Origin of the sequence: Pseudoalteromonas sp. SR45-6 (assembly GCF_014163545.1) — a bacterium.
Taxonomy (GTDB): Bacteria; Pseudomonadota; Gammaproteobacteria; order Enterobacterales; family Alteromonadaceae; genus Pseudoalteromonas; species Pseudoalteromonas rhizosphaerae.
Genome location: NZ_JACJDM010000006.1, coordinates 115,344 through 170,425 on the forward strand (window position 1 = coordinate 115,344; position 55,082 = coordinate 170,425).

Annotated in this window: 45 protein-coding genes and 1 pseudogene; 34 read left to right on the top strand and 12 right to left on the bottom strand. The window is 40.0% G+C overall.

Annotation, left to right across the window (positions count from 1 at the left end):
* The first annotated feature begins 91 nt into the window (after positions 1-91).
* The 11 genes and pseudogenes from H5158_RS04815 to H5158_RS04870 all read left to right on the top strand — a co-directional run bounded on the left by H5158_RS04815 (position 92) and on the right by H5158_RS04870 (position 15,374).
* Entirely contained in the window at positions 92-514 is a 423-nt protein-coding gene (locus H5158_RS04815; protein ID WP_182739575.1) for a DUF2262 domain-containing protein, read from the top strand.
* 557 nt (positions 515-1,071) lie between these two features.
* Entirely contained in the window at positions 1,072-1,320 is a 249-nt protein-coding gene (locus tag H5158_RS04820; protein ID WP_220491230.1) for a hypothetical protein, read from the top strand.
* A 303-nt stretch (positions 1,321-1,623) separates the two neighbouring features.
* Positions 1,624-2,031: a hypothetical protein gene (locus tag H5158_RS04825; RefSeq protein WP_182739576.1), complete on the top strand. Its 408-nt coding sequence runs from the start codon at positions 1,624-1,626 to the stop codon at positions 2,029-2,031.
* Between the two features lie 221 nt (positions 2,032-2,252).
* Positions 2,253-3,206, top strand: a complete 954-nt coding sequence (locus H5158_RS04830) for a S66 peptidase family protein (protein WP_182717807.1) — start codon at positions 2,253-2,255, stop codon at positions 3,204-3,206.
* Between the two features lie 458 nt (positions 3,207-3,664).
* The gene (locus H5158_RS04835; RefSeq protein ID WP_259399419.1) at positions 3,665-4,291 is read left to right on the top strand and encodes a YceI family protein; all 627 of its coding nucleotides are present in this window, start codon (positions 3,665-3,667) and stop codon (positions 4,289-4,291) included.
* A gap of 529 nt (positions 4,292-4,820) precedes the next feature.
* A complete protein-coding gene (locus H5158_RS04840) occupies positions 4,821-6,935 on the top strand; it encodes an EAL domain-containing protein (RefSeq protein ID WP_182739578.1) in 2,115 nt (704 codons plus the stop codon).
* A pseudogene (locus H5158_RS04845) lies at positions 6,926-7,845 on the top strand (diguanylate cyclase). Before H5158_RS04840 ends, H5158_RS04845 begins: the two are co-directional and overlap by 10 nt.
* A 107-nt stretch (positions 7,846-7,952) precedes the next feature.
* On the top strand, positions 7,953-9,221 hold the full coding sequence (locus H5158_RS04855) for a PotD/PotF family extracellular solute-binding protein (RefSeq protein ID WP_182717811.1): 1,269 nt from the start codon (positions 7,953-7,955) through the stop codon (positions 9,219-9,221).
* Between the two features lie 45 nt (positions 9,222-9,266).
* Entirely contained in the window at positions 9,267-11,498 is a 2,232-nt protein-coding gene (locus H5158_RS04860; RefSeq protein ID WP_182739581.1) for an ATP-binding protein, read from the top strand.
* A gap of 16 nt (positions 11,499-11,514) precedes the next feature.
* Positions 11,515-14,991: an ATP-binding protein gene (locus H5158_RS04865; RefSeq protein ID WP_182739582.1), complete on the top strand. Its 3,477-nt coding sequence runs from the start codon at positions 11,515-11,517 to the stop codon at positions 14,989-14,991.
* 188 nt (positions 14,992-15,179) lie between these two features.
* Positions 15,180-15,374 carry a (2Fe-2S)-binding protein gene (locus H5158_RS04870; RefSeq protein WP_145236256.1) on the top strand — a complete coding sequence of 65 codons (195 nt, stop codon included), beginning with the start codon at positions 15,180-15,182 and terminating at the stop codon, positions 15,372-15,374.
* A 95-nt stretch (positions 15,375-15,469) separates the two neighbouring features.
* Here H5158_RS04870 and bfr (H5158_RS04875) read toward each other — a convergent pair whose 3' ends face one another.
* The 5 genes from bfr (H5158_RS04875) to H5158_RS04895 form a co-directional block, all read right to left on the bottom strand.
* On the bottom strand, positions 15,470-15,934 hold the full coding sequence (gene bfr, locus H5158_RS04875) for a bacterioferritin (protein ID WP_182739583.1): 465 nt from the start codon (positions 15,932-15,934) through the stop codon (positions 15,470-15,472).
* Positions 15,935-15,944: 10 nt separating this feature from the next.
* A complete protein-coding gene (gene bfr, locus H5158_RS04880; RefSeq protein WP_149980077.1) occupies positions 15,945-16,418 on the bottom strand; it encodes a bacterioferritin in 474 nt (157 codons plus the stop codon).
* A 222-nt stretch (positions 16,419-16,640) separates the two neighbouring features.
* On the bottom strand, positions 16,641-18,779 hold the full coding sequence (locus tag H5158_RS04885) for a TonB-dependent receptor (RefSeq protein ID WP_182717815.1): 2,139 nt from the start codon (positions 18,777-18,779) through the stop codon (positions 16,641-16,643).
* 693 nt (positions 18,780-19,472) lie between these two features.
* Positions 19,473-20,546, bottom strand: a complete 1,074-nt coding sequence (locus tag H5158_RS04890; RefSeq protein ID WP_182717837.1) for a PepSY domain-containing protein — start codon at positions 20,544-20,546, stop codon at positions 19,473-19,475.
* A gap of 112 nt (positions 20,547-20,658) precedes the next feature.
* Entirely contained in the window at positions 20,659-21,522 is an 864-nt protein-coding gene (locus tag H5158_RS04895) for a cation diffusion facilitator family transporter (RefSeq protein ID WP_145236243.1), read from the bottom strand.
* Between the two features lie 166 nt (positions 21,523-21,688).
* On the opposite strand from H5158_RS04895, the gene H5158_RS04900 reads away from it, so the two are divergent.
* The 12 genes from H5158_RS04900 (at position 21,689) to H5158_RS04955 (ending at position 37,897) form a co-directional block, all read left to right on the top strand.
* Positions 21,689-22,069 carry a hypothetical protein gene (locus H5158_RS04900; RefSeq protein WP_182717816.1) on the top strand — a complete coding sequence of 127 codons (381 nt, stop codon included), beginning with the start codon at positions 21,689-21,691 and terminating at the stop codon, positions 22,067-22,069.
* Between the two features lie 53 nt (positions 22,070-22,122).
* Positions 22,123-23,382 (top strand): TolC family protein, encoded by a 1,260-nt coding sequence (locus tag H5158_RS04905; protein ID WP_182717817.1) that lies wholly within the window; start codon positions 22,123-22,125, stop codon positions 23,380-23,382.
* The gene (locus H5158_RS04910; RefSeq protein WP_182717818.1) at positions 23,379-24,599 is read left to right on the top strand and encodes an efflux RND transporter periplasmic adaptor subunit; all 1,221 of its coding nucleotides are present in this window, start codon (positions 23,379-23,381) and stop codon (positions 24,597-24,599) included. The genes H5158_RS04905 and H5158_RS04910 overlap by 4 nt, the downstream gene beginning before the upstream one ends.
* Positions 24,600-24,610: 11 nt before the next feature.
* A complete protein-coding gene (locus tag H5158_RS04915; RefSeq protein ID WP_182739584.1) occupies positions 24,611-27,751 on the top strand; it encodes an efflux RND transporter permease subunit in 3,141 nt (1,046 codons plus the stop codon).
* Between the two features lie 108 nt (positions 27,752-27,859).
* Positions 27,860-32,608: a PAS domain-containing protein gene (locus H5158_RS04920; RefSeq protein WP_182739585.1), complete on the top strand. Its 4,749-nt coding sequence runs from the start codon at positions 27,860-27,862 to the stop codon at positions 32,606-32,608.
* Between the two features lie 27 nt (positions 32,609-32,635).
* Positions 32,636-33,127, top strand: a complete 492-nt coding sequence (locus tag H5158_RS04925; protein ID WP_149980086.1) for a GNAT family N-acetyltransferase — start codon at positions 32,636-32,638, stop codon at positions 33,125-33,127.
* A gap of 89 nt (positions 33,128-33,216) precedes the next feature.
* Positions 33,217-33,723, top strand: a complete 507-nt coding sequence (locus tag H5158_RS04930) for a hypothetical protein (protein ID WP_182717821.1) — start codon at positions 33,217-33,219, stop codon at positions 33,721-33,723.
* A 30-nt stretch (positions 33,724-33,753) separates the two neighbouring features.
* Positions 33,754-34,380 (top strand): superoxide dismutase, encoded by a 627-nt coding sequence (locus H5158_RS04935; RefSeq protein ID WP_182739586.1) that lies wholly within the window; start codon positions 33,754-33,756, stop codon positions 34,378-34,380.
* A 78-nt stretch (positions 34,381-34,458) separates the two neighbouring features.
* Positions 34,459-35,820 (top strand): DNA-3-methyladenine glycosylase 2 family protein, encoded by a 1,362-nt coding sequence (locus H5158_RS04940; RefSeq protein ID WP_149980089.1) that lies wholly within the window; start codon positions 34,459-34,461, stop codon positions 35,818-35,820.
* Complete coding sequence (locus tag H5158_RS04945) at positions 35,817-36,290, top strand: methylated-DNA--[protein]-cysteine S-methyltransferase (RefSeq protein WP_149980090.1); 474 nt, start codon at positions 35,817-35,819, stop codon at positions 36,288-36,290. Before H5158_RS04940 ends, H5158_RS04945 begins: the two co-directional genes overlap by 4 nt.
* A gap of 76 nt (positions 36,291-36,366) precedes the next feature.
* A complete protein-coding gene (locus H5158_RS04950; RefSeq protein WP_246175464.1) occupies positions 36,367-37,218 on the top strand; it encodes an amino acid ABC transporter substrate-binding protein in 852 nt (283 codons plus the stop codon).
* An 88-nt stretch (positions 37,219-37,306) separates the two neighbouring features.
* Entirely contained in the window at positions 37,307-37,897 is a 591-nt protein-coding gene (locus H5158_RS04955) for a thymidine kinase (protein ID WP_145236208.1), read from the top strand.
* Here H5158_RS04955 and ltaE read toward each other — a convergent pair.
* Both ltaE and rlmF read right to left on the bottom strand, forming a co-directional pair.
* The gene (gene ltaE / locus H5158_RS04960) at positions 37,874-38,887 is read right to left on the bottom strand and encodes a low-specificity L-threonine aldolase (protein WP_182739587.1); all 1,014 of its coding nucleotides are present in this window, start codon (positions 38,885-38,887) and stop codon (positions 37,874-37,876) included. The two genes, H5158_RS04955 and ltaE, sit on opposite strands and share 24 nt — an antisense overlap.
* Positions 38,884-39,831, bottom strand: coding sequence for a 23S rRNA (adenine(1618)-N(6))-methyltransferase RlmF (rlmF, locus tag H5158_RS04965; RefSeq protein WP_182717825.1), 948 nt, complete (start codon positions 39,829-39,831; stop codon positions 38,884-38,886). Before rlmF ends, ltaE begins: the two co-directional genes overlap by 4 nt.
* Positions 39,832-39,954: 123 nt before the next feature.
* Here rlmF and H5158_RS04970 point away from each other — a divergent pair, with 123 nt between their 5' ends.
* Complete coding sequence (locus H5158_RS04970; RefSeq protein ID WP_145236199.1) at positions 39,955-40,869, top strand: alpha/beta hydrolase; 915 nt, start codon at positions 39,955-39,957, stop codon at positions 40,867-40,869.
* Here the strand turns inward: H5158_RS04970 and H5158_RS04975 are convergent.
* From H5158_RS04975 to H5158_RS04985, 3 genes are all read right to left on the bottom strand, one after another.
* The gene (locus tag H5158_RS04975; protein WP_182739588.1) at positions 40,823-42,277 is read right to left on the bottom strand and encodes a sulfotransferase; all 1,455 of its coding nucleotides are present in this window, start codon (positions 42,275-42,277) and stop codon (positions 40,823-40,825) included. The genes H5158_RS04970 and H5158_RS04975 overlap by 47 nt on opposite strands.
* 107 nt (positions 42,278-42,384) lie before the next feature.
* Positions 42,385-45,033 carry a TonB-dependent siderophore receptor gene (locus H5158_RS04980; protein WP_182739589.1) on the bottom strand — a complete coding sequence of 883 codons (2,649 nt, stop codon included), beginning with the start codon at positions 45,031-45,033 and terminating at the stop codon, positions 42,385-42,387.
* Positions 45,034-45,344: 311 nt separating this feature from the next.
* Positions 45,345-45,527, bottom strand: coding sequence for an oxidoreductase-like domain-containing protein (locus H5158_RS04985; protein WP_182739590.1), 183 nt, complete (start codon positions 45,525-45,527; stop codon positions 45,345-45,347).
* 153 nt (positions 45,528-45,680) lie between these two features.
* Between H5158_RS04985 and H5158_RS04990 the strand changes: the two genes are divergently transcribed.
* Positions 45,681-46,130, top strand: coding sequence for a hypothetical protein (locus tag H5158_RS04990; protein ID WP_182739591.1), 450 nt, complete (start codon positions 45,681-45,683; stop codon positions 46,128-46,130).
* Positions 46,131-46,224: 94 nt separating this feature from the next.
* Positions 46,225-47,586, top strand: coding sequence for a M17 family metallopeptidase (locus tag H5158_RS04995; RefSeq protein ID WP_149980098.1), 1,362 nt, complete (start codon positions 46,225-46,227; stop codon positions 47,584-47,586).
* 20 nt (positions 47,587-47,606) lie between these two features.
* Here H5158_RS04995 and H5158_RS05000 read toward each other — a convergent pair whose 3' ends face one another.
* Both H5158_RS05000 and H5158_RS05005 read right to left on the bottom strand, forming a co-directional pair.
* Entirely contained in the window at positions 47,607-47,993 is a 387-nt protein-coding gene (locus tag H5158_RS05000) for a VOC family protein (RefSeq protein WP_145236314.1), read from the bottom strand.
* Between the two features lie 55 nt (positions 47,994-48,048).
* A complete protein-coding gene (locus H5158_RS05005; RefSeq protein ID WP_145236180.1) occupies positions 48,049-49,125 on the bottom strand; it encodes a ketoacyl-ACP synthase III in 1,077 nt (358 codons plus the stop codon).
* Between the two features lie 153 nt (positions 49,126-49,278).
* Here H5158_RS05005 and H5158_RS05010 point away from each other — a divergent pair, with 153 nt between their 5' ends.
* From H5158_RS05010 to H5158_RS05045, 8 genes are all read left to right on the top strand, one after another.
* Positions 49,279-50,592, top strand: a complete 1,314-nt coding sequence (locus H5158_RS05010) for an amidohydrolase family protein (RefSeq protein WP_182739592.1) — start codon at positions 49,279-49,281, stop codon at positions 50,590-50,592.
* A gap of 8 nt (positions 50,593-50,600) precedes the next feature.
* Positions 50,601-51,005 (top strand): DUF4440 domain-containing protein, encoded by a 405-nt coding sequence (locus tag H5158_RS05015; protein WP_182739593.1) that lies wholly within the window; start codon positions 50,601-50,603, stop codon positions 51,003-51,005.
* Positions 51,006-51,075: 70 nt separating this feature from the next.
* Positions 51,076-52,317: an ATP-binding protein gene (locus tag H5158_RS05020; protein WP_145236312.1), complete on the top strand. Its 1,242-nt coding sequence runs from the start codon at positions 51,076-51,078 to the stop codon at positions 52,315-52,317.
* Positions 52,314-52,844 carry a response regulator transcription factor gene (locus H5158_RS05025; RefSeq protein ID WP_182730847.1) on the top strand — a complete coding sequence of 177 codons (531 nt, stop codon included), beginning with the start codon at positions 52,314-52,316 and terminating at the stop codon, positions 52,842-52,844. Before H5158_RS05020 ends, H5158_RS05025 begins: the two co-directional genes overlap by 4 nt.
* A gap of 284 nt (positions 52,845-53,128) precedes the next feature.
* A complete protein-coding gene (locus H5158_RS05030; RefSeq protein ID WP_145236169.1) occupies positions 53,129-53,533 on the top strand; it encodes a DUF1761 domain-containing protein in 405 nt (134 codons plus the stop codon).
* Between the two features lie 43 nt (positions 53,534-53,576).
* On the top strand, positions 53,577-53,828 hold the full coding sequence (locus H5158_RS05035; RefSeq protein WP_149980101.1) for a hypothetical protein: 252 nt from the start codon (positions 53,577-53,579) through the stop codon (positions 53,826-53,828).
* 825 nt (positions 53,829-54,653) lie between these two features.
* Complete coding sequence (locus tag H5158_RS05040) at positions 54,654-54,929, top strand: hypothetical protein (RefSeq protein WP_182739594.1); 276 nt, start codon at positions 54,654-54,656, stop codon at positions 54,927-54,929.
* A 27-nt stretch (positions 54,930-54,956) separates the two neighbouring features.
* The coding region (locus H5158_RS05045) for a transposase family protein (RefSeq protein ID WP_182739595.1) at positions 54,957-55,082 on the top strand (126 nt) is incomplete at its 3' end.

The window sequence follows — 55,082 nt, forward strand, 5'->3', positions numbered from 1 at the left end:
TCAAAATAGGAACTCGGCTATGGTTGATACATTAATAAAAATAAATTAAAAACGAGTTATTCTACAGGCTAGTTAAACGTCAGAGAGAGTTATGTACGAGAAAGCGTTAGATAATCTAGAAATGGATGAAAGAATTGAAGGTACCTACAAAGGTAGTTTCAATTTTAAAGGAGATGAAGTTCGCATTCATGTTGATCCAGATGGAGAGAAGTTAGAAGACACGATTACTCTGGCCAAAAGGATTCTTTCTTCTTTGGATGCATACGACAAGAAAGCCAGAGGCTACATAATAGAAAACAGCCTGCAATCGTACAATGAAGACTGGCGGGAAGATGATGAACCAATACTGACAGCCATGGAGTTCGATAAAAACCTGCGATTGGATGGAGTAAATTTCTTATCCTCTGATAGCGTTGATTTTTTCTACAGCGAAAATAACATGTTTGGAGGCCATTCATTAATTCCACAAATCTTTGATAGTGAGAACTTTGAATATTTGCAAATGTATGGGTAAAACGTTTAACACATATGAGCCTTAACACTATCAATAGGCACTAGTAGTCTTTTTGACCGTTTTATATAATGGCGGTCAACTCTAAATCAATAAACAAATTTGTTTACTTCGTCTGTCGATGCGGCTGTTAAGCAAGTAGCTTACGGCAAACACATATAAGGAGCGCTACGCAATAATATTTACATTATTAGCACTGCATTTGCTTATATTCTTCTAAAGCGCAGCGTTTCTGAACCTCTTTGTGAATAATTCCTTTGTGAATAATTCAATTAAATATTTTTTGCACAAAGAGCAGAGAAAGAGAAGTAAATGAGAACTAACTTGAAGGCTAATATTAGCAGCGTAAAATACGATGCATTAATAAAGGTAAGCCCTTACATCTTAAAATAAGCCATTAAGCACCTGTAATACCTTCCAAAACGCCAATTAAAGCAACAGCAAATCCTCCTTTATATTTTATGTGAAAGTCAGTTGTCGATTGAATCAAAATAGGAACTAGGCTATGGTTGAAGCATTAATCAAAATAAAATAAAAGCGAGTAATTCTACAGGCTCGTTATGTTGGAGATCTTCGGGAGCCATAATATGAACTTGCCAAGTAAAAATGATTTTCCTGAAGGCTCCAGATTCTATATCAAAGAATTTGATGTACCACTAGTCCAGATACCAGACGGTAGTCTTTCTAAGTGGTTTAATTGGTTTGGCGGCAAGCCGAAAGAATACGCCCCAGAAGGTTTAAAGCCTGGCAACAATTGGGAAGCAGAGTCATTTAGTGAGTGGCAGAAAATTGTGAAAGAATCACTTTAAACTATGAATTATATTCCGCCTAAAGCTATTGAGTGTTGGAGAGTCGATAATCCAGGGGGGGAATTATATGAAACCTCAATCATGGATAATTATACGGTGATATCGGCATATGGAAGGTATGCTCATTGCTCGGGATGTAAGATAGTTTCATGGCAAGAGTTTCTAAGTGGTGAATTGAATGAGCTCGTTACCAAAACAATGGGGAGTGAAGTATTAAATGAAATTCATCATAAATTACGCTCAATCACATAACAAAAAGCTGCAACATGACTCCGTAAGTTGGCGTTATGTGTCATGGTAGATATGGAAACACTTCAAGAAAAAAATAATAAATACGCTAAATACCACAGAAATGATTCTTGGGGTGTCTTTGTAGCATTTACAATCATGTCACCTTTATTATTCAGTTATGGATATGAATTTTTCTATTGGTTTCAGGGTGAAATAATTGAAGTTCCTCATCCCGCTTTTGTGTTAGTTGGAGCATTGTTTTATGGTGGTATAATGGTCGCAATGGGCGATATCATTATATTTTCCAAACTACTCAAAGTATTCTCGCTTATTGCGGTTATGTGCTGGTTTAGCTATTTTTGGGTTGTGCTTAATCTATCTTGGCTTGCTTTTGCACCCTTAGTTCCTGTTTTTATACTTTTACAAATTCAAATGCCAAAAATTAAAGCTAACTCAAACAAATATGGCGATGACACATAACAAAGCAATAATGAAAGGGACGCAAAAAGCTTAGCCCGCGTCACTTCGTTCCTAATTTTAGCCAAGCTTTTCTGCGCCACATATTGCGACTAGGAGCGACAAGCCGAAAGTATTGAGTTAGGAACTATTTATTGAAAGCTGTGAAGTTCGCTCAATTTTGATGTGCATGCTGTTTAGAGTATCTTGTAGGAGGTAAATTGATAATACCCAATAAGTTAAAAATGAATGATGAAGTTAGGATAATTGCGCCTTCAAGAAGTTTATCAATTATTGACCAAGAGACGCGAGAAATAGCAAACACAAGGTTTGAAGAGCTTGGCCTCAAATTGTCATTTTCAAAAAACTGTGAGTCGATAGATGATTTTTCGTCTTCATCTATAAAAGAAAGAATTGAAGATTTACATGAAGCATTCCTAGATAAAAAGGTAAAAGCTATCTTTACTGTTATCGGGGGCGATAATGTAAATCAATTACTAAAGTATATTGACTATAATATTGTTAAAAAAAATCCAAAAATTATATGTGGGTATTCTGATACTACAGCTTTATCAAATGCCTTATTTCATAAAACCGGACTAATAACTTACTCAGGGCCTGCATATTCAACTTTGGGGATGCTTAAAGGTATTGATTTTTCAATAAATTATATTAAAAAGTGTTTATTCTCAAGTGATCCTTATGAAGTTATAAACCCCGAACAATGGAGTGATGATTCATGGTTTTTAGATCAGGAAAAAAGAAGCTTTTATAAAGACAATGGCATAAAAGTTTTAAATCATGGTAAAGCTGAAGGAAAAATACTTGGAGGCAACCTTTGTACTTTAAATCTGCTTCAAGGAACTGAATTTATGCCTGACTTAACAAATTCTGTACTATTTCTTGAAGATGACGAGTTAACATCCCCTTCAAATTTTGACAGAGATCTGCAATCATTAATTCACCAAAAACATTTCGACAGAGTTAAAGGAATAGTCATTGGGAAATTTCAATTAAAGTCAGAAGTATCTGAAGACTTACTTAAAAAGATTATACAATCTAAACAAGAGTTAGAGTCAATTCCCGTGCTTTATAACTTAAACTTTGGACATACAACACCCCATATATGCTTTCCTATTGGTGGACTTGTGAAGATAGATACGAAAAGTCGTAAACAAATAACAATAGAAAAACATTAGGTAAAGAATACTCGAGTAATTAGCTAAATTTCATAATAATTAATGGTTGCGGATTTAATATTAAGAGTAATGGGATTGCATCGCCCTTGCTTGACTGACTGCTCATTGCAATTTTGAGTAGTTCGGCTTTGATCGAGAAGTAAACATTCGAGGGTTTTCGCATCGATTGTAGGTTTGTTGAGATAACGGACGCTTCAAAACGCTAATAATTAATCATCAATTATACCAAAGGGTTAAATTTCATTCGCTCAAACCCCGTAGCTCAAGTTATGTAAAAACGATTGATTAATAGACGAAAAATAGGCGGCTTCACTCCATCATGAATATAAAAGAGAGGTTAAAATGGAAAATATGAGGCATTATATATTTTGATTTTATGAAAAATGACGTTTTATTTTACCTACACTCAACACATCACTAATGGCTTAACTACTATGAACTCAGCGTCAAAGAATACAATGCGAACATTTATACATTCGGTCTCAGTTATGTGTGCTGCGCTGTTACTGACAAGTTGTGTGAGTTGGATTGCACCAACTGTTAAATCTGAGTTGATAGCGCTTCAAGCGGGCGAATATCAGCTAGACAGTCAACATGCTGCATTAATATTTAAAATCCAACATTTAGGGTTATCAACCTATGTAGGGCGTTTTAATCAATTTGATGCACAACTCAACTTTGATCCTAATAACATGACTGCCGCGTCATTAAACGCAGTGGTGGATATTAGCTCTATTGATATTAATAATGCTGACTTAGCAGAAACCTTACAAAATGACACTTGGTTTAACAGTGAGCGCTTTGCGCAGGCATCATTTACTAGCAACACTGTTACAGTTATATCTGATAACAGTTTTAATTTCTCAGGTGATTTAACTCTTAGAGGTGTTACCAAACCTGTGACGTTTAAAGCCACATTTCACGGTGGAGCAGACAACTGGATTACAGGAAAATACACCATTGGTTTTAGCGCGGTCGGTCAAATCAAACGTTCTGACTTTGGCATGGACAGTTATATACCGATTGTTGGGGATCAAATTGACTTAGAAGTTTATGCGGAATTTATTAATGTTGGTAAGCAATAAGAAGTAAGTGATAGCTACTAAATCGTCAATCAGTGACATTTTCAGATAGAATATAATCCCTGAATGACCGCTAGGGCACTTTTGTGAAGTTTGTCTAAAAAGCGAAATACGGGCTAAATATTTTTAGCATGTGTTTCCATTTTGGTCGACTTTACTTGTGCCACATACCTGTCTTTTTCTGAGCAACAATAGGCCTTGATTGGATTGTTTTACCATGTGCGATGTCATTTACTCACCTCCCCCCTCTTGGTTTACTATCGATAGCGAGGTTAAAAAGCGCCAGATCTCTTACTTTATAAAATAGTTCTAGTTGTATTCGAATAGCTCATATTTGTTGAAGTTTGAGAAGCAACCTTTGTCCTACAGGCTTATTTTTATTCCAACCCTCTTTAGGATTATATAGTGATTTGAGTTGTTTCCACTTATGTGGATGATAATTCAATATATATTAAAACTGGGCTGTATCGCTTTTCATAGAGATTAGGACTATCTTTAATTATAGGCAAATTAGATTATGGAGAGCGTTTAAATGGCAGAGCTTTGTAAAATTCTCGTTATAGATGATGAAGAGATCAATACCTTGCAACTAGAGCATGTTCTGGACGATGTTGGGGTTATTTGTTCATGTAATAAAAGTGAGGATGCCATCGCTCTTATTGAAGAGTTTATACCAGATATACTTTTACTCGATCTAGAAATGCCCAATGTTAGTGGATTTGACATATTACTAGAAATACAAAAAAGACCTCATCTTGGTGATTTACGCGTTTTGATCATCACTTCTCATAATGATCCTGACATCGAGCAAAAAGCGCTTTCATTGGGAGCGATTGATTTCATATCTAAACCTTTGAATTTAACTTTATGTCGAATGAGGGTTGAAAACCATACAAAAATTCGAATTCAAGAAAAAACTATTCAGCGCACTAAAGCAGCTTTGGCTGCTGAAAAAGAGCACTTACGGATCACGTTAGACTCTATTGCTGATGGTGTTATTTCTACTGATGAGCATGCGTGTATAACTTACCTAAATCCAGTAGCGCAACGTCTAACCGGTTGGTCACAAATTGCGGCTAGAGGGCGACATATTGAAGAAGTAATGATACTTAGAGATGCCTCAACAAAAATACCTTCTATAAATCCTTTATCAGTTGCTCTGAAGGAAAATCGTCCTGTTGCTATGGCTATAAACACGCAGTTAATTAGCCGGCAAGGTATGCTGCACCGAGTCGAAGATAGTGCGGCTCCAATATTAGATAAGGATGGTAATAAGCGTGGTGCAGTAATGGTTTTTCAAGATGTTAGCGAAGTCCTTGCTATGTCAGTTCAAATGACTTATTTATCTCATCACGACCAACTAACTGCATTACCCAATCGCGTATTGCTTCATGACAGGTTAACTCAAGGAATAGCTAGAGCCTCATTTAATAATACTAAAGTGAGCCTGATGCTTCTTGACTTAGATAAATTTAAGTACATAAATGATGCGTTAGGACATCACATTGGTGATGAAATAATTGCCCATATAGGTCATAGCCTTGATAAATTTGCATGTAATGATATTACTGTTGCAAGAGTGGGCGGCGATGAATTTGCACTTGTTGTTCCCTATGAAAAAGACACATTCGGTCTTGAACCGCTTATTAGTCAAGTGCTAGATGTCATCGCTAAACCTTTCAGATTAGCTGATGAGCAACATGTCCTTTCAGCAAGCTTGGGGATAAGTGTGTATCCTGATGATGCATCAAGTGTCGAGGAAATGCTTCGTCATGCAGATTCAGCAATGTATAAAGCAAAACAAGAAGGCGCTAATAGCTATTATTATTTTAGTAATGATCTCCAAGTTGAAATGACTAAGCGTTTAAAAGTGGGTAATTGCTTACGCAACGCGCTAGATAACAATGATCTTGTTGTGCTTTATCAGCCAAAATATGACTTAGTGACTCACGACGTTATTGGTGCTGAAGGATTAGTGAGGCTAAAAGATGACACTGGAGAATTTATATCTCCACTTAATTTTATTGAATATGCCGAAGAATCAGGACTAATTTACCGTTTAGGTGAACAAGTTTTGGAGCAAAGTTGTATTGATGCTAAAAAGTGGCTTGATGCAGGATACCCAAAGAAAGTCGCTGTTAATATTTCAGCTAAACAATTCACTGGTATTTCGCTGGTTGATACGGTTGCATCGATATTAGAAAAAACTAAGCTACCAAGTCGTTATTTAGAGCTGGAGGTAACCGAATCAGCACTGATTGATAATTTCGAACAAACGATAAAGCAATTACAGGCGATCGCTGATATGGGGGTTAGCCTTGCGCTTGATGATTTTGGCACGGGGTATTCTAGTCTGTCATATTTGAGACTATTTCCTCTTGATGTGCTGAAGATTGATCAGTCTTTTGTGCGTGATATGATTAGTGACTCTCAATCGCTTGATATTGTTACTGCAATTATCGACTTGGCTAATTCATTAAGCCTACAGATCGTGGCGGAAGGTATTGAAACAAGCCAACAAAGAGATAAGCTACAATCTCTAGGCTGTGCCATTGGTCAGGGATACTTACTTGGTAAACCAATGCCCTTTTTAGAGATGATGGACGTGCTTACTCAAGCCAAAAATAAAGGAAATATATGCACCTAGCTCTTAAGCCATTAACGCAATGTAAAATATTAATAGTTGATGATGATGAAATAATTCGCTTTTCACTACAGGCTATCATGGAAGATTACTTTGAAGTCGAAACACTAGCTATGGGCTTACAAGCGTTAGATTATTGCAAATCCAATATCCCAGATCTCATTTTACTTGATGTAAATTTGCCAGACATCAGTGGCTTAGATGTATGCAGAGCGTTAAAACAGGATATATTGTTTGCGCACGTTCCTATTGTATTTATTACTGCAACTTATGATACTGATTCTCAGAATGCTTGTTGGGAAGCTGGTGCAGCAGATTTTATTGATAAACCAGTAATTGCCTCAACGCTTATACATCGAACTACAAATCACGTAGAGAATAAGCTGCGCTTAGAAGTGTTGATGAAGTTGACTTATAAAGATTCTCTTACAGGACTTTATAATCGGCACTATCTAGACAAGGAAGTCAGTAATGCGCTGAAACAATCAGAGCGTGAAAAAAAGCCGTTTAGTGTGTTAATGATCGATATTGATCATTTTAAACTTTATAACGACCATTATGGTCACCTTCAAGGTGATATTTGTTTAAAAAAATTGCCGATGTGTTTGCCAATAGTTTAAAAAGGCCTCATGACGTAGCGATTAGATTTGGAGGTGAGGAGTTTCTGATTGTGCTGCCTTATACCGACATTGAAGGGATGTCGCACGTATGCAAACAAATAATTCTACAACTTAATGAGTCAAATATTGAGCATAGTCAATCATCCATTGGGCACGTTACTGTTAGTATTGGCGGAGTAACGTATGAGAAACAGGGCACAATGGAGCTTAATGAGTTGATCTCATTGGCTGACGAAGGACTATATTGCGCCAAGCGAGATGGCCGTAATTGCTATAAATTACAGGTTGTTTAATTTGGCTCCTTAGTAGTTTTAATTAATTATGAGATCTAATTTGCTGTTTTTTTTATTGTTTAGTCTATACTTTTTCTCTTAGGGACATTGGTATTGGATAAATAATAATGAGTTATTCACCTGATCGTAGACACTTCCTGCGTACAGTTGGTGCCGGGGCCGCTGTATCAACACTCGCATTCAAAGCGCCTTATGTATTTGCTAAAAAAGTAACAACTTTGCGCGTCATGGGCACTCACGTTACATTGCAAGAAGAGCTTCGGCAGCGAGCAATGCGAGAGCTAGGTATAAATTTACAATTTATACCTATGGGTAGTGCAGCTGTTTTACAAAAAGCTGCTGCGGATCCAACTTCTTTTGACCTTTATGAACAGTGGTCAGACTCAATAAATATCCTATGGCAAGCCGGTGCTATTCAACCAATAGACGTCGATAGGCTTGTCTACTGGAATGAAATAAATGACCTTACTAAAATAGGTAAAATAACCCCCTCGGCCAAACTAGGGGCAGGTGATGCACCAAACAAAATTTTATTTGTTCAAAATGATGGCTCATTAGCAAGTACACCTACAAAAAAAATAAGCTTTATGCCATATGTCCACAATGTTGACTCATTTGGCTATAACACAGATTACATCGAAAAGGGGCAAGCCTATGAAACTGAGTCTTGGTCTTGGTTGCTGGATGATAAAAATAAAGGAAAAGTGGCCCTTGTTAATGCACCAACAATAGGCATATTTGATGCTGCGCTTGCTGCTCAGGGCCAAGGTCTGATGACATTTAACGACATTGGCAACATGAGCATTGGCGAATTAGATAAATTGTTTGCAATTTTATTATCGAAAAAAAGGCAAGGCCACTTTTCTGGTTTCTGGACATCAGTACCGCAGTCAGTGGATTTTATGAAGACAAAGCGCGTTAATATCCAAAGTATGTTTTCACCGGGTGTGAGTGCCTGTAGAGGCCAAGGTATCCCTGTTGTCAATGCATCCCCGAAGGAAGGGTATCGTGCTTGGCATGGTGTTATGTGTTTATCTGCTAATACCTCGGGGCATGTAAAAGATGCGGCTTATGAATATATGAATTGGTGGCTATCTGGTTATCCTGGAGCCTTTATTGCTCGACAAGGTTACTATATATCTAACCCACAGCGTAGCCAGCCGTTAATGTCTAAGCCTGAGTGGGATTATTGGTACGAGGGAAAAGAAGCAACCACTGAGCTGATTGGAACGGATGGTAAAATTTCTGTACAAGCTGGCCAGACTCGCGATGGTGGAAGTTATATTAAACGTTTTTCAAATATAGCTGTGTGGAATACCGTAATGCAAAATTACGATTATAGTTTAGATAAATGGTATGAACTACTTAATGCTTAAGGACGTCGTTTGGTACATTTAATATCGCGTTCTATTGCAGCGAAAATGACATTAGCGTTAGCACTGGTGGTAATTACACTCAGTATCAGCTACATCGTCATGGATAAACGCTTAGAAGCAATTGATACATCGGTAAATAATATTACGGATATTAGTAGTCATGCCATTGGTATTTTACGAATAAACAAAGATATTGTTGAAATGCAACGTGATATTTCGGTCTATGGCGCATCAGGGAGTGATGCGGTATTTGCTAAGATTGAACAGAACTACCAAAGTATTGACCAGCGTTTAAAAGCAATAGATAAAAAAAATAATGAAGTTGACGATAAAATTTATATCGATGCCATGTCTGAACTCGTGCTTAGGTATGGTGATAATCTAAGCGTGCTAAAAAAGCGCTATAATATAAAAACAGCATTGATAGATACAGAGCTGCCACGTATTTATTTAGGCGCTGTTGCCCATTTAACAGGCTTACTACAACTGACCGCAGATTTAAAAGATAAGTTGTTAATTACGCAAAATATAAATATATGGCACACATTACACCACAATGCGCAGCTTTATTTAACTAAAAAGGACTATTCTAAGCGTCAACAAGTCATTAAGGCGCTGCAAAGTCTCTCAAGCTCCAAATTAGCTTTGCAAAAGCAGCAAAACAGGATCGAAAACCCAACAGTTCAGTTAGCTGTAGATTACCAGCAAGCTTTTACTAAAAGCGTCCAAGCAAATCGTAACTATTTAAGCCTAGTTAATGTTGTTATGGCGGGTGATGCCATTGAGTTTAGTGCATTAGCAAATACACTTAGAGAGCAGTCACTGTCACGTTTAATTACAATAAAAGAAACCGGCTCAGTTAGTATTTCAAAAACAGAGTATGTTTTACAGCTACTCGGAGTAGGCGCTATCTTGTATATCATTGGACTAGCGTTATTTTTTCACTTTCATATAGCACATGCTATTAAACTATTGACCAAAAGTTTTCAAAGCTTTCTTAATGGTGACCTATCGGCGCCCATTCACGATTTAACACGCAAAGATGAAATCGGTTTGTTAGCGGGTGCTGCAAATCGTTTCAGGGCGTTAAGTAAAGACTTTATTTCTGCAAAAAAAGCAGCGGAACATACTTCTAAGGTCAAATCTGAATTTTTGGCAAATATGAGTCATGAGATCCGCACTCCTATGAATGGAATTTTGGGGATGGCGCGACAGCTTGGCAATACCTCTTTGACAGATAAACAAGCAAGAATGTTAGAGATTATTCAGTCTTCAGGCGCCAGCCTGCTAGTTATCATCAATGATATTCTCGATTTGAGTAAAATTGAAGCCGCAAAAGTTGAGCTTGAAAACCAATCAATCGATTTACATAAAATGCTAGATGAGTTAAAGCTACTATTTAGTGAACAAGCAAATGCAAAACAAGTGCAGCTTTTTGTTTCATCGCCGACAGACGAAGAGAATATTATTTTTGCAGGAGATGAAACACGCATAAAGCAAGTACTTATAAATTTGTTAGGCAATGCCATTAAATTTACTGAAAGAGGAAGTGTTGCATTAAATGTAAATGTTCAGAAAGAGGCGAATAATGAGCTTATATTGTCGTTTGGTGTGTCGGACACTGGTATAGGTATATCACACGAGCATATTGAGACACTCTTTGAAGCTTTTTCACAGGCCGATACCTCGATTACACGCCGATTTGGCGGAACAGGCCTCGGTTTAGCTATTACCAGTAAGTTATTAGCGCTTATGGATGCACCTTTAAAGGTAGAAAGTGAGCTTGGTAAAGGCTCGCTTTTTTATTTTGAATTAAAGACTCAAAGGGGTGATAAACAAGCGAGTCGACAACATGAAAATACTAAATTACCAGCACCGCAAGAGATTGATCTGTCTAACTTAAACGTATTAGTTGTTGAGGACAATGAGATTAATCAAATTGTTATTGAAGCGCTTTTGAAAGAGTTTAATATCACTTGTATCAATATAGCCGGTGATGGTGAGCAGGCGATTGCACAGTGCGAAATGTGTGCATTTGATATTATTTTTATGGATATGCAAATGCCTGTTCTTGATGGGCCTCAAGCAACAGTTAAAATTAGAACGATGCCAGCTTTTTTAACAACACCGATAATAGCTTTAACTGCAAATGTACTAGGTAGCGATAAGCAGCGTTGTTTTGAATCTGGTATGGATGATTTTATCGGCAAACCAATAAGTTATGAGTGTTTAAGAGCGGTACTATTAAAGTGGTGTAATCCCCTAACTAAGCATTAGTAACAAAGGGCTAAAGATGAATATTTCCATGAAAGCAAATAAGTCAGTTGTATCTTCAAAGACGTTTCTAAGGTGGATCACGTTCTTTTTTGGTCTGTTGTTGGTTTTGGCGGTTTTACTATTTGAAACGCATGTAAAAAAAGATGTGTTAACGCAAATAGACAGCGAGTTTTCAACAACAAATCAGCGATTAAGGGAGGTGGTGACTTCATTTATATCTCGATCAAAATCAGATATTAGTTTTTTACACTCTACACCGCCGATTTCAGGGTTACCAAGAGCCCATTATAACAATGGTATAGACCCATATGATGGAACCACTTATAAACAGTGGAAAGAGCGATTAGAGACTATCTTTATTGGCTTTATGGAAAATAATTTAAATATTGAGCAATTGCGTGTTATTGCAGTTACCGCAACAGGAGAAGAGCTTATTCGTGTGCAGCGCCGAGGTGCTTCAGTTGAGGCTGTACCCGATTATTCGTTACAGCCCAAAAGTGGGGAGCGGTATTTTTTGCCGAGTTCGCAGCTTGAAGTTAAGCAAATATATTTATCTCCGATGTCGTTGAATCGCGAGTTTGGAGAAGTGACATTTCCATATAAGCCGATGTTACGGTTTTCTATCCCTATTTACAGCGAAGAAGGTAAGCGTTTTGCTTTCTTAATTATGAACGTGAACGCAAATGCCTTAATTGAAAAATTAACAACCACAGTGTTTGACTATTCTCAGCTTATAATTAGCAGCTCTGATGGTGACTTTCTTTATCATCCTATCGAAAAGTATCGATTTACAAGAGATTTAGCACCGAACATCACATGGGATACGCTATATGAGCAGCCGATCCAATATCAAGGACTTTATCGTGTTGATTCGAAACAAAAAGCGGGTGATCAATACTATGTGTTTTCCGATATAGTTCAAATGCGACCGGGAAAAAAGTTTAGTTATATTGATTTAAGTACTGTCGTTTCAAAGCAGTATATCGATACGATGATTAGTGATAAACGGCTTTTGACTTATGGCTTTTTATTGGTAATTATCTTCTTTACTGTAATACTGCTTATTACTTTTTATCGAAATGCAACCAGAAGCCAAATGCTAGCTGAAGCACGTAGGGAGTCATCAGCCATTGTCGATGGTTCAATTGATGCCATTGTTGGATTAAATCTTCAAAGTGAACTAACCAGCCTTAACTTTAGTGCAGAGCGATTATTATCAACGTCTAAATCTTTATCTATGGGTATGCATACTAATGAATTGATATTACTCCAACAGCTGCCGATAGATAAGTATATTGCTGATTTGGAAAACTCGAAATCACAAATCAAAGATGAACGGTCCGTAGAGGTAAATGGGCAATCTTACTTTTTTGCTATTTCTGTAAGCCCGGTATTTTCTGAGCAGTTTACACTCAATGGCCTTGCACTTATTATTAGGGATATTAGTAAAGAAAAAGCGGCCGAAGTTAAGGTAAAACGTTTGAACTCAGAGCTTGAGTCAAAAGTTAGAAACAGAACGAAAGATCTTGCTGAAGCGAAAGAGCAGGCTGTCATAAATAGTGATATTAAAAGCGCATATATTTCTAATATCAGCCATGAACTAAGAACCCCACTTAATGGTGTGATTGGAACATTAAATATTTTAAAGCGTGAAGAATTACCAGAACAATCACGTAGGTTGATTAGTCTGATGGAGTTAAGTGCCACTAATTTAAACTTGTTGATAAACGATATATTGGATTTGTCTAAGATTGAAGCGGGTAAACTTGAATTAAATTTTAGAACATTTAATCCTAAATATTTGATTGAATGCTTAGTTGAATCGTGCTCCATAATGGCCTTTGATAAAGAGCTTGAGGTTTATCTTGATACACGAGGTTTAAATTGCCAGCGAGCTGTATCAGACCCATTAAGGTTAACCCAAATAATCAATAATTTAATTAATAATGCGATTAAATTTACAGAGCGTGGTTTCATAAAGATCAAAGTTGAATCAGAAAAGATTGAGGATCAAAAACACAAATTAATTATTAGCGTTCAAGACACCGGCGAAGGCATTGAATATAGTGCCCAGCAGCATCTGTTTAAAGCATTTAATCAAGTCGATAGCACTATAAACGCTGAGTCTGGCGGTACGGGACTTGGATTATCAATATGCAAAGAGTTATGCCTGATGATGGGGGGGGATATAAAAGTCAGTTCGGTCCCACATAAGGGCAGTACGTTCAGTTTTGATATAATAATTGATAGTGAAAGTAGTGTGAATACACCACAGAACAAGCATTATTTGTCTAAAAAAGTCTTAGTTATTAATAATAATAAAGAATCACAAGAGCTACTAGGAGAGTTAATTCGTCATGAAGGGGGCGAGGTAGAACTCTCAAATTTTGAAGATTTAGCCGATATAACTGCTGAACCCTATGACATTATTTTCTTAGATGCAGAAGACAATAAAAGTGGTGAGTTAGAACAAATAATTGATGATTTCATACACCATAAATCAAACCTTAAAATTGTTGTGTTACATAAACCCGGATTGCCATTAACTAAAGGTATTTCAAGTAAGGTCACGACAATTAGTAAACCATTCACACAAAGTGATTTACTAAGAGCTATTGGATTAACTCTGAGTAAGGTTGAACAATTGCAGTTGCTTAGTGTAGAAGCAAGCGAAAACAGTAATATACCAGTACGAACTTTAGAGCAAATTGATGGGGGGAGTATATTAATTGTTGATGATAATGAGATAAATATCGCAGTAGCAGTTGGAGCACTAGAATTTTTACCAATTTATGTAAAAACAGCAATTAACGGTGAACAAGCAATTGAAGCACTAAAGCTTAGCCGCATAGAAGGCAAGCCAATACGTTGTATTTTGATGGATTGTCAAATGCCTATCTTAAATGGTTACCAAGCTTGTGAGAAAATTCGTGCAGGAGATGCCGGTAATGAGTTTATAAATATACCTATTATTGCTATGACAGCTAACGCCATGATGGGCGAAAAAGAAAAGTGTTTATCGGTTGGCATGAACGACTATATTAGTAAGCCTATTCAAGCAAATGAGGCGCAAGCTAAAGTAATAGAGTGGACATTATCTAATTACGAAAAAAATGAACACTCTGTCACTGAAATTTTGGCTGAAAAAGAAGTGTTATGGGATCATGGTGCTGCACTTTCTCGTTTACTTAACAAAGAAGCTTTGCTTATTAAAATTTGTACTATGTTTATTAAAACAGCACCTGAAAAATTTAACCAACTAACAGAATTTGTCGATGATCATAATTATGAACAAGTTCGTCAAGTTGCGCATTCTCTTAAAGGTTTATGTGGTGAGATAAGCGCCGACAGGTTAAGAAGTTTGTTTGCAGAGATTGAATTACAAGCAAGCAAGGGGCAACTAGATATTGAAAAAGAGTTTTCACTTCTGGAAAAGCTGCTTCCTGCGTTATTGAATGACATGAATGAGTGGCTAGAAGAAAATAACAGTTAGATATGAGTTATTTCATGAAGTGGCACATATCAGCCTCTTAAGTTTTAACCGGATTGCGGTGATCATCTAAAACTATATGAAATTAAGCAAATAAAAATAATTCTCAATTTTATGCGATTATTAATTGCGAACTGTTTACGTTTAGATTAATATACAAGCTCGAATGTAATTGAGAGTGGTTTGTATTCATGTATATCTGTTTATGTCACGGTGTGACAGATAAAAAAATTGAACAAACAATCGACGAAGGTGCGACTACAATGCGCGAGCTTTCTAAAGAGCTTAAAGTCGGTAGCCAGTGCGGCAAATGCTGCGGCTGTACTAAAAAGATCCTCAATCGTAAACTTATCCAAATCGCTGATATTACTGAGCAAGTGGCGTAGCTATTGCTGGTGATTGTTTAATGTAAGTGACATTTATCTGTATTATAAAAACTAAAAAAGCAGCCTAAGCTGCTTTTTTTGATATTAACCAAACGTTACATTTGCGACTGCAGGTAGTTTTCAATACCGGTGCTTTTAATTAACTGTTGTTGCGTTTCTAGCCAGTCAATTTGCTCTTCTTGCTCAGATAAAATGTTATCGAGCGCTTCGCGGCTAATATAATCTTTTTTACTTTCAGCAAGTTTGATCGCATCTTTTAGATCAACCAATGAATCTAGTTCAAAACTCATGTTGCAAGCAATCATTTCTTCGCTGTTTTCGCCAATGCGTAAACGGCCAAGATCTTGAAGATTAGGTAGGCCTTCTAAAAATAAAATACGCTCAATTAAACGGTCAGCGTTTTTCATTTTTTGAATCGAGGTTTTGTAATCAGCTTTGTCTAATACGCTAAAACCAAAATCTTTAAACATACGGGCATGCAAAAAGTATTGATTAATGGCAACTAATTCATTTGCCAGTATTTTATTTAATGCAACAAGAACGTCTTTATCGCCTTTCATAATTTAGCTCCTATTCGCCCATTTGTGATTGGTGATAGTTTTGGCTACCAATTTTATCAATCAAACCAAGTTGTTGTTCAAGCCAGTAAACGTGATCTTCTTCGGTATCGAATAATAGCTTTTCAAGGATCTCACGTGACTGATAGTCTTTTTCTTGCTCACAGACTGCAATTACTTCTTTAACACATTCAACGACTTCAAGCTCTAGGGTTAAGTCATTTTGCATCATTGATTTAACATCATGACCAATAATAAGATCACGGCGTTTGGTCATGTTTGGTACGCCTTCGAGGAATAAAATACGCTTAATTAACCAATCAGCGTGATCTTTTTCTTCTTCCATTTCATGATTAAGGCGTACATAAAGTTTATCTAAACCCCAATCATCGTACATACGTGAGTGGATAAAATATTGATCGATTGCTGCAAGTTCATTTGCAAGCAATGTGTTAAAGCTGTCGATAACTTTTTGATTACCTTTCATAACGGCCTACCTTGAAATTCATAATTGCGACAAGTTTAGTGTAAAATCACAAGATTGCAAGTATTTTCCTTTTAAATCATATGGTTAATATTGCGTGTGATTCTCGTTTAAGTTTGCATTGTTGGTTGCTTTGTGAACAGATTGCTATTTATATTTAAGGTTAAAGATGAAATTAAGAAAGGCTCGTTCATTGCACCGCGCAATGAACGAGTTTAATGATGCTTAAAATTTATATTTAACGCCAACAGTTGCTGTTGTTCCTAAACCTTTGATGTTGTAGCCGCCGAATGTATATGACTGAGCACGGGCTGGAAAGTAATCTTCGTTAAATAAGTTCTCGATACCTGCAAACCCTTGCCAGTTATCAGCAAATTGGTATTGGCCAGTTAAGTTAAAAATATTATAATTTTCGACAGGACCCTGATCGCCCACATATTTGCCATCGTCATTTGCTGCAAAGCGTTTTCTATCGCCGACATACAGGTAACTTAATGTTAGTGACATAGCATCACTAGGTTGCCAGTTTAGGTTAGCTGTCGCTTTTGGTGGGCTGATCTGTTTAGAACCTAAATAAACATCTGCTTCAGTGTTTTTACCTTCAACATAGCTATACGTTGCCAGTAATTTTAGGTTTGCAGAAATTGTATAATCTACCAGTGTTTCGTAGCCCCAAATTTCCTGTGGTGCTCGCACTGGTTCATATACGCCGGTCACTTCATTAAATTTATTGGTTGTGCCAAGTTCAGAGGTACTACGATAGGCGGCAACTTCAATACGTACATTATCAAATTGTGAATTAAAACCAATTTCATAGTTGTCGATGATCGAGGCTTCAGTTTGGATCTGTCCAATATCGTTTACCGTGGCAGCACGCAACAAACGGCCAATATCTGAAATATCGGAGCCTTGTGAGTAGCTTAAAAATGGGCTGAATTTTTCATCAAGGTTGTACTTAATACCAACATTATAGGTTGTCGCATCGTAATCTATAGTGTCGCCTTTAACGTTAATAGGTACTGAGCACTGAGTTGGCGTTTTACATAGTTTAAGTGTGCGGTAGTCGTCTACCGTTAAATCAATGCTTTCTTTGCGAACACCGGCTTTGACAATAAGGTCATCAGCAATCACCCATTTGGTTTGTAAAAAGCCAGCAACACTTTGCATATCCATCTCTGGAACCCAGATACGGCCATCAACAAGTGGCTGCGAAGTCACATCGGTTAATGCATCGATACCATAAATAAATGAGGCTTCGATAGAATCAAAATCTATTAGGGTATTAAATGTTGCGCGTGCGCCTTTTTTCTCAGATCTTATAATTGACTGGCCGCCGTCATAATTTTCGTCTTGATTAGCAAGATTGGGGGAGAAGAAAAACACGTTTTCTATATCTTGCATATAAAGATCTAAGGTCATTTGGGTGTTATCAAATAGCGCGTAGTCTATGTACTTTAGGGTGATATTTTCGTTGCCTTCGGGGCCTTGTGGTTTACCTTGTTTTTGTAATTCAGGTGGTACATGGATTGCGTAGGTTTTTTCGCCTAAGCTGATATCGCCAGCAACATCGCCAAGGTCAGTTTTTTGCTGCGAACTGAAGTAGTTATAACTAAATTGTAGCTGTTTTTCGTCATCAAAATCATAGCCCAATTTAGTAAAGTAGTTTTGTGTAACTGCGTCAGATAAACCATATTGTAAACCGAGTATGTCACCCTGGGCATCGCGTTGTACGCCATTTTCTTCATAGCTGGCAGTAACTAAATAGCTAAATTTGTCAGCACGGCCATTAATGGCTGCTGATAGCCTTGCACCGGCACTTTCCTCAAGTTTTACCGCACTAAAGCGACTCGATAAACTTATTTCACCTTCGGTTTTACCATCACTTTTTGCTTGTTTAGTGATGTAATTAATAATACCGCCTGATGCACCGTTACCGTAAATAGAGGTGGCACCTTTGATCACCTCAATGCGGCCGATAGCACTTGGGTCGAGGCTCTTTATACCTAAAGAGCCATTACGCAGTGGGGTTGATTGCGGCACGCCGTCAATCATTATAAGTGGTGCGCGACCACGCAGCGTTTGCCCGGTATTACTCGAACTACCTGTATCAGGGGCAAGGCCCGGCACCATTTGCGCAAGTAAGCTTTGTAGCTCTGGATTTACTTTTAAATGCTCTTCGATTTGCTGTTGATTGATAATAGTAATTGATGCGGGAACCTCATCAATGCTTTCAAAAACACGGCTACCAGAGACAACCACACGCTCCATTTGCGTATCGGTTAATTGGTTTTTATTGATTGCTTCATCGGCAAAAGTGGCAGTGCTTACAGCGAGGGCTAATAAAGTGAAAGAGGTTTTAAACATGAAGATCCTTTACGACTATGTAATTATGAGATATTGCTGTTTTTATTGGCGCAATAATAAGTGTAAAGAAGTGTAAAGGCAAGGGTATTGATAGTTATTATCAATTGCATTTTGTTTTTTTGCTATTCAAAAAAGTTAAACATCAGCATTATGCTTGCAAAAAATGCCAACCAAAGCGGCGCACTTGCTTGATATTTTCCGACATTAAAAAGTTGATAACAAAAACCAATAAGCAGTAGTAGCTCAATAAGTAGCTGGAGTGGAAAACCCACAAAGGCATAAATGATTCCTATCACTGAGAGAAAGCTATTACCTGATAGTTTGCTCAAGGTGCCAGTAAAAAACTCGGCTGCTATAAAAAAGCACAAGTGGTTGATTATAAATAATAATAGAACACTTTTCATAGCTCTCGTCCTTAAGCTTTTTTCCTGATGCGCTAATAAGTGATTAATTCCATGTAATTGGTACGATTAATTTTAGGAGCTAAAATAGGAAAAATAAAGCAACGTCACTTGTTTAAAGTATGAGTTGCCACAAGGCAAAAAGTACATTTACATCGAGTCAGGAACGGCAGTTATTTGAAAGGTAAGGGTGGCATGAGTTGATCTGATAGTGTTACTGGTGGTGTGAACTTAAAGTTATTGTTCAACATCACCAGTGCGAGCTGATTTATTAAAACGTTATAATGCTGAGTTATCTATAATGGCGCTTATACCAAAAGTAACCCCCGCTGATAGTAAAAAAAGCAGGCAGTAGTGCAACCAATAGCCATAACATTTGCACCAAAAAACCGGCAAAATCGCCAATATGAAATTTGTATTTAAAATTCCACGCGCGAGTTGTAAGGTTGGCTTTTGAGGCATCGTAAGATTGCAGGACTTGACCGGTGTATTGATCGGCCCATACCCAACTATAAGCATGACTTTCATCAGGGTTTCTTACTCTAAGTGCAACTGGGTCGCTGGCTTTTTTAGGCAAATAGATACGAAATAATTCAGCCTCAGGAAATACAGCTAATGCGTTTTGTATAGCCACTGCAAAGTTATCGCCATTGATTATATTTGGCACCTCGAGTTCCGGCGCTTTAGGGCGTGCCTCTACATTATTTTGTGTTACAAACTCAAGCACTGCTTTGGTCTCGTCTTTCCAGTGAAATGCCATACCAGTAAAGGCAATTAAAATAAGAGGGATAAATAGATACATGCCAATCACTGTATGGAGTTGGTAAAGCAAAATACGTAATTTAGCCTTGGGTTTTATTACTAAACGTTTTAGGCGATTTTTAGGTTTAAGAAACATGTATACGCCAACGAATATATTGATAATAAAAATTAACGCACAGATAGAGACCCAATTGCGCAGCGGCTTTTTGCCATCTGTATCTTGGTATAATAGCCAACGATGAACGGCCATGGTAAAGCCATACACTGTACTGTAATAATCATATTTGAGCAGTACTTGTCCGGTATATGGGTTAACGCTGATATAGTTTTTATCAGCAAGCTGGGCTTGCCATGCAACAGTGGGCTGCTGCTCTGGCATAAGTAAAGTGACATTTTGTTTGGAGTGAACAGCCAGCGTATTGATAAGCACCGGATAGGCCAGTGGTGTTGATTGCGGGGTTACTGTCCAATATTGCGGGTTAATGATTTGCTGAATGTCTTTTGCGTAAATTAAAATAGCGCCGGTGATGCTTAAACAGATCAAAAACAGCCCACTAACTAATGTCAGTATTAAATGAGTACGGCGTAACCACAGCTTTAACAACACAGATATCCTATGATATTTATAAAAATAAAGATGCGATGATAAATGAGAACGCGAGCTGTTTTCAATAAAAATACGATTAAATGCAATTATGAGCTCGCATCATGGTTTGTTATTGTGGCTGTTTATATTCAATAATACATTGCTCAATAGCAAATTCATGGTGTAAATAGTCTTTAATTGCGTCAATATCAAGTGGCTGAGTAGCTATGATCACCAGTTCACAACAGGTCGTTTTCTCATCAATTTGCCAGGCTTTAATGCTGTGTACTTGGCTAATTGTAAAGTGCTTTTGTAACGCATTAGTGATTGCTTCACGATTAAAGTTATTGGGCGCAGCTTGCATAAGAATTTTGCAACTTTCAATCAGTAGTAATACCCCGTGATAAATTACATATGCCGAAATGAATACTGTGGCAATCAAATCAACAATATACCATTGATAGAGAATAATTAAGGTACCAGCCACAATTACCACGATCGAGGCCATAGCATCAGACACATTATGAATAAATGCAGCGCGAATATTCATGCTATTTTTTGCCCCCGCACGAAAAGTCAACACCGCCGTCGCAACATCAATTACTAGTGCCAATGCTGCTACCCACACTACAATCCAGCCATCGATTGGAGTGGGGTTAAAATAGCTGTCAATGGCTTCTAGTATTAAAAATCCACCAATAATGATTAAGGTGCTGCTGTTTAACAATGTGGCTAAAATTTCTGCACGTTTATAACCAAAATGATAGTGCTCGTTAGCGGGTTTATTACCAATTCTACGGGCGATTAATGCGATAAAAATAGCCGCTGCATCACTGAGATTATGCAGTGCATCGGCAATTAAAGACAGACTGCCAGAGATGAGACCGCCAACAACTTGGGCAATAGTAAGTAGCACATTGATAAAAACAGCGAAGCCTAGCTGGCGATCACTTTGGTCGTCATTGTGATGACTATGAGAATGTTGATGAGCCATATTGAGTATTGCCTAAGTTGTTATTATATTGATACTACAATACTAAATGAGCATTGCTGAATTAGCCAGCGGCATAAAGTTGGCATCTGTCGCGAGCGGTTAAGCACTTCTCAGTAACGAAAAGATATGTTAAGTTAGCTTGGAAATCGTTCAAAGGATATATTGCTTGAAGCAATTAGTGTTGTTAATCTTAGCGTTTGTACTACTTCAGCCTGTGCTGGATAGTTTTGACGTGGCTGATCATAACACTGCTATTAATGTAACCTCGCAATTATTATATCAACAAAGTCAATTAGACGAACACTGCTCTGTCAATAACGATCATGATATTCACCAACTGCAACATCAGCAATTAAGCCAAGCCTTAGCTGATAACGCCGATGATGCGCATTGTCATGTATGTCATATTCCTGCATTTTTTACTGAGCCGTGGCAGCAGCATGTCAATTTACCAAGCTACGACATTATTAGTTTGAACGCCCCTGCATTTAATTCGCGTCTGCTTATTCCTGATCTACGCCCTCCAATTACTCACTCACTAAGTTAATTTTTAGCTGGCCAACATCATGGTCACCGATTTATTTAGTAAGAGTATATGTTATGAATTTATACAAACCATTTGGGTTTGCTTGTCTGTGTGCGACTGTATTAGCTGCACCATCCGCATTGGCTACGCCAACGCATAATACCGGCGATTTAACCTGGTTGTTGTCGCAATTAAAACAACACCCAAATTTACAGGCTGATTTTCAGCAGCTGCAAAGTGCCACTGCATCTGTGCGAGCCGCAGGGCAATCTCTATATAATCCAAACCTTGAGTCGAGTATTGAAAAAGAAGGCGATGCTAATAATTTTAGTATTGGGCTGAGCCAAACATTTGATATTAATGATCAACAACAGGCACAACACAGTGCGGCGCTACTGACACTGGTTGCACAGCAGCAGCGTTTGCAATTAACATATTTACAATTAGTTGAACAAACCCTGATTGCGCTTATCAATTGGCGCAGTAGTAAAGCAGCTTTTCAGTTAGCGCAACAGCAAGAGCAGCAATTAGAGCGTTTAGTTACCGTGGTTAAGCGCCGTCGAGCGGCCGGAGAAGTCGGGTTGCTGGATGAACAATTAGCGTTGTACTCACTATCAGAAATTTTGAATCAAACCGCCCAACAAGCCAGTGCTTATGCAGATGCTAAATTAGCTGTGCAGGCACTGTTACCAACGTGGCACGAAGATGGGCAGCTGACACCTGAACAGTTACTCAGTGGTATTAAACTCACTACAGATACTGAAAATGTGGTCCAACATCCACAACTTTTGCTGGTGAAATCACAATGGCAACAACAGCGTCAGCAAGTAAAGGTGATCAAAGCAGAACGAGCCGTCAAACCAACCATTGGGCTTGTAGCAGGTAAAAATGGTGATGATAACCTTGTCTCTGTGAGTTTTTCTATGCCGCTGAATATAGTGAATAATTTTAGCGATGAATACCAAGCCGCTGAATTTACGGTGATGTCAAAAGAAGCCGAATATCAAGCTTTAAAGCGCACTATGACGTTTCAAGCACAAGCCAGTAAAGAGGTGATGCAAGCGTACGCTCAGCGCGTTAAGCGTTGGCAGTCGATTAACCAAGCAAATGCAGATAGCAGCCTTGCGTTGATAGAGCAACAATGGCAAAGCGGTGATATCAGTACCGCTGAGTACTTAACCATGCGCCAACAGCGTATTTCAGGATTACTTGCTGGCATTGAAATTGTTCAGCAGAGCCAACTGGCGAGTGTGAATTGGTTAACGCAAAGTGGTCAACTTAGCCATTATATTTCTACCTTTACGGATCCCCTAACTGATGGAGCTGCACTATGACGCGCTTAAAAATTATTCTTTCTGCTCTGCTATTTATTTTTAGCAATTTAGGGCAGGCAACCACTGTTGCACAACAAAAGTTTGATGATACAAAAACAGGTCATCAACACAGTGAAGAAGCACCGCACGCTCATACACCAGATGCAGCCCTTGATCATAGTGCTACCACAGCAGTACAACCGAGTGAGAATGTTGCACATGATCAAGCCGGCGGGGTACGTTTAACCCCGACACAAATGCGTTTAGCAAATGTGCAGATCAGCCCATTAGAAAAGCACACTTATCAAGCGCAGTTGTATGCCCCTGGTGAAATCAAAGCTAATGGTTATAGCAGTTATGTGTTGTCGCCACGAGTAGATTCAATTGTGGTGAAACGTCACGCAACCTTAGGACAACATATTCAAGTAGGCGCACCGTTAGTGACTTTATTTAGTGCTGAGGTCGCCAGTGCACAAACCACTTATCGATTAGCTAAAGCACAGTGGCTGCGGGTGCAAAAAATGGGCAAAGGTACGGTGAGCGAAAAACGCTTACTCACAGCCAAGGCAGAATATGAAGTGGCTCACAGTCAACTTGTGGCGTTTGGTTTATCGGCTAAAGCAATTGCGCAAAGTGCGGTAAGCCCAGCCGATAAACTGGGGGAGTACACATTATTTGCTGGCACCTCAGGAGCTGTGCTCAGTGATAATTTTGCACAAGGGCAGCGGGTCGATGCAGGAATTGAACTTATGCTGATTGCTGATGAAAGTCTACTATGGGTTGAAGCGCAATTGTCGGCAAATCAAACCATTAATATTGATACAGGCACAATAGCGCAAGTGAAAGTGAATCAATTCACATACCCAGCCAAGGTGATCCAAGAAGCACACACTATAGATCAGATCACTCGTTCACGGATTGTGCGTTTAAGTGTACAAAACAGCCAGCATCAATTACACCCAGGGATGTTTAGTGACGTGTATTTTGAATTTTCAACTGAGCAACAAGTGTTGGCAGTACCAGAGCAAGCTCTACTTAGGAACCCAGATGGTGATTGGGCGGTATATGTGCAAGATGAAGACGGTGAACTTATAGCAACTGAAATTGAACGTGGCCGACGGTTTGGTCAGCTTCGTGAAATTAAAGGATTAGCTGAGGGCACTAAAGTCGTTACTCAAGGAGCATTTTTTGTCGCATCAGAACTAGCTAAAGGCGGTTTTGATCCGCACAACCATTAGGAGCTAACACTATGTTTAATAATATAATAGATAGTGCGATTGCTAATCGACTACTGGTTTTGCTGACTCTTTGTGTATTAATTGTCACCAGTGTTGTGGTGATCCCAAAACTCAACCTTGATGCTTTTCCAGATGTTACCAATGTGCAAGTGGCTGTTAATACCGAAGCACCAGGTTTGGCTGCCGTTGAAGTTGAGCAGCTGATCACTTACCCAATTGAAGCGGTCATGTATGCATTACCTGATGTAGAGCAAGTTCGTTCGATTTCTAAAACGGGGCTTTCTGGTGTTACCGTGGTGTTTAAAGAAGGGGTGGATATCTATTTTGCCCGCCAACTGGTATTTGAGCGTTTGCAAGCAGCGAAAGAACTGATCCCGGACGGGATTGGCTTGCCTGAAATGGGCCCGAATACGTCAGGGCTCGGGCAGGTTTACCAATACTTATTAGCGGCATCACCTGAGTCTGGCTTGGATAGTATGGCGCTGCGCAGCTTAAACGATTGGATTGTGAAGTTACTCATCTTACCCGTTGATGGGGTTACCGAAGTACTGTCGTTCGGTGGTGATGTGCGTCAATATCAAGTAAATCTTAACCCAAATAAGTTATTAGCTTATCAGCTCGAGCAACAACAAGTGGTAACTGCGCTGGAAGAAAACAACACCAATGTAGGTGGCTGGTATATGAACCGCGGCCAAGAGCAGTTAGTTATTCGTGGAACAGGTTGGTTTAATGCCGGCACACTAGGGCTGCAAGAAATAGCACAAACGCCATTGAAAACCATCAATGGCACAGTGATCACCATTGCCGATGTGGCAGAGGTGACGCTTGGCAGTGAAATTCGCCAAGGTGCCGCTACGATGAGTAAAAAAGATGGTCAAGGTAATGTGCAATCATTAGGTGAAGTGGTGACAGGAGTGGTATTAAAACGCATTGGTGCAAATACCAAGCAAACCATTGATGGTATTTGCGCGCGGATTGCGATGATCAATCAAGCACTACCAGAGGGGGTGACGTTTGAACCGTTATATGACCAAGCTGATTTGATCACCAAAGCGGTTGATACTGTGGTGGATGCCTTGCTATTAGCGTTTGTATTTATTGTGGTTGTGCTGGCGTTGTTTTTAATGAATTTACGCGCCACATTATTGGTTTTATTGTCTATACCAATCTCCATTAGTATGGCTTTATGTGTCATGTCGTGGTTAGGGCTCTCGGCTAATTTGATGTCACTCGGTGGTATTGCTGTGGCAATTGGTATGCTGGTGGATGGCTCGGTGGTGATGGTGGAAAATATTTTTCGTCACTTAACTAACAATACTCATGCTGATCACTCACCGGCTAAATTGATTACTGTGGCGGCTAAAGAAGTTGCCAGGCCGGTATTTTTTGCTGCACTAATTATTTTAGTCGTGTTTATGCCGCTGTTTAGTTTTGAAGGTGTAGAAGCTAAATTATTCCAGCCAATGGCTATAAGTATCATGTTAGCCATTATTTCTGCTGTGATTGTTGCGCTAGTAATCGTGCCAGCAATGGCAGTGTATTTATTTTCTAAAGGTGTCACAGTTAGGCGCAGTGTATTACTTGAGCCGTTAGATAAAACTTATCAAATATGTTTACGCTGGGCAATGAACGCACGTAAAACGGTGATCTCGCTGGCGGGAATATTAGTGGTGATTGCTGGTATCTTATTGCCGCAACTAGGTACTGAGTTTGTGCCAGAGCTTGAAGAAGGCACTATTAACTTACGGGTAACGCTGGCACCTTCGGCAAGCTTGGATACAGCATTAATGGTCGCTCCTAAGTTGGAAGCGATATTATTGGCCTTTCCTGAAGTTGAGTATGCACTTAGCCGAATTGGTCGCCCAGAAGTCGGGGGGGATCCAGAGCCAGTTAATAATATTGAAATTTACTTAGGTTTAAAGCCGGTGAGTGAATGGCAATCAGCTGCTAATCGTGCACAACTGCAAGTGTTAATGGAACAAAAATTAGCGCAGTTTCCTGGTTTATTGTTTAACTTTTCACAGCCGATAGCCACGCGGGTGGATGAGCTACTATCAGGGGTGAAAGCGCAACTAGCGATTAAGCTGTTTGGTGCTGATTTAGATGTGTTAGTCGCTAAAGGGCAGCAAATTGAGCAAGCTGTAAAAGGTGTTGCTGGCGCTAAAGATGTGGCAATGGAACAAATTGCTGGTGAAGCACAATTAGTGATAAAACCGAACCGCTTAGCACTTTCTCGCTATGGTTTATCTGTGGGGGATTTAATGTCGATAGTGCAAGATGGCATTGGCGGCACTGCGGCAGGGCAAATTATTAATGCCAATGAGCGGTATGATATTTATGTGCGCATTGGTGCAGAGTTTCGTGACAGCCCAGAAGCCATTGCAGACCTGCGTTTATTATCACCGACAGGTGCCGTGGTTAGGGTTGGGGATGTCGCAACGGTTAATATTGAATCTGGTCCGCCACAAGTGCGTCGTGATGACGTTCAGCGCCGAGTAGTGATCCAAGCCAATGTACAAGGGCGCGATATGGGCTCAGTCGTCGCGGATATTCGCCTTGCCATAGCTGAGCAAGTTGATTTACCCGCAGGTTATGGTGTGAATATCGGCGGTCAATTTGAAAACCAACAACGGGCGCAGCAACGTTTATCTATCGTGGTGCCTATTTCGCTGGCTTTGATTGCATTACTTTTGTATTTTGCATTTGGCTCAATAGGCCAAGCATTGCTGATTTTAGTCAATGTGCCGTTAGCAGTTATTGGTGGTGTGGTTGCACTTTACGTATCGGGGCAATATTTATCAGTGCCAAGCTCTGTGGGTTTTATTACCTTGTTTGGGGTAGCTGTGCTTAACGGCGTGGTGATGGTTGAGAGTATTAATAATCGTGTTAAAGCGGGAGATAGTCTACAAAGCGCAGCATTTAATGGCGCACTATCTCGGCTGCGACCCGTACTAATGACGGCGTTAACCTCAGCGCTTGGTTTGATACCCATGTTGATATCAACAGGGATCGGCGCTGAAATTCAAAAACCATTAGCAACGGTTATTGTTGGCGGATTATTTACCGCAACCTTTCTTACCTTATTTGTATTGCCGGTACTCTACACTCAATTTAGTCAGCAGTTTTACCGTGTCAATGGGAATAAAAACTAGCTCTACTGCAGTACCTTACACAAGGCGCATAAACTTGCGTCTTGTGCTATTTAGTGCATTAATATAAGTAAGTTTCTAAAACAATAAAAAGTTGATTATGGAAATACAATGCTGAATGGCCTGTTAAAAAATAAAAGCCAATCTATACGGACGAAACTGATTGTTACTTTTATTGTCATTGCGCTAGCACCATTATTTTTAATGTCTTGGTTTAGTCTTCAACATGTAAGCAACTCCCTTGAAAAAAGCGCCCAAACTGAACTTGGTGAATTAAGCAGTATTGGTAAGCAATTTGCGAATATTTGGTTTGCAGATCACATTAAAGACCTATATCTATTAAATGATCAACTAAGTCATAGCCAGCTAAATAAACGGCTACTGATTGATGAGTTTGTTGATCGATATGATTTTGTCAATGAAATTCATATTATCTTCGACCCCTCAAATACCCCAAACCCAGTTAATAACAGTGCGTTTTCAGCCTTAAATCGTGATCAGTTAATTGCGATGCTAGCGGCTATTGAGCAAGGGCAAAAAAGTGTATTTATATCTTCAATGGGGGCTGAAACACATCATTTTGTGGCGTTACCTATGATAGACGAGCAACGCGGACTTTATGCAATAGTATTAGCGAATATAAATTTTCAAGGCTTGCTCGATAATTTAGAACATATTCATAATAATAATGAGGGACTAACTTTCTTTATTGTGAAAGCAGGTGAAATCAAAGGTGCCCAATTGCACCCGAGTGTATTACCAAAAGCTGATTATTTTACTAATGTGGCAAATACTGAACAGGTTTTTACCTATCGAAAAATAGATGACACATTACACTATGCCATTTTAACGGACTTGAATTTTGCAAACGCCACAGGCTGGCAGCTATTGGTTGAAAAGCCTGCAGCCGTTATGTTGCAAGGTGCCAGTGACTATAAGTTTGCAGCTGTGGTTGCTAATGCTTTTGCATTTTTAGTGATCTTAATTCTATCGTGGTGGTTTGGACGACGTTTATCTCGCCCGTTCATTAGCCTTGCCAATGCCAGCGCTGAAATAACCCGAGGTGAGCGCAACAATATTCCTATTCTGGAAGACAGTAGTGAATTACATCAGCTGTCGATTGATCTAGAACACTTAGTCAGTAGTAAGGTACAACAGCAAGAACGGCTAGAGCATCAAAGCACAGCGCTTCAGCTTGCCTTAAAACAGTTAGCGGAACAAAAAAGTGCACTTGATGAACATGCAATTGTTGCTGTGACCGATATCAAGGGCACGATCACCTTTGTTAATAAGAAATTTTGTGAGATCAGCGGTTACAGCGAAAGTGAATTGTTAGGAAAAAACCACCGTATTTTAAACTCTGGGACTCATCCTAAAGATTTTTTTAAGGACATGTATAAAGCCGTAACCGCAGGCAATGTATGGCATGCGCAAATCTGTAATCGAGCAAAAAATGGTGACTTTTATTGGGTCGATACTACAGTTGCGCCTTTTTTAGATGAACAGGGCAAGCCCCAAAGTTATATCGCTATTCGCACCGACATCACAGCATTAAAACTACAAGAATTTGAACTCGAACAACACAAAACACAATTACAATTAGTGTTGGACAGCACTGCAGTAGGGATTTGGGACTGGTATGTAGATACTGGCAAAGCATACTTTAATAACCGCTGGGCGAGTATTATCGGTTATAAATTGGAAGAACTACAACCAACTGATTTTAATACATGGAACAAATATACTCATCCAGATGATCTTGTTACTTCAGGGCAGCTTTTAGAGCAGCATTTTGCGGGTGAGAGCGATTATTATGTCTGCGAAGTTCGTATGTTGCATCGTCTCGGACATTGGGTGTGGGTACTGACCACAGGACGTATCGTTGAGCGCAATAGTGATGGCTCTGCAAAACGAATGATAGGTACTCACCTTGATATTACAGAGCGAAAAGAAACAGAAGCACAATTACAATTGAGTCGCGACCGATTTGTGTCTCTGGTCGGCAATATTCCAGGCATTGTGTATCGATGTAAATACGATGCCCAATGGAGCATGCTCTACCTGAGTGAACAAACAAAAGTTATTACCGGCTATGAACCAAATGATTTAGTTGATAATCATAAGCTTAGCTTTGTTGAATTAATTCACCCGGATGATGTTGCTAGCGTGGCTGAGAAAGTGAGAGTCGATATTGATGCTCGTCAGCCATGGTCATTAGAATACCGTTTGGTCGCTTCTGATGGCTGTATTCATTGGGTACATGAAAAAGGTCAAGCAGTGTATGATCAGGCTGGCAACGTATTGTATTTAGATGGTTTTATTCATGATATAACCGAGCGTTATCATACTCAATCGACACTTTATCGCCAACAAAGTTTACTTGAAGCAATGAGTAAACAAGGCCAAATTGGTGCCTGGGAAGTGGATTTAGAAGCACAGACAATGTATTGGTCCGATGAAGTCAAAGCAATTCATGAAGTCGCTGACGACTACCAGCCAGTAATAGGGCAAGCTCTTGATTTTTATAAGCAAGGTGAACATCGTGATAAAATTAGCGAACTGTTTGAAGATGCAGTTATTAATGGTAATAGCTGGGAAATTGAGTTAATCCTTGTCACAGCGTTAGGCAATGAAAGGTGGGTTAAGTCGATAGGGCAAGTTGAATTTAAAAATGAACGTTGCGTGCGTGTGTATGGTTCATTTCAAAATATTGATACTTATAAACATCTCGAATTAGAGAGTAAAAAAGCCAACCAATATAATAAAAACCTAGCGAGTTTAACCGTCTCACCTGAGTTATTGGCAGGTAATTTCGATGTAGTAAAAAATTTAGTGACGCAGTCAATGTGTGATGTACTTGATGTGCAACGCTCAGCAGTGTGGGTGTTTGATGAAGCTAGCGATGAAATGACGTGCGTGAGTTTATTTATCGATGATCAAGGTTTTGTTGAGCAGCCTTTAGTGCTTAAAGCGAGTGAATTTCCCGCTTATTACAAAGCAATATTTGCACAAGGTTTAGTGGCAATTAATGATGTTAATAGCCATCCTGCAACCGCCGAATTGATTGACACTTACACAACACCATTAAATATTAATTCGATGCTCGATGCCGTTATATCTACCGGTGAGGGTATATTAGGAGTGCTCTGTGCGGAAAGTGTCGGTAGCTATCGCTGTTGGAGCCAAAATGAAGAAACCTATTTACGCTCTTTAGCGACCTTAGTGGGCAGCGTGTTAATGTCGCAAAGGCGTAAGCAAACCGCCCAAGAGCTGAAAATTGCATTAGTCAAAGCCAATGCTGCTGCAACAGCAAAAAGTCAATTTTTAGCAACCATGAGTCATGAAATTCGTACCCCAATGAATGGGGTGTTGGGTATGCTTGAGCTGATCGAACTTGAAGCGTTGACCAAGCCGGTGCGAACGAAAGTCGCGATAGCAAAAAATAGCGCGCATTCTTTATTGTCGGTGATCAATGATATTTTAGATTTTTCGAAAGTTGAAGCCGGTAAAATCGAGCTAGAAAGTATCAACTTCAATGTCTGTAATTTACTCGGAGAGGTGGCGGAATCTCAAGCCCTTGCGGCGCAAGATAAAGATATCGAAATCATTATTGATTTAGTGGCTGTGACACCGGTGCAATTTAAAGGCGATCCGGGGCGTATTCGCCAAGTGCTGACCAATTTACTGAGTAACGCTGTTAAGTTTACTGCGCAAGGTGAAGTAGTGATCCGCGCATCAGTAACTCCTATTGAACAACAATATCAGCTCAGTATTTGTGTAAAAGACTCTGGCATCGGAATTGATCTAACCAAGCAAGAAGATTTATTCAGCCCATTTTCGCAAGTAGATGCCTCGACTACGCGTGAATATGGCGGCACTGGATTAGGTTTGGCGATTAGTAAACAATTGTGTGAGTTAATGGGTGGAGAAGTAACGTTAGTCAGTGAGGTAGGGCATGGTTGTGAGTTTACCGCGACAGTGATGCTAGAGGCGGGAAGTGACACTGAGCGTAGTATACCGACCATAGATATGACCAAGCTCACTATATTGGTGGTTGATGATAACGAAACCAATCGGATTGTGATAAGCCAACAGCTTGCTCATTGGGGTGCAAAAGTTGAGCTTGCTTGTAATGCAGCACAAGCCTTGCAGTTATGTAAAAAGCGCCTTGCAGATAAACTTAATTTGTATGATATTGCCGTGTTGGATATGCAAATGCCAGGAATGGATGGCTTAGCACTGTGTCGAAAATTAAAAGCCGATGATGATTTTAAAGCAATGCCATTAGTAATGATGACCAGTATCGCTGGCATGGAAGGAGTACAACGTTTTAGCGATGCAGGGTTCCAAGCGTATTTTCCAAAACCTATCACTACGGCTGATTTGATCAGTGCCATGGCGGTGATCGCTCATGGTGGTAGCGCCGATTTACCTTTAGTGACATCAAGTTATATATCCTCACTGCGTAGTGATCAGCATAGAGCAAATAGCCATATTTTATTGGTTGAAGACAATCCGATTAACCAGCAAGTATCTAAACTAATGTTAAGTAAACTGAATTTTACCGTGACGCTAGCGGAGAATGGTCAGCAAGCCCTTGATATTTTAGCGAAAGTACCTGCAGAACACTTTAATTTAGTGCTCATGGACTGCCAAATGCCGGTGCTGGATGGATTTGACGCTACTCGCGCAATTCGTGCCGGTGAGGCGGGTGCTAAACATCAACAGATCACAATTATTGCACTCACAGCCAATGCAATGGATGAAGACAAACAGCTGTGTTTAGCGTCTGGAATGGATGACTACTTGGCTAAACCAATTCAACTACAAATATTAAAAGATAAACTAGATCAGTATTAAACAATGCAGTAATAAATAAGAGAGCTTATGACAGACCAAAAAACGATTACCTTAAGAGATGCGCAGCCTTCGGATGCTGCTACTATTTTGCATTTTATTACCGAATTGGCAATTTATGAAAAAGAGCCCGATGCGGTTAAAACCGATGAACAGGCGATTTTAAAAACCCTGTTTAGTGAAGGTGCAACAGCGCATAGTTTGATTTGTTTTGAAGGCGATACGCCAATTGGCTTTGCGGTGTACTTTTACAATTATTCGACTTGGCTTGGCAAGAATGGCTTGTACCTTGAAGACTTATATGTCAGCCCAGATAGCCGAGGTAATGGTGCGGGTAAACTGATTATGCAACATTTGGCACGCCAAGCTATCGCAAAAGATTGTGGCCGTTTTGAATGGGTGGTACTTGACTGGAATCAACCTGCGATCGATTTTTACAATAGTATGGGGGCAGAGCCACAAAATGAGTGGATCATTTATCGGCTTACAGGACAAGCATTAATTGATTTTGCCGAGAAATAAAAATACGTAATATAAATAAAAATCATTTGCATTAAGTTGTTTGACTGTGTAAATTAATCACATCATTTAATTTTGTGCAGGTGATTTTTATGTCACACCCACAGTTTCACAGCAGCAATAAATTGTCTCAGGTTGAGCAAGTATTAAGTCCTTGGCAAGCCAACATCATTGCTGGAAATACAGCGTTTGAACGCGGTGCTTTAATTGAAGCTCGCGATAAATACACGACAGCACACACCCTCTCAGCTCGTTTATTAAGCCAATTTAGCCAAGCAAAAATATGCCAGTCAGTTATTAGCGCAATTGAACATTGCTGCCCCGCATTCGTTGTTGCCGCTCATAATTTAGCGGATACATATCGAGCCATGAACCAAGCAGAGCAAGCGTGTCAGTGTTTGTGTGATGTGCATATAAGTTTAAGTCATTTGCTCCAGCATCCATGCGATACGGTGCGTACAGTGGTTGTGCACCATCATCACAAAACCTACACAGAGTTAGTACAGTTTGCCAAATTGCACAGTCATTACCCGCAATTAATAGAACAAATCAATCAGACGTTAAGTTACACCCCAGATCAAACTGCCACTGTGCATTGATCACTTATCTTAATCCGACAAGGAACAATTATGGCGTTTACATTACCCCCATTACCATATGAGTACGATGCGTTAGAGCCACATTTAGATGCTAAAACTATGGAGATCCACCATACTTTGCATCATCAAACATATATCAATAAAGCCAATGCGGCACTTGAAAATACCCAGTATAGTGATACTGATGTACATGAGTTACTCGCAAAGATTGACACGTTGCCAACTGAGCTGCAAAAAGTAGTGCAAGAGCATGGTGGCGGACATGCAAACCATTCATTGTTTTGGACAGTAATGAGCCCCAATGGTGGGGATCAGCCAAAAGGGAGCTTATTAGATGCGATCACAGAGCAGCTTGGCGGCTTTGATAACTTTAAAGAGTCATTTACAGCGGCAGCTGTTAGTCGCTTCGGCAGTGGCTGGGCGTGGCTAAGTGTTAATAAAGATAACCAGCTTGTGGTGGAAAGTAGTTTAAATCAAGATAGTCCATTAATGCACGGCAACACGCCGATTTTAGGTTTAGATGTGTGGGAGCACGCCTATTATCTGAAATACCAAAACCGCCGCCCGGAGTATATCGCAGCATTTTATAATGTTATTAATTGGGTTGAAGTGGAGCGTCGTTATTTAGCTGCTACCAGTAAATCAATCAGCGAATAAAGGTTGAGTGCCGAAAATGGCTAGTAAACTGTGTTTTTTCACGTACTCTATTAGCAGATGTATAGTTAAGAGCACCTTATGGATACTAGCCATTGGCAACTTGCCAGACAAAGCCGCGACCATCGTTTTGATGGACTCTTTTTCATCGGTGTTAAAAGCACCGGTATTTATTGTCGGCCAATTTGTCCTGCCCCTACTGCAAAAGAGCAAAACGTAGAGTACTTTCAATATGCGCACAATGCTGCCCAGGCTGGATTTCGCCCGTGCATTCGTTGTCGTCCAGATAGCGCCCCTGGAAGTAGCGCATGGCAAGGAACAAAAACCACAGCGCTGCGAGCCAAACAGCTGATAGACAGTGACTTAACAACGCAACAAAGCTGTGAACAGTTAGCTGAGCGACTCGGCGTGAGTAGCCGCTATTTAAGGCAGTTATTTCAGCAACATTTTGGTATCTCAGTAACTCAGTATCGGTTATTTAATCAATGTCATTTTGCTAAAAAACTGCTGCAAGAAACTAATTTATCGGTATCTCAAGTTGCTTTTGCAGCGGGCTTTAATAGTATTCGTCGCTTTAATGATGCGTTTTTACAGCAGTTACATATTTGCCCGTCAAAAATGCGTGGTGAGCGCAGCACAACACGTGCGATGTTGACGCTTAAATTACCTTTTCGGCCCCCTTATAATTGGACTGCGTTACAGCAATTTTTAGCTAAGCGGTTAATTTCACCTCTTGAGTGGCTTGGCGAGACATATTATGGTCGCAGCTTTAAAAATCAGCATTGCCAAGGTCAGTTTACGGCTGAGTTTGTAGAGCACAAACATCACTTTTTAGTCAGCATTGATATTGATCAGCCGCGCTTTTTACAGCCTATTTTAAGTGAAATTCGCAGGGTGCTCGATTTAGATGCCGATACTGCGCAAATCGAACAACACCTAGCAACTCAACTTCAAGGGGCAATTGTGTTAACCCAAGGATTGCGGTTACCGGGTATTTGGTCGGTATTTGAGGCTGGTATTCGTGCGGTACTTGGCCAACAAGTAAGTGTAACTGCCGCGCATAACTTAGTGACTCAGCTGGTGGATGAACTGGGCGAACAAGATGGCGAGCGAGTGTATTTTCCAACCCCTGAGGTAGTGGCAAACAGTGAGCTGGCATTTTTTAAAATGCCTCAAGCGAGAAAGAATGCGCTGCGTAATTTAGCGCAGTTTTGCGCCGATAACCCTGATTGTCATCAGCTTGATCAATGGCTGCCACTCAAAGGGATTGGACCTTGGACAGTAAACTATGCAAAATTACGCGGCCAAAGTCAGCCCGATATTTTATTAGCGGGAGATTTAGGCGTAAAGAAAGCCCAAGCGGGGGCAAAACCATTTAATGATGAGATGTGCGCGCCATTTCGCTCCTATTTAACCTTTCAACTATGGCAGCAGCTAACATGACTATTATCCAAACCCGCATACCCAGCCCAATTGATGAGATTATTATTCAAGGTAACCAACACGGGGTCAGTTATGTGGGCTTTTATCCAGTTATAGAGTGCTCAGAAACCCCATTTTCAGATGTTGAGCAGCCACATATTTTAAATTGTGCTGCGCAGCTTAATGACTACTTTGCAGGCAAGCGAACAACCTTTGATGTCACTCTAGCCACCCATGGCACTGCTTTTCAACAAGCGGTATGGCAAGCGCTCACCGCGGTGCCATTTGGACAAACACAGAGTTATTCAGATATTGCTCATGCACTCAATAATCCCAAGGCAGTTCGCGCAGTGGGGGCTGCTAATGGTAAAAACCCAATCAGTATTATTGTGCCGTGTCACCGTATTATTGGTGCCAATGGTAAATTGACCGGCTATGCGGGTGGGCTAGAGCGCAAGCAGTGGTTACTTGAGCACGAAGGGATCATCTAAATTTTTTGGTTTAGTTACTAAACAATTCATTTTTTCGGTCTACACTTTAGATGAAACGTCTAGGGAGCAAGATAAAATGAAACAAAATAAACGTGTTAGGGATAATTTATTGGCGTTATTGGTACTCAGTAGCGGGTGTAGTTTGCTATCAACAGCGGCAATTGCTAACTCAACTGAACTAATTTTTTGTTATGAAGATAAAACTGTCGCGCCGATGTTTTTAGCGCAAAGCAATGAAATGTTAGGTACTCAACCAGAAGCATCGCTAGAAATCCTACAAAATCTTGATAATACACTTTCACAACTGTCTATTCGTTATCAGCGTAAAGCTTGGCTAAGTTGTTTAAATGATCTGCGTACAAATAAAGTGAATGCGGTTATTGCTACCTATCGACCTGAACGAACTGAATTTGCCCAATACCCAATGGATGGAACTCAGCAACTGGATCCGCGTTTTGCAGTGAGTGAATTTGGCAGTTGTCTCATCGGCGGAAAAAAATTTCACCAGCAATGGCAAAGCCGCGAAGTATTTCAGACCAGGGCTTTTACATTAGCTATTGCGAACGGTTATGACTTAGGCAAGGTATTACATCAAGAGCCTTTTTTTGTTCAACATACTTCCTCAGTCGAAAAAGCCGTTGAGTTGATCGACCGTGGAGTCGTTGATGCTACGCTTGACGTGTGCCAAGTTGGCGATCGGAAAGTATCAAACTTCCGGTATAAAACAGCCCAAGTACAAGCCATTTATCCTCCACTTGAAAAAGCCCAAGGCTATTTGCTTTTCTCTAAGCAGTTTTATCAACAGCATAAGGCGCTTAGTCAACGTATTTGGCAAACCATCGCTGCACAAGATAATGCCAAGCTGTATGTTGAATATTTAGATAAAACTAATCACGAAGCTAGGGTCGTCAGTAGCAGGCACCGTTGAGTTATAGTTCTATAACACGGGTAAAAAAGGTGATGTTCAATCAAGATTAAGGTAGCATTAGCGCACTTTTTTCAGGGTAGGCATTTTCATGGCTCAGCTGTACTTTTATTATTCTGCAATGAACGCAGGTAAATCTACCACGCTTTTACAATCGGCATTTAACTATCGCGAACGCGGCATGGAGCCCGTTATTTTAACGGCTGCATTGGATGATCGTGCTGGTGTTGGTAAGGTATCTTCTCGAATTGGTTTACAAGCTGATGCACATATTTTTGATGCTGACAAAGATGTTTTTGAACTGATCAAACAGCTTAATAGTGAACAAAAACGTCATTGTGTGCTGGTGGATGAATGTCAATTTTTATCACGTCAGCAAGTAATGCAACTGACCGATGTGGTGGATGAATTAGGCATTCCGGTGTTGTGCTATGGCTTGCGTAATGACTTTAGAGGCGAGTTATTTAGCGGCTCGCAGTACTTACTAGCGTGGGCTGATAAACTGGTTGAACTTAAAACGGTGTGTCATTGCGGTCGCAAAGCGAACCATGTATTGCGTACGGATGAGCAAGGCAAAGCGATTGCCGATGGTAATCAAGTGGAAATTGGCGGCAACGACCGTTATGTGTCGGTGTGCCGCAAACACTATAAAGCTGCGTTAAACATGCAGCGCCGAAGTTAACGCTGCTATAAATTGATCAATATCGGCTCGAGTGATCTGTAAATGAGTTACTAAACGCAAAGTTTTGCTTGGGCTGAATACTATCCCTTGTGCTTTTAGTTGCTGTGCAATGGCATTAATATCAACACTATCAGCAACATTTGCATAGACCATATTGGTTGTATCGCGCGACAAGTCAACGTTAAAGCCTTCAATGGCACTGAGCTGCTGCGCTAAGTAACGCGCATTGCTGTGATCGTCGGCTAAACGGCTAACATTGTGCTCAAGTGCATAGTGGCCAGCGGCTGCCAGCATACCAGCTTGGCGCATAGCGCCGCCAAGTACTTTACGCCAACGCCTTGCTTTATTGATCAGCTCAACAGAGCCAAGTAGTAATGAGCCGACTGGTGCGCCTAAGCCTTTTGATAAGCAAATAGACACGGAGTCAAAGTGTTTAGTTATCTCGGTAATATCTACCTCAAGCGCAACCGCAGCGTTATAAACGCGAGCACCATCCAAATGCAGTGCTAATTGATGGCTGTGAGTGAACTCACGCGCTTGGGCTAAATAACTTAATGGCAGCACTTTACCGCCAATGGTGTTTTCTAAACTGAGTAAGCGGGTATTAGCAAAGTGAAAGTCTTTGGGTTTGATAGCGGCGCGTATTTTGTCAAAGCAGAGGCTGCCATCATTTTCATTCTCGATAGGTTGCGGTTGGATTGATCCAAGCACTGCCGCGCCACCGCCTTCAAATTTATAATTGTGTGCATTTTGCCCGCAAATATATTCATCACCACGTTCGCAATGAGCCATTAACGCTAATAAGTTTGCTTGGGTGCCGGAGCTACAAAACAATGCACTGGCAAAGCCATGACGCTGTGCTGCAACGCTTTCTAATTTATTAATACTGGGATCATCACCATATACATCATCACCTAAAGGGGCATTGAACATAATTTCGCGCATTTTAGCGCAGGGCTTAGTGACAGTATCAGAACGAAAATCAATCATGATATCTCCGGTTGTGTAAATTGCTGGCTGATCTCTTGGCGAGTTTGTTGATCAAAATAACTCCACGCAATAAAGCGACTCACTTTTTGCCCTTGCGCCATTTCAATGATTTTAACTTCAGCCACAGGGTGTGTTTTTAATTGTGCTTGTAACGTGGCTAAGTTTTCTTTTTTTGAAACTAAAGAGGTAAACCACATACACTGCTCAGCAAATAGGGCACTTTCATCGATCATGGTACAAATGAATTGCGCTTCGCCACCTTCACACCAAAGCTCATTATGTTGCCCGCCAAAATTTAAAGCCGATTTAGGGGCTTTGCCTAAGTTTTTCCATTTCCGCTCGCTACTTTGAGCCGCTTGTTGTTCACTGGCATGAAAAGGAGGGTTACACAATGTAATATGAAAAAGCTCTTTTGCATTTATTACCCCCTGAAAAATATGCTGCGACTGCTTTTGTAGCTTGACGGTAATTTTGCGATTATTAAATTGTACGATTTGTTTGGCTAATTTTACAGCGCTCGGATCTATATCTGAGCCTGTGACGCTCCAGTTATATTCATGGCTTGCTAGTAACGGGTAAATTATGTTCGCACCAGTACCTATATCCAGCACTTTAACTTGTCTGCCTTGAGGTATAACGCCTTGATTATCGTTTGCTAGTAAATCGGCCAAGTAGTGAATGTAATCAACGCGTCCTGGAATCGGTGGGCAAAGGTTGTGTTCAGGTATATCCCAAAAATCAACGTTATAGTACGCTTGCAAAAGTGCTTGATTAAGCGTTTTTACTGCTTTGTTATCACTAAAATCAATACTTTTAGTACCATTGGGAGTAAGCACGATATATGGTTTTAAAGTGGGCACTTGAATACTTAGGTAGTCTAAATCATAGCCTTCGTTATGGCGATTTCGAGGGTGTAGTTTTGATTTTAATGGTGTTGATTTCATAACAAATAATTAGCTTAACAAACAAAAAAGTTATTTTACCAGAGAAACACATTGACGTGTGATCTTGTTTAAATTACTGGTAGGATGAGTTGCGGTTCATAACAATGACAACAAGGAACTGAAATGGCGATCGTACAAGAATCAGTATTTATTAAACTAACTGAGCTACAAACATTACATTTGCGCCGCATAGCAGATAACAGCAAAGCCGCTGGGCCAGCTGTGTTGTTTATGCATGGTGCTGTTGAAAATGGCAAAATATTTTATACGCATTCAAATAAGGGGTTAGCACCTTTTTTAGCTGAGCAAGGATATGTGTGTTATGTAGCTGATCTACGAGGTCGTGGTGACAGCAAACCGGCTATCTCAAAGCATGCTCACTATGGCCAAACCGAAGCTATTATTGAAGATATTCCCGCTTTTATTGCTAAAATTACCGAGCGTGAAGGTAGACCACCAGCGTATTGGGTAGCCCATTCGTGGGGTGGTGTATTAATGAACAGTGTGTTTGCGCGTTTCCCACAGTATATCAATGATGTAAAAGCATGTGCTTACTTTGGTACTAAACGCTCGCTTTATAATCATCATCCACAAAAATACCTTCAAGGAAATTTGATTTGGTATTTTTTAGCGCCAATACTGGCTAAAAAACATGGTTATTTACCCGCCAAAAGACTCAAGTGGGGCAGTGATGATGAAACTAAAAAGTCGCATTATCAAAGTATGCAATGGGCTAAACGTAAACCATGGTTAGATAGCGACGACGGGTTTGATTACGCGCAAGCTGTGGCTGGCTTAAGTTTGCCACCGACCTTACACATAGGGGGGGTGAAAGACAAAGCGCTTGCACAACAAATTGATATTGAAAAATTTATTGCCGAGTCAGGTACTGGTATTCAACACCTGCAAATGTACGGGAAAAAACACGGCCATCAATATGATTACGATCATATTAATATGTTAACGCACGCCAGTGCTAAAGCAGATCAATTTAAGGATCTAGTGACGTGGTTTGAGCGTCATTCAGCAACGCCCTGAGTGGCGTTTCAAAACGTTTCCAGTGTTCTATTGCACGGTTATGTAGCGGTTTTCGTACAGCTGCTTTGCTAAGCGTGGTAACTGGTTTTTTTGATTTATAAAAGTCTAAACATTGTGCTTCAAATGCGGTACCTAAAAATGTAAATACGCTTTTTAACGTATCGCGCGGCTCGCTGATCAGTTGCTCATAATGAACATCTAAGATAGCCGAAGGTATTGCTTGTTGCCAATGCGTCATCAAACCTTGGTATAAATCATAGTAACGTTTAAATTCAGATAATGAGCAAAAATAAGGTTCATTTTCTGCAAAGTAATTACTATAAACGGACCAAGCTGTGGCATTAAAATCGCGCTGCAAGTTAATAAACTTAGCATTTGGAAACAATAAATAGATAAGCCCTAACGATTGATAATTAGCGGGCAATTTGTTGATCATAAACGCGCGAATAGGTTTTGCTTGTTTTAACCGTGCGGTATAAAGAGCCCGCGCTTGCTCAATCAGTTGCGGTGTTAGTGCGCTGATACATTCAGGGTAGGGCAACTTGGTTTGTTGTTCTATGAATGCAACAACTTGCGAGCTAATACAGCGATCTTCCCCAAGGCTTGCAAATTCACTATGTGAAGCTAACATTTGTTCTAATAATGTTGAGCCACTGCGTGGCATGCCAATAATAAAAACGGGCGTAACAGTACCAGTAAATCCAGGCTTGATAGTGGCAAATAAACTTTTTGGGTTATAACGCATAATACTTTGATAAAACGGCGTTAATTGTTCAGTGTTGAAGCTACTCAATTGCAGCTGCAATTTATTGGCTAGTTTATAATAATTTACAGCTTGTTCTATATCATTGAGTTGATCATAACTTTTTGCCAAGGCGTAATAACAAACCATTTTTAAACGTAAATTATTGGTTTGTGTGAGTAAATGATGCAAGTTACTGATGTAGTTATGCTGTTGATCAAAGCGGCCAAGTTGTACCAGTTCAAATAAAATATAAGCAGTGACAGGATATAAACCAATACTTAGTGCTTGTGCAAAGGTGGTGTGTGCTTTATCTAATTCGCCATGGGTTAAATAATGTTGTGCGAGATAATAGTGTGGCTCTGGGTTATGACTAGCAATGCTTTTTGCGTACTCCAGTACGGTTAATGCATCATTTGGCGAATTAACGCCATTAAATGCATCCGCTAACGCGTGCAGTGGCTCCAACATATTAGGCAGACGTTCACAGCTTCTTTGTAATAAATAAACTGCAGCATCAAAGCGCTCTAAGCGCAGGGCAATACGGCCCAAACCAAATAGTGCCTCGCCATTTTGGGGATCACTTTCAAGCAAGGTTTTATAGTGAAACTCCGCTTCTTGGAGTTTGTTTTCGGCAAGTAGTTGGTTAGCTTTTTTTAGCAACATGCATCACTTTTTTTATTTTTTAGTTACTAGATTTATTATTTGGGTATAGCACGAAAAAGGCGAAATGTCTTGAGCATTTCGCCTATCTTTTCAACGCTTAATTATGATCAAAACGTATAAGTTGCTTTGACATAATAGAAGCCGCCGTTAATACCATATGGCGAAGTTTCATAGTATTTACCACCCCAGTTATTATTAGGTGCCACGGTAAAATCAAGTTTCTCTGCTTCTTGGTCGAGCAGGTTTTGTGCGCCGACTGAGAAACTAATCGAATCATTCAAAAAGTAAGTTACTTCAGCGTCGAGCGTAATTGCTGCATCTGCCGTTTTTGCTGTTTCGTCATAATCTACATGCACACCCTGGTATTCACCAAAATAATTTGCACGAGTAAACATTGAGAAACTTTCCCATTGTTGTGACCAACTAAGCGTACCACGGTGGTTTGGTAAGTCGTTCTCTAAACGGCTTACTTTAAACGGCCCAGTAATATCAGTTGAACGGGTAACCTCAGTTTCATTCCAGTTGTAGGCTAAACTAAATGTTGAGCTACCGCCGAGTAAATCTGTGGCATAGTTTGCTACAAAGTCTATACCTTGAGTGGTGGTGTCAAAGTCATTAGTAAAGAAGCTTACTTGCGCTAAGCTTTGCACGTTTGGCACACCAGCGGCTTCAAGCGTATCTTTATCAGCTTGGCTCAGCTCGATTTTTTCAGATTGACTAATACGGTCATCAACTTGAATATTATAATAATCAATAGTTAGGAATACTTCACCGATGGTGTATACCGCGCCAAAGGTATAACTTTGCGACTCTTCAGGCTCAAGCTCTGTACCGCCTAACTGTACCGCAATTGGATTGGTCGGTGGTAGTAAAGCAGAGTCGACCAATACGCCACTGCTTAGGTTTGTTTGCACGTTACTGACATTGGCTTGACCAACAGTCGGTGCGCGAAAGCCGGAGCTGATTGAACCACGCACGTTTAAATCATCGGTTAAGTGATATTGAGCCATTAATTTATAATTAACCGTAGAGCCAAAGGTATCATAATCTTCATAACGCAGCGCTAGACCCATTAAAAACTCTTCGGTAAATGGGGCTTCAATATCGACATAAGCGGCGTAGTTGCGACGAGTATATTCACCAGCGTCAGATGGTTTAAAGCCAGGGAAACCATTTGAACCGATACCAAAACCTTGATCCGTTAGTGGGCCTGCTGTAAATGATGCTACATCGCCAGAGGTAACTGTAAATGTTTCCTCGTGCCATTCAAGGCCACCGGCTATGTTCACATCGTATGCTAGATCAAAATCAAAGCCTTTTGATAAATCAAAATTAAAGTTTTTCTCTAATTGTGAGTATTTACCTGGGCTAAAATCACGCGGACTATCAGGGCCTAATGATGCATTAACAGTATCGTAAATAAAGTAACGAGATTCATTAAAGCCGACCGTACCGCTTAAATCGTAGTACGCACCTTCTAACATACCACCAGTGAACTCGCCTTTAGTACCTATCGTAAGCGAAGTATCTGTGATGTTGCCACCAAAGTTAGGTGTAAAACCACCAGGCAATGTTTGGTTAAAGGCAAAGCAATTTGCAGCACTTAGAGAATCTATAGCAGCTTGATCTGGTGCGCCATTGGCTTGCAGTTCGACAAGAGGACAGTTTATTTGCTGATCATATCCATCCAGTGAAGCGACTAACACTGTTGGAGTTGCATCATCCCACAGTTTTTGACCCGCTGGATTATCATCACCAGGGCGACGCATATTTGTACCATTAACATCACGAATTGTTCCGCCATAAACACCAGGACGAGTTGTTGGATTACGATAATAAAAACCACCGCGTACATCACGCTCTGAATAGTTACCAAACATGTAAAATTCGGAGTTTTTAGTCAGCTCAAGGCCGACATTACCAAAAATAGAGATATCGTCATCAACTTCTGGTGCGCCCCATATTTGTGTAATCGGGGCAATGTCAGGAACACCAGCCTCAATTAAGTTTGCTGCATCAAAACGTTGCACTGAACGACTAGTTGCGTCAGCCGTTTTGTATTGGAAACTTAAATTTGCGAAGCCATTGTCGGTAAATGGTAGACCAATGTTACCGGAAATCTGTGTTGTATCACCGTCGCCTTCATAGTACTGACCTTGGCGTACTTCGAAACTGCCGCCTTCTGAGGCATCTTTTAGTACAAAGTTGATAACCCCAGCAATCGCATCTGAGCCGTACTGAGCGGCTGCGCCATCTCTTAGTACTTCAACTTGTTTTAGTGCGATACTTGGAATAACTGAAATGTCCGCACCTTGTGCGCCATCGTTTATGCCGCCACCTAAAAAGGCAATAACAGAGGCACGATGACGACGTTTACCATTGAGTAATATCAATGTACTGTCAGAAGGTAGGCCACGTAAGTTAGCTGGACGAACCAAAGATGCTGCGTCACTAATAGGCATCGAATGCACGTTTAATGATGGAATTGCGCCTTTTAATAGCTCGAGCATATCCGTATTACCTGATTTACCAAGTTCTTCACCACCGATGATATCGATAGGTACTGGTGAATCACCAATAGAACGCGGTGCAGAGCGAGTTCCCACTACGGCAATTTTTTCTACATTTTTATTTACTTTAGTGACTTCAGCTTGCTCATCTGCTGCTAAGGCAGATCCTGAAATAAATAAGCCTGCGGTAGTTGTTGTTAATGCAAGTTTAACGGCATGATTTAATAAATTATTTTTAAATTTCATTCTAATTTCCCCAGTTAGAATTATTGTAATTTCGTAACTATATGATTTTTAAAAAGCCAAATAGTCTATTAAAGTTATACAACTTGTTAAATAATTGTGCAAGGTGTTAAATAGTTTGGTTTTTTTTATGTTTTCTATAGAGGAAATTCGAGATTTACTTACCTACATGAAAAATAATGATATTTTTAAGGCGGGGATTAGAAATTAAGCATTTAATGTAATTTTTATTGTAAAATAAATCAGAAAAAAAATAATAATTTTGTAAATAGAAGTTTTTAGACTGGAAACTGTTCAGTAAAGTTCAATGGTAATTATTGGTTATCAGTTTGTTCAGGATTTTGTTGTCGCCAAGCTTTTAACGCTTCTCGGTATTCATCCCAAACACATGGGCAACAACTGCCACCACCACAGCACTGATCAGCAGCCGGTCTGGTTGGTTTTGTGTCGTCAACTCGGTTTGCTATATCGGCTGTGTTTTGCGGTATTTTATTCATTACTTATAGGTTTAATAATATGGGCCGTTTATTGGCCAGTGATTATACTTAATCATGGCTTTTTTACTAGCTGAGAAATAATCTGGATCTGTTAATCGGTGATTGTATTAAATTATGCTTTGTGAAGTGTTAAGGCTATGTGAGAATAGCGTTATGCGACTATATAAAGTTATTCATCGTGCCCCAATTCGAGTGGCAAAAATTACTACAAAACGCCAACAGTTGCGTTTCAAGCGCGCTATGGTAGCACTTAAAATTGCACTGGCGCAGGAAAAGCAAGAAACCAAAGAAATGCTCACAATTTATCGTCGCTACACCCAAGGAGATGTGAGTAAAGAGGATCTGCAAAAAGCGAATGCCCAGTTTGTTGATATTCTCAAAGGATTGGGTTTAGGTGTTTTTGCTGTTTTACCTTTTGCACCTGTGACTATTCCACTGGTTGTTAAGTTGGGTCAATGGGTTGGGGTTGATGTACTGCCAAGTTCATTTAACATCAATAAATCACTTAAAGATATTGACCAGCAGATCGCTGATGAAGAGCTGCAACACCACCACGCTGAAAAAACGGCAAAGTCAGACGTAAAACCACCTGTAAAAAAATAATGCCATGCAGTTTAAAGGATAGTCTTTGTGCTATACCTTTTATGCTGAGTTATTGATATGCTTGATCATCATATAATTTTAAACGAGTCATTTAATGAGTACATTAATTCGTCATAGTTCTACGGGTATTCCTTTATCTTTTATTGTTAAAAATGACTTAGCTACATGGCAAGCACAGCAGCCAATTTTTTTACAAAACTGGCTAAATAGCTGTGATTTTGCAAAACAAGGTTTAGCCTTGGTGGTCAATCCACAAAGTGGAGCGCTAAGTCAGGTGTATTGTTTAGTTAATAGCGTTGATGACTTTTGGCTCGCGGGTGAATTAGCCAGCAAACTGCCAGCAGGAATTTACCAAGTTCAAGAGTGTGAACAACAATTAGAACAGATTGCTCTGGGTTTTATACTTGGTGGTTATGAATTTAGCGAATATAAAGCCAAAGGTGCTGTAAAAGCACAATTAGCAATAGCCGATGAAGCATTGTTTGCGCGTATTACACGCCAAGCAAATGCGATTAACTTAGTTAGAGATCTAGTTAATACGCCTGCCGCAGACATGATGCCACAGCACTTATCACAAGTGATGGCTGATTTAGCACACACTTACAATGGTCAATTCAATGAATGGATAGGGGATGAATTATTAGAACAAAACTATCCAACTATCCACATGGTAGGCCGCGCCAGTGAAAATAAACCGCGTTTACTTGATTTACACTGGGGCGCTGCAGACGCTCCTTTGATCACCTTAGTCGGTAAAGGTGTTTGTTTTGACTCTGGTGGTTTAGATCTTAAACCAAGCTCAGGTATGCGCAATATGAAAAAAGACATGGGCGGCGCAGCTCATGTAATTGGTTTAGCGCAGTTAATTATGGCGGCAAATTTACCAATTCGTTTACGCGTGTTGGTACCCGCTGTTGAGAATGCGGTATCGCGCAATGCATTTCGCCCTGGCGATGTAATTAAAACACGTAAAGGCATTATGGTCGAAATCGATAACACCGACGCAGAGGGGCGTTTAGTGTTATGTGATGCACTCACGGAAGCACAAAATGACAATCCTGAGTTGATCATTGATTTTGCAACCTTAACCGGTGCTTGTCGTATTGCGTTAGGCACTGAGTTACCAGGGTTTTTCTCAACTGAGCGTGATGTTGCCAATGGCATTATTGACGCCGGTATTGCAGTAAGCGATCCCGTTTGGCAATTACCGCTTTTTGAGCAATATAAAAGTTTATTAAAAAGTGATGTTGCTGATATGGCTAACTGTGCAAGTACCCCATTCGGCGGCGCAATTACTGCCGCACTTTATTTAAAAGAATTTGTAGAGCCAACCACACCATGGGTACATTTTGATGTAATGGCATGGAATATCCGCTCATTACCTGGTCGTCCAGTCGGTGGTGAAGCACTCGGTATTCGTGCCGTATTTAACTACTTACAAAGTCGTTTTAAATAAATTTATTGAGCTTTGTGAGGTTATGCCTCATAAAGCTCAAGCGGTAACCCATCAGGATCTGCAAAAAAGGTAAATTGTTTACCTGTGTATTCATCAGTTCGAATCTCTTCTACTGCCACACCTTGGCTTTGCAAATACACTTTACTTTGCTCAATATTGGCCACTTTAAATGCTAAATGTCGTAAACCTTGTGCTTCTGGGTAACTAGGTCGCTTTGGTGCATTATCAAATGAAAATAGCTCTATTTGGCTACCATCAGGCAAGGCTAAATCTAATTTGTATGAGTGGCGATGTTGGCGAAAATGCTCTGCAATTATCGGCAGCTGTAAGATCTGATGATAAAAATGTTTTGAGCGGGTGTAATCGCTGCATATAATTGCAGCGTGGTGAATTCCTAGCAATTGCATCATTTTTAGCTATCTGTGGTAAATGGCGCAGTATAGCTGCGCCATATTGAGTATGTTATTGATCACTGCCTTTGCAAGCTGCTACTGCGGGGGCCACTAACTCTAAACCGGTTTTATCACACGGTGGTAGTGCTGCATCGCTAACGCTGATTGGCGTGACGCGTTCGCCCCATTTTATGTAACTAGCAGCCCAAGTTAATCCGGCACCAAATGCTGCAGACATGATATTAGCATGTGGTTTAATTAATCCTTGCTCAACAGCTTCGCATAATGCGATTGCAATAGTTGCTGCCGATGTATTGCCGTATTCGCCAATGTTAACCATTACTTTTTCATCTGGCACTTTTAAGCGATGTTGAATGGCTTGAATGATACGTAAATTTGCTTGGTGTGGCACAAGTACATCGATATCATCAAGGCTCAAATTTGCTTGTGTGAGCACATCGTCACAGGCTTCACTCATGCCCTTTACTGCGCGCTTAAAGATTTCGCGACCTTCAAATAATAAATCAGATGGCCCAATAGGCACATATTTATTTAAGTCACTACCAAAGTTAGTGATATGCAAGATATCACGGTCTTCGCTATCACAGCCTGTTTTTGTCGCGAGTAAACCCGCTGGCGTGTCTGCTGCTTCAAGTACTACGGCACCGGCGCCATCACCAAATAACACCGCACTATCACGGCGATCCCAGTTTACATACCAGGTCATACGTTCAGCAGCAATTACTACAGCTTTTTTGATCATACCGGCTTGAATTTGTGCAGTCGCTGCTTGTATTGCATATAAAAAACCAGAGCAAGCTGCATTGGTGTCCATAGCGGCAGCGCCAACTGCACCAATGTTTTTTTGTACTAACGAAGCTGTGTTTGCCACCATAGTAGAGGGCGTACATGTTGCTAATAACACTAAGTCAATGTCTTTAGCATCAATGCCAGCACAGGCTATTGCATGTTTAGCTGCTACAGTGGCAAGCTCTGCAGTACTAACGTGGCTTACTCTACGGGCTTTTATACCAGTGCGGGATGTGATCCATTCATCATTGGTATCAACTAATTGGCTAATTTCATCGTTGCTAATACGCGCTGGTGGGATACATTTACCCCAACCCGTTATGTGTGCGTAGGTCATAGTGTGCTCTCTTTAAGTGGTCAGACATGTGTCATCTATGTTTGATTTATACCAAAAATCCAGTTCTAAGACTAGTTTATAACTTAGCTTACGTCGTAAATAGTGGTAATTAAACGTAATTTAGGCTAATGGTAGTAGAAAAATGAGGTAAACATGAAACAAAAATTAATTACTATCTTGGCTGCATTGGGTACGACGGTATGCTCTGCGGCGGGTTTTGCAACACAAACTCAGGTTATTTACGCAGGATCAATGTTAGCAGGTGCTGAACAAACACTAGAAAAGCAACGCACTATTGTTATAGAAGACGCTATCATCACGCGCATCGAAAAAGGCTATATGAGTGTTACCGATCTAGCATTGCCCGATGCAAAGATCATTGATTTAAAAAATCAATTTGTTATGCCTGGATTAATTGATATGCACGTACATGTTACTTTTGAGCGTGACGCAAGTGCTAATCCACATCGCTGGCTAACAGAATATGAGGCTGATTATGCGCTGCGCTCAGTTAAATATTTGCAGCGCACTCTTGCTGCGGGTTTTACCTCCGTGCGTGATTTAGGTAGTAGCTATAAAGTGATCTTTCCACTACAGCGTGCCGTTGAGCGTGGAGATATTCAAGGGCCACGTATTTTTGCTGCAGGAGATACAATTACCCCAACAGGCGGGCATGCTGATCTGCACGGTTACCGTAAAGATATTAGTGATGTGATAAGTGGAGGGTTAGGGGGGTGTGATGGTGCTGATGATTGTCGCCGCGCGGTTCGTGAAGTAATTAAATCAGGTGCTGATGTAATTAAAATTACCGCAACGGGTGGGGTGTTAAGTAATACCGCAGCGGGTGTCAATCAGCAGTTCACAGATCAAGAGTTGATGGCGATTGTTGATACTGCACATAACTTAGGGCGCAGCGTAACAGCCCATGCTCATGGTACATCAGGGATCAAAGCGGCATTACGTGCAGGTGTTGATTCAATTGAACATGGCTCTTACCTAGACAAAGAGACTGTAAAGTTATTTAAGCAATACAACGCTTATTTAGTGCCCACGTTATTGGCAGGCCAAACGGTCAGTCAAGAAGTTCTCAGTAACCCAAATATGCCAACAGCTATTGCTGATAAAGTACGCACCGTTGTACCAAATGTTGCAGCTTCATTTAAACTGGCATTAAAAAACAATGTTAATATTGCTTTTGGTACAGATTCTGGCGTATCACGCCATGGTAATAATGCTGATGAGTTTTTATGGTTAGTTAAATATGGCATGACTGAAAAACAGGCTATTATGTCAGCAACAGTTAATGCCGCTAAGTTACTCGGCCAACAAGACCGACTAGGGCAGTTGAGTGTTGGTAAACAAGCAGATATCATCAGCGTTAATGGCTCTCCTCTTGATGATATAACGACATTGCAAAATGTACAATTTGTGATGAAAGCAGGGCAAATATATAAACACCAATTTTAGGATACAGTATGGGCAGCAAAATCAAGGCATCATTGTTTAATCATTTGATTGACGCTGAGCGCCAATTATTAGATCCTGAGATCCGTCAATCTGAGCAGGCATTGGATGCTTTGCTCGATGATGATTTTATTGAAATTGCCGCTAATGGTACTGTATTTAATAAATATCAAGTATTAACGCGGTTACCTACCGAAGTCGTGCCGCAGTTTTACAATCAGCATTTTAAAGGCCGAATGCTTAGTGATGATATTGCCCAACTAAGTTATCAAGCGGCATATCGGCGCTCTGCGCGCGCTGAGTTTAACTATTCGTTACGGATGTCGCTGTGGCGATTAACCGAAGGCCAGTGGAAAATGGTGTTTCATCAAGGAACGCCGTGTGCTGTGTTTAGTATCTCTATGGCTGATGATTAGGTTAACCTTCTTTAATTAGGCATTTTTTATTAGGTATTTTTTTGTTAGGTAATTATGTATGGCGTTTTTAATGCGCACTGATCCTGCGATTAGCCGTTTACTGATGTTACGCAGTGGTGCAATTGCAATTCAACTATTGGCCGTTGTAGCAGTCTATTTTTTACTTGAGCACCAAATCCCTTTATTGCCTCTACTGGTAGTGATCTCCCTTGAAGCCGTATTCCAAATTTTAAGCGTGATTGCTTATCGTAATGTCAGTAAAGCGAAAGAACTTGGGATGTTAATGCAGCTTACGGCCGATGTGCTTTTTTTATCGGTATTGCTGTCTTTGAGTGGTGGTGCGACCAATGCATTTGTGTCGTTACTGTTGTTACCAATAATGATTGCTGCGGTGAGTGTCAGTGCTCGCGGCTTAGCTTATATTGCTGTATTAGCGATCACCGCCTATAGCGTGCTGCTATTTAAAATGCCTCAGCACAGCATGCATCATATGCAAATGACCAGTCACTTTGTGGGTATGTGGGTTAACTTTGTGATCAGTGCTAGCGTTATAGCATTCGTTATCGGCACTATGAACCGTGCACTGCATTCGCGAGAGCGCACAATTGCAACTGTGCGAGAAAAACAATTACGAGCAGAGCAGTTAGTCACGCTTGATGGTGCTGCGGCACAAATTACTCATCAATTAGCCAGCCCAATCGCCAATTTACAATTATTGTATGAAGAGCTTCTTGAAGAGCAGCCCGATAATGAGATTGTGAAAGACATGCAGCAGCCCTTGTTGCAATGCGCACAGCAGTTAAAACAGTTTCGTACCCTGTCATCTGAACTACGCACACAAACGGTTGCAGCGACTGTATCGTTAAACGCATTAGCTCAACAAATTAGCGATACAATGCTATTACAGTATCCCGATCAACAGCTTAATTGGCTAAATGCAGCGCCTGCTAGCTCGGTTACTAATGATGCTATGTTACTGCCAGCGATATTAAACTTGTTGCAAAATGCTGCTTTTGCCAATCAACAGGCACAGCAACAAACACTGGAATTGAACTGGCAACAGACTCCAGATAACCCTAAAACAGTGAGTTTAGTTATACGTGATTTTGGTAAAGGATTTAGCGCAGCACAATTGGCAGAGTTAGGGGGTCAGTTAATGCCTAGTGAAACGGGGATGGGGCTAGCAGTTATGCTTTCAAATGTAACATTTGAGCGTTTACAAGGCTCTTTAACATTATTTAATCACCCACAAGGTGGCGCGGTTGCCAAAGTACAATTAACCATTGATGAGCCACAAGTCGAGCCTGTATGAAGCTATTAATTATTGAAGATGATATTAATCTTGCCAATACGTTAGCGCGGCGCTTAACCAAACACGGTTTTGCATGTCAGCTGGCACATGATAAAGCCGAGGCTATTGGCATAGCTAAAAACTTCGCACCGACACATATTCTGTTAGATATGAAATTAGCTGACGATAACGGTTTAGCTCTTATCGCACCACTGAGAGCCTTACTAACAGACGCACATATTGTATTATTAACAGGCTATGCCAGTATTGCCACAGCGGTAGAGGCTATGCGCCTAGGTGCAAATGATTATTTAACAAAACCCGTTGATATGCTCACGTTATTACGAGCCTTAACAGGCACATGCGAGCCAACTACTGAGTTAATTGCAGATGATATTGTAACTATGTCGCCAGAGCGTCTTGAGTGGGAACATATTCAGCAAGTGCTGCATACCAATCAAGGCAATATTTCAGCAACTGCTCGGCAACTTAATATGCATCGGCGAACTTTACAGCGTAAGCTACAAAAAAAACCAGTTCAGCAGTAAATCCTAGCGCAATAGTGAGCGTTATTTCGGATCACGGTTTCCGGTTTAGTAATGCTCAGTAAGTTTATTGTTGCCTTTTAGGCAATAAGTTTTACCCGGTCAACTAAGTAATACAGTCGCCTGTAGTCACTTTAAATGAAGCTCAGATTACTTTAGTGCATTTATATTTGGGCACCAGCCACGCATCATAGATAGTTTTGCAGTTTAGATAGTTGCTGCAATGGCGTTCATTAACTACAGTAAAAATATCATTGTATTTTTTGCAATCAGCATAAGTAGTCATTATGGATTTATCACAACTGGATTTTGTAGCCGTATTATTAGCTGCCATGTCTTCTTTTATGTTAGGAGGCGTTTGGTATTCACCTTGGTTGTTTCAACGAGCCTGGTTAGAAGGCTGTGGATTAACGGAGCTGGATTTAAAAGCAACAAATCCAAAATGGGTATTTGGTGGCGGTTTTGTTTTATCTTTATTTATCGCTTTTGGCTTATCACTGTTTTTAGGACCACATCCACATTTAGGGGTTGCGGTAGGCGTTGGCTTTGCGGTTGGACTATGTTGGGTAAGCAGTGCCTTAGGGATGAGCTATATTTATGAACAACGACCACTAAAGCTGTTTTTAATCAATAGCGGTTACCATATTTTACAGTTTACTTTAATGGGCTTAATCTTTGGACTTTGGCCATAAGCTGTTAATCTATTCGCGTGTTTGTAGTAAAAGTAACAAAATAATGGCAAAACCGAATAAAAAAGGCCCTACTAAAACGGTCGATATTTTTTGTAGTCAATGTAAAGCTCCCCTATTCAAATATCGTAAAGGCGGCAAAGGGGCATTGGTTAAATGTTTTATCGAACGGATCAGTCAAGATTTCACCACTATTCCTTGCGTATGCCCCAACTGCTCACGCCCTTTTGCTCGAGAAGCAATTATCCGAGGCGCACCCGCGTATAAAATGATCGGCGGCAAAGTTACGTTTAAGTAGTCATTTAATTTGAGCGTATATTCATATTTCATTCATTTAATCATCTTTTAGTCTGATTGTTCCTGTATCTGATTTAACTATAAATAAACCATAACTCTTTAATTTAATACGACTTTAAATAGTAATTGCACAGTTTTTTATGATATTGATGGTATCCGAGGTTGGTCTACTTCGGAAATTGAAACAATAGGAGCTGCATTTTTGAGAGGGTTTAAGAAGTACAGCGCAAAGGTACACGGAGCTGCGTATGCAATTGAGCATCGTCTAGATTCATTTTCTATAGATGCACTCGGAGCTTCTTACGAAGTTGGATATGGGGTAATGTATATGCAAGGAACAAAGAAAACATACTCTAGTTATGTCGCGTTTTGTAAATAGTTTTAGAATCAATAAGGAATAAAAATGATTAAAAAAGTAATTTTTATTTTTATTATATTTCAATTTTTATTGGTGATTAGTTTAAATCACCACTATGGGATAGCCATAGCGTTAACCACTTGTGTTTTTTATATTTTTCGTTCTAAATCCAATTTCTTTTCTTTGAGCTTTCTTTTTGAAGATGTAAAAGAAAATGCATTTACTTTACTATGTGTGTTTTCAATAGTTGCATTGACAATTTGCCAAATCTCTTATAGTTCAAATGATTGGGGGTTGTTGACAATAATAGTACCATTGTCGTTATTGTTTTATTTCTTCCTTACACTTTTTAGTTATACTGCTGATTGTATATATAAAATATTCGGAAAGTTTTTTAGAGGGAAGTAAGTGCTCGTAAAGTAAAATAGGAAAGGCACAAATTTTTCGATAGTGCATCAAGGGAATATAATGTCAAAATATAGATTTTTAACTTTATTATTTTTAATAGTTAATTCACAGGTATGCTTTTCAAATGCGATTGAAAAACCACCTAAAGCTATTGAAGCCGTAGTATATACTATTTGCGATTTGGTATATTGCAATACGAGTGTTGTTTTAAGAAATAATACGGCATTTGAAATTAAAGTAATTTCAAATTATTTCGATGAAACTCATTTTACTGAGCATGCTTTTAAGTTTTATACAGGGCAAGATCACGAACTTTACCTTGACTTAAAAGTATGATCTTATACTCCTTTTTAAGGAGCCCCCGTGCCTGATATTCAACTATTTAAATATTTCGAATCAATTGACGACCCTCGCCAGCAGGGTAAAGTTGTCCATAAACTTTTTGATATCATATTCTTAGCTGTCAGCGCTGTCATATCTGGGTGCCAA

Coding starts and splice junctions, on each gene's coding strand:
- bfr (WP_182739583.1), bottom strand. CDS start 15,934: ATGAAAGGCGATAAAGACGTTCTTGTTGCATTAAATAAAATACTGGCA.
- H5158_RS05005 (WP_145236180.1), bottom strand. CDS start 49,125: ATGACCTACGCACACATAACGGGTTGGGGTAAATGTATCCCACCAGCG.
- ltaE (WP_182739587.1), bottom strand. CDS start 38,887: ATGATTGATTTTCGTTCTGATACTGTCACTAAGCCCTGCGCTAAAATG.
- H5158_RS05035 (WP_149980101.1), top strand. CDS start 53,577: ATGGCAAAACCGAATAAAAAAGGCCCTACTAAAACGGTCGATATTTTT.
- H5158_RS04835 (WP_259399419.1), top strand. CDS start 3,665: ATGCGAACATTTATACATTCGGTCTCAGTTATGTGTGCTGCGCTGTTA.
- H5158_RS05020 (WP_145236312.1), top strand. CDS start 51,076: ATGCGCACTGATCCTGCGATTAGCCGTTTACTGATGTTACGCAGTGGT.
- H5158_RS04935 (WP_182739586.1), top strand. CDS start 33,754: ATGGCGTTTACATTACCCCCATTACCATATGAGTACGATGCGTTAGAG.
- H5158_RS04905 (WP_182717817.1), top strand. CDS start 22,123: ATGAATTTATACAAACCATTTGGGTTTGCTTGTCTGTGTGCGACTGTA.
- H5158_RS04895 (WP_145236243.1), bottom strand. CDS start 21,522: ATGGCTCATCAACATTCTCATAGTCATCACAATGACGACCAAAGTGAT.
- H5158_RS04870 (WP_145236256.1), top strand. CDS start 15,180: ATGTATATCTGTTTATGTCACGGTGTGACAGATAAAAAAATTGAACAA.
- H5158_RS04940 (WP_149980089.1), top strand. CDS start 34,459: ATGGATACTAGCCATTGGCAACTTGCCAGACAAAGCCGCGACCATCGT.
- H5158_RS05040 (WP_182739594.1), top strand. CDS start 54,654: ATGTCAAAATATAGATTTTTAACTTTATTATTTTTAATAGTTAATTCA.
- H5158_RS04970 (WP_145236199.1), top strand. CDS start 39,955: ATGGCGATCGTACAAGAATCAGTATTTATTAAACTAACTGAGCTACAA.
- H5158_RS04825 (WP_182739576.1), top strand. CDS start 1,624: ATGGAAACACTTCAAGAAAAAAATAATAAATACGCTAAATACCACAGA.
- H5158_RS04975 (WP_182739588.1), bottom strand. CDS start 42,277: ATGTTGCTAAAAAAAGCTAACCAACTACTTGCCGAAAACAAACTCCAA.
- H5158_RS04995 (WP_149980098.1), top strand. CDS start 46,225: ATGAGTACATTAATTCGTCATAGTTCTACGGGTATTCCTTTATCTTTT.
- H5158_RS04830 (WP_182717807.1), top strand. CDS start 2,253: ATGAATGATGAAGTTAGGATAATTGCGCCTTCAAGAAGTTTATCAATT.
- H5158_RS04860 (WP_182739581.1), top strand. CDS start 9,267: ATGACATTAGCGTTAGCACTGGTGGTAATTACACTCAGTATCAGCTAC.
- H5158_RS05000 (WP_145236314.1), bottom strand. CDS start 47,993: ATGCAATTGCTAGGAATTCACCACGCTGCAATTATATGCAGCGATTAC.
- H5158_RS04910 (WP_182717818.1), top strand. CDS start 23,379: ATGACGCGCTTAAAAATTATTCTTTCTGCTCTGCTATTTATTTTTAGC.
- H5158_RS04955 (WP_145236208.1), top strand. CDS start 37,307: ATGGCTCAGCTGTACTTTTATTATTCTGCAATGAACGCAGGTAAATCT.
- H5158_RS04815 (WP_182739575.1), top strand. CDS start 92: ATGTACGAGAAAGCGTTAGATAATCTAGAAATGGATGAAAGAATTGAA.
- H5158_RS04885 (WP_182717815.1), bottom strand. CDS start 18,779: ATGTTTAAAACCTCTTTCACTTTATTAGCCCTCGCTGTAAGCACTGCC.
- H5158_RS04980 (WP_182739589.1), bottom strand. CDS start 45,033: ATGAAATTTAAAAATAATTTATTAAATCATGCCGTTAAACTTGCATTA.
- H5158_RS04930 (WP_182717821.1), top strand. CDS start 33,217: ATGTCACACCCACAGTTTCACAGCAGCAATAAATTGTCTCAGGTTGAG.
- H5158_RS04990 (WP_182739591.1), top strand. CDS start 45,681: ATGCGACTATATAAAGTTATTCATCGTGCCCCAATTCGAGTGGCAAAA.
- H5158_RS04915 (WP_182739584.1), top strand. CDS start 24,611: ATGTTTAATAATATAATAGATAGTGCGATTGCTAATCGACTACTGGTT.
- H5158_RS04945 (WP_149980090.1), top strand. CDS start 35,817: ATGACTATTATCCAAACCCGCATACCCAGCCCAATTGATGAGATTATT.
- H5158_RS04855 (WP_182717811.1), top strand. CDS start 7,953: ATGAGTTATTCACCTGATCGTAGACACTTCCTGCGTACAGTTGGTGCC.
- H5158_RS04820 (WP_220491230.1), top strand. CDS start 1,072: ATGTTGGAGATCTTCGGGAGCCATAATATGAACTTGCCAAGTAAAAAT.
- H5158_RS04865 (WP_182739582.1), top strand. CDS start 11,515: ATGAATATTTCCATGAAAGCAAATAAGTCAGTTGTATCTTCAAAGACG.
- H5158_RS05010 (WP_182739592.1), top strand. CDS start 49,279: ATGAAACAAAAATTAATTACTATCTTGGCTGCATTGGGTACGACGGTA.
- H5158_RS05030 (WP_145236169.1), top strand. CDS start 53,129: ATGGATTTATCACAACTGGATTTTGTAGCCGTATTATTAGCTGCCATG.
- H5158_RS04985 (WP_182739590.1), bottom strand. CDS start 45,527: ATGAATAAAATACCGCAAAACACAGCCGATATAGCAAACCGAGTTGAC.
- H5158_RS04840 (WP_182739578.1), top strand. CDS start 4,821: ATGGCAGAGCTTTGTAAAATTCTCGTTATAGATGATGAAGAGATCAAT.
- rlmF (WP_182717825.1), bottom strand. CDS start 39,831: ATGAAATCAACACCATTAAAATCAAAACTACACCCTCGAAATCGCCAT.
- H5158_RS04950 (WP_246175464.1), top strand. CDS start 36,367: ATGAAACAAAATAAACGTGTTAGGGATAATTTATTGGCGTTATTGGTA.
- H5158_RS05025 (WP_182730847.1), top strand. CDS start 52,314: ATGAAGCTATTAATTATTGAAGATGATATTAATCTTGCCAATACGTTA.
- H5158_RS04920 (WP_182739585.1), top strand. CDS start 27,860: ATGCTGAATGGCCTGTTAAAAAATAAAAGCCAATCTATACGGACGAAA.
- bfr (WP_149980077.1), bottom strand. CDS start 16,418: ATGAAAGGTAATCAAAAAGTTATCGACAGCTTTAACACATTGCTTGCA.
- H5158_RS04925 (WP_149980086.1), top strand. CDS start 32,636: ATGACAGACCAAAAAACGATTACCTTAAGAGATGCGCAGCCTTCGGAT.
- H5158_RS05015 (WP_182739593.1), top strand. CDS start 50,601: ATGGGCAGCAAAATCAAGGCATCATTGTTTAATCATTTGATTGACGCT.